This is a genomic window from Parabacteroides sp. KHUB-02, assembly GCF_056640955.1.
Genome location: NZ_JBWQEV010000002.1, coordinates 346,028 through 403,698, shown reverse-complemented (window position 1 = coordinate 403,698; position 57,671 = coordinate 346,028). Strand labels below are relative to the sequence as shown.

At 43.7% G+C, this 57,671-nt stretch carries 49 protein-coding genes and 1 tRNA gene (2 of these 50 running past the window's edge); 30 read left to right on the top strand and 20 right to left on the bottom strand.

From position 1 onward, the window contains the following. The 7 genes from ACYIA1_RS22235 to ACYIA1_RS22205 form a co-directional block, all read right to left on the bottom strand. Positions 1–365: the beginning of a B12-binding domain-containing radical SAM protein gene (locus ACYIA1_RS22235; RefSeq protein ID WP_250788170.1), read on the bottom strand. Its footprint begins 1,516 nt before the window's first position; the window shows 365 of its 1,881 coding nt (coding positions 1–365); the start codon lies at positions 363–365; its stop codon lies beyond the left edge, outside the window. A gap of 17 nt (positions 366–382) precedes the next feature. After that, positions 383–985: a ribosome biogenesis GTP-binding protein YihA/YsxC gene (yihA, locus tag ACYIA1_RS22230; RefSeq protein ID WP_005856199.1), complete on the bottom strand. Its 603-nt coding sequence runs from the start codon at positions 983–985 to the stop codon at positions 383–385. Positions 986–1,030: 45 nt separating this feature from the next. Continuing rightward, positions 1,031–2,494, bottom strand: coding sequence for a sodium:solute symporter (locus tag ACYIA1_RS22225; protein WP_250788171.1), 1,464 nt, complete (start codon positions 2,492–2,494; stop codon positions 1,031–1,033). A 41-nt stretch (positions 2,495–2,535) separates the two neighbouring features. After that, on the bottom strand, positions 2,536–4,119 hold the full coding sequence (locus ACYIA1_RS22220; protein ID WP_259013060.1) for a bifunctional metallophosphatase/5'-nucleotidase: 1,584 nt from the start codon (positions 4,117–4,119) through the stop codon (positions 2,536–2,538). A 225-nt stretch (positions 4,120–4,344) separates the two neighbouring features. Further along, entirely contained in the window at positions 4,345–6,723 is a 2,379-nt protein-coding gene (locus ACYIA1_RS22215; RefSeq protein WP_443899473.1) for an ABC transporter permease, read from the bottom strand. Between the two features lie 148 nt (positions 6,724–6,871). Then, the gene (locus ACYIA1_RS22210) at positions 6,872–8,185 is read right to left on the bottom strand and encodes a SpoIID/LytB domain-containing protein (protein WP_443899474.1); all 1,314 of its coding nucleotides are present in this window, start codon (positions 8,183–8,185) and stop codon (positions 6,872–6,874) included. A 17-nt stretch (positions 8,186–8,202) separates the two neighbouring features. Further along, positions 8,203–10,200: an OPT family oligopeptide transporter gene (locus ACYIA1_RS22205; protein WP_480336409.1), complete on the bottom strand. Its 1,998-nt coding sequence runs from the start codon at positions 10,198–10,200 to the stop codon at positions 8,203–8,205. Positions 10,201–10,684: 484 nt separating this feature from the next. Here ACYIA1_RS22205 and recR point away from each other — a divergent pair, with 484 nt between their 5' ends. Genes recR through ACYIA1_RS22190 form a run of 3 tightly spaced genes read left to right on the top strand, consistent with a single transcriptional unit; the run spans position 10,685 to position 13,037 of the window. Then, positions 10,685–11,311, top strand: coding sequence for a recombination mediator RecR (gene recR / locus ACYIA1_RS22200; protein ID WP_480336407.1), 627 nt, complete (start codon positions 10,685–10,687; stop codon positions 11,309–11,311). A 26-nt stretch (positions 11,312–11,337) separates the two neighbouring features. After that, positions 11,338–12,504, top strand: a complete 1,167-nt coding sequence (locus ACYIA1_RS22195; protein ID WP_005868176.1) for a glycosyltransferase family 2 protein — start codon at positions 11,338–11,340, stop codon at positions 12,502–12,504. A 17-nt stretch (positions 12,505–12,521) separates the two neighbouring features. After that, positions 12,522–13,037, top strand: a complete 516-nt coding sequence (locus ACYIA1_RS22190) for a GNAT family N-acetyltransferase (protein ID WP_005868177.1) — start codon at positions 12,522–12,524, stop codon at positions 13,035–13,037. Here ACYIA1_RS22190 and ACYIA1_RS22185 read toward each other — a convergent pair. Both ACYIA1_RS22185 and ACYIA1_RS22180 read right to left on the bottom strand, forming a co-directional pair. Continuing rightward, positions 13,029–13,625, bottom strand: a complete 597-nt coding sequence (locus tag ACYIA1_RS22185) for a YqgE/AlgH family protein (protein ID WP_005856219.1) — start codon at positions 13,623–13,625, stop codon at positions 13,029–13,031. The two genes, ACYIA1_RS22190 and ACYIA1_RS22185, sit on opposite strands and share 9 nt — an antisense overlap. A gap of 120 nt (positions 13,626–13,745) precedes the next feature. After that, on the bottom strand, positions 13,746–15,059 hold the full coding sequence (locus ACYIA1_RS22180; RefSeq protein ID WP_008771858.1) for an aminotransferase class I/II-fold pyridoxal phosphate-dependent enzyme: 1,314 nt from the start codon (positions 15,057–15,059) through the stop codon (positions 13,746–13,748). 144 nt (positions 15,060–15,203) lie between these two features. Between ACYIA1_RS22180 and ACYIA1_RS22175 the strand changes: the two genes are divergently transcribed. Then, a tRNA-Asp gene (locus tag ACYIA1_RS22175) sits at positions 15,204–15,277 on the top strand. A 145-nt stretch (positions 15,278–15,422) separates the two neighbouring features. Next, positions 15,423–16,325 (top strand): helix-turn-helix domain-containing protein, encoded by a 903-nt coding sequence (locus ACYIA1_RS22170; RefSeq protein WP_005868179.1) that lies wholly within the window; start codon positions 15,423–15,425, stop codon positions 16,323–16,325. Between the two features lie 13 nt (positions 16,326–16,338). Here the strand turns inward: ACYIA1_RS22170 and ACYIA1_RS22165 are convergent, their stop codons facing one another. Both ACYIA1_RS22165 and ACYIA1_RS22160 read right to left on the bottom strand, forming a co-directional pair. Further along, the gene (locus ACYIA1_RS22165) at positions 16,339–16,902 is read right to left on the bottom strand and encodes a sugar O-acetyltransferase (RefSeq protein ID WP_121956618.1); all 564 of its coding nucleotides are present in this window, start codon (positions 16,900–16,902) and stop codon (positions 16,339–16,341) included. 125 nt (positions 16,903–17,027) lie between these two features. Beyond that, positions 17,028–18,272 carry a family 20 glycosylhydrolase gene (locus ACYIA1_RS22160; RefSeq protein WP_259013048.1) on the bottom strand — a complete coding sequence of 415 codons (1,245 nt, stop codon included), beginning with the start codon at positions 18,270–18,272 and terminating at the stop codon, positions 17,028–17,030. Positions 18,273–18,372: 100 nt separating this feature from the next. Between ACYIA1_RS22160 and ACYIA1_RS22155 the strand changes: the two genes are divergently transcribed. Beyond that, the gene (locus tag ACYIA1_RS22155; RefSeq protein ID WP_008780436.1) at positions 18,373–18,870 is read left to right on the top strand and encodes a hypothetical protein; all 498 of its coding nucleotides are present in this window, start codon (positions 18,373–18,375) and stop codon (positions 18,868–18,870) included. Further along, complete coding sequence (locus tag ACYIA1_RS22150; protein WP_005856231.1) at positions 18,867–19,778, top strand: ThuA domain-containing protein; 912 nt, start codon at positions 18,867–18,869, stop codon at positions 19,776–19,778. Before ACYIA1_RS22155 ends, ACYIA1_RS22150 begins: the two co-directional genes overlap by 4 nt. Before the next feature lie 516 nt (positions 19,779–20,294). Here the strand turns inward: ACYIA1_RS22150 and ACYIA1_RS22145 are convergent. After that, entirely contained in the window at positions 20,295–23,117 is a 2,823-nt protein-coding gene (locus ACYIA1_RS22145; protein ID WP_224202478.1) for a sugar-binding domain-containing protein, read from the bottom strand. Between the two features lie 85 nt (positions 23,118–23,202). Here ACYIA1_RS22145 and ACYIA1_RS22140 point away from each other — a divergent pair, with 85 nt between their 5' ends. The 16 genes from ACYIA1_RS22140 (at position 23,203) to ACYIA1_RS22065 (ending at position 40,127) form a co-directional block, all read left to right on the top strand. Beyond that, positions 23,203–24,138 (top strand): tyrosine-type recombinase/integrase, encoded by a 936-nt coding sequence (locus ACYIA1_RS22140; protein WP_480336402.1) that lies wholly within the window; start codon positions 23,203–23,205, stop codon positions 24,136–24,138. 524 nt (positions 24,139–24,662) lie between these two features. Continuing rightward, positions 24,663–25,766 (top strand): transcription termination/antitermination protein NusG, encoded by a 1,104-nt coding sequence (gene nusG / locus ACYIA1_RS22135; RefSeq protein ID WP_480336400.1) that lies wholly within the window; start codon positions 24,663–24,665, stop codon positions 25,764–25,766. A 46-nt stretch (positions 25,767–25,812) separates the two neighbouring features. Beyond that, on the top strand, positions 25,813–26,202 hold the full coding sequence (locus ACYIA1_RS22130; protein ID WP_005868192.1) for a hypothetical protein: 390 nt from the start codon (positions 25,813–25,815) through the stop codon (positions 26,200–26,202). Further along, positions 26,199–27,341 carry an MraY family glycosyltransferase gene (locus tag ACYIA1_RS22125; RefSeq protein WP_048927434.1) on the top strand — a complete coding sequence of 381 codons (1,143 nt, stop codon included), beginning with the start codon at positions 26,199–26,201 and terminating at the stop codon, positions 27,339–27,341. The genes ACYIA1_RS22130 and ACYIA1_RS22125 overlap by 4 nt, the downstream gene beginning before the upstream one ends. Before the next feature lie 51 nt (positions 27,342–27,392). After that, positions 27,393–28,151 carry a DNA-binding domain-containing protein gene (locus ACYIA1_RS22120; RefSeq protein ID WP_057327109.1) on the top strand — a complete coding sequence of 253 codons (759 nt, stop codon included), beginning with the start codon at positions 27,393–27,395 and terminating at the stop codon, positions 28,149–28,151. 137 nt (positions 28,152–28,288) lie between these two features. Then, positions 28,289–28,630, top strand: a complete 342-nt coding sequence (locus ACYIA1_RS22115; protein WP_011966449.1) for a hypothetical protein — start codon at positions 28,289–28,291, stop codon at positions 28,628–28,630. Positions 28,631–28,855: 225 nt separating this feature from the next. Then, on the top strand, positions 28,856–30,667 hold the full coding sequence (locus ACYIA1_RS22110; protein WP_011966448.1) for an aminotransferase class I/II-fold pyridoxal phosphate-dependent enzyme: 1,812 nt from the start codon (positions 28,856–28,858) through the stop codon (positions 30,665–30,667). A gap of 84 nt (positions 30,668–30,751) precedes the next feature. Further along, positions 30,752–32,002 (top strand): oligosaccharide flippase family protein, encoded by a 1,251-nt coding sequence (locus ACYIA1_RS22105; RefSeq protein ID WP_011966447.1) that lies wholly within the window; start codon positions 30,752–30,754, stop codon positions 32,000–32,002. Positions 32,003–32,008: 6 nt separating this feature from the next. Next, the gene (locus ACYIA1_RS22100; RefSeq protein WP_011966446.1) at positions 32,009–32,968 is read left to right on the top strand and encodes a LicD family protein; all 960 of its coding nucleotides are present in this window, start codon (positions 32,009–32,011) and stop codon (positions 32,966–32,968) included. Continuing rightward, a complete protein-coding gene (locus tag ACYIA1_RS22095) occupies positions 32,961–33,926 on the top strand; it encodes a polysaccharide pyruvyl transferase family protein (RefSeq protein WP_011966445.1) in 966 nt (321 codons plus the stop codon). Before ACYIA1_RS22100 ends, ACYIA1_RS22095 begins: the two co-directional genes overlap by 8 nt. A gap of 54 nt (positions 33,927–33,980) precedes the next feature. After that, complete coding sequence (locus tag ACYIA1_RS22090; RefSeq protein ID WP_048927431.1) at positions 33,981–34,958, top strand: glycosyltransferase family 2 protein; 978 nt, start codon at positions 33,981–33,983, stop codon at positions 34,956–34,958. Between the two features lie 388 nt (positions 34,959–35,346). Further along, positions 35,347–36,249: a hypothetical protein gene (locus ACYIA1_RS22085; RefSeq protein WP_127908268.1), complete on the top strand. Its 903-nt coding sequence runs from the start codon at positions 35,347–35,349 to the stop codon at positions 36,247–36,249. Continuing rightward, a complete protein-coding gene (locus ACYIA1_RS22080) occupies positions 36,227–37,384 on the top strand; it encodes a glycosyltransferase (protein WP_480336396.1) in 1,158 nt (385 codons plus the stop codon). Before ACYIA1_RS22085 ends, ACYIA1_RS22080 begins: the two co-directional genes overlap by 23 nt. Positions 37,385–37,559: 175 nt before the next feature. Next, the gene (locus ACYIA1_RS22075) at positions 37,560–38,051 is read left to right on the top strand and encodes an acyltransferase (RefSeq protein ID WP_227742544.1); all 492 of its coding nucleotides are present in this window, start codon (positions 37,560–37,562) and stop codon (positions 38,049–38,051) included. Between the two features lie 14 nt (positions 38,052–38,065). Further along, positions 38,066–38,998 (top strand): glycosyltransferase family 2 protein, encoded by a 933-nt coding sequence (locus ACYIA1_RS22070; protein WP_229040585.1) that lies wholly within the window; start codon positions 38,066–38,068, stop codon positions 38,996–38,998. Between the two features lie 37 nt (positions 38,999–39,035). After that, positions 39,036–40,127, top strand: coding sequence for a DUF1972 domain-containing protein (locus ACYIA1_RS22065; RefSeq protein WP_011966439.1), 1,092 nt, complete (start codon positions 39,036–39,038; stop codon positions 40,125–40,127). 560 nt (positions 40,128–40,687) lie between these two features. Here ACYIA1_RS22065 and ACYIA1_RS22060 read toward each other — a convergent pair. Further along, positions 40,688–40,981: a nucleotidyltransferase family protein gene (locus tag ACYIA1_RS22060; protein WP_480336394.1), complete on the bottom strand. Its 294-nt coding sequence runs from the start codon at positions 40,979–40,981 to the stop codon at positions 40,688–40,690. Between the two features lie 667 nt (positions 40,982–41,648). On the opposite strand from ACYIA1_RS22060, the gene ACYIA1_RS22055 reads away from it, so the two are divergent. The 6 genes from ACYIA1_RS22055 to rho all read left to right on the top strand — a co-directional run bounded on the left by ACYIA1_RS22055 (position 41,649) and on the right by rho (position 49,243). Continuing rightward, positions 41,649–41,822 carry a hypothetical protein gene (locus tag ACYIA1_RS22055; protein WP_005856296.1) on the top strand — a complete coding sequence of 58 codons (174 nt, stop codon included), beginning with the start codon at positions 41,649–41,651 and terminating at the stop codon, positions 41,820–41,822. A 120-nt stretch (positions 41,823–41,942) separates the two neighbouring features. Beyond that, complete coding sequence (gene aspS / locus ACYIA1_RS22050; protein WP_009276077.1) at positions 41,943–43,700, top strand: aspartate--tRNA ligase; 1,758 nt, start codon at positions 41,943–41,945, stop codon at positions 43,698–43,700. Positions 43,701–43,811: 111 nt separating this feature from the next. After that, positions 43,812–44,909: a Nif3-like dinuclear metal center hexameric protein gene (locus ACYIA1_RS22045; protein ID WP_480336392.1), complete on the top strand. Its 1,098-nt coding sequence runs from the start codon at positions 43,812–43,814 to the stop codon at positions 44,907–44,909. 1 nt (position 44,910) lies between these two features. After that, positions 44,911–45,675 carry a zinc ribbon domain-containing protein gene (locus ACYIA1_RS22040; RefSeq protein ID WP_005868214.1) on the top strand — a complete coding sequence of 255 codons (765 nt, stop codon included), beginning with the start codon at positions 44,911–44,913 and terminating at the stop codon, positions 45,673–45,675. A 73-nt stretch (positions 45,676–45,748) separates the two neighbouring features. Beyond that, positions 45,749–47,065, top strand: coding sequence for a tRNA lysidine(34) synthetase TilS (gene tilS, locus ACYIA1_RS22035; protein ID WP_196009075.1), 1,317 nt, complete (start codon positions 45,749–45,751; stop codon positions 47,063–47,065). 201 nt (positions 47,066–47,266) lie between these two features. Beyond that, on the top strand, positions 47,267–49,243 hold the full coding sequence (gene rho / locus ACYIA1_RS22030; protein ID WP_480336390.1) for a transcription termination factor Rho: 1,977 nt from the start codon (positions 47,267–47,269) through the stop codon (positions 49,241–49,243). Positions 49,244–49,340: 97 nt separating this feature from the next. On the opposite strand, the gene ACYIA1_RS22025 is transcribed toward rho, so the two are convergent. After that, entirely contained in the window at positions 49,341–50,621 is a 1,281-nt protein-coding gene (locus tag ACYIA1_RS22025) for a DEAD/DEAH box helicase (RefSeq protein ID WP_057318809.1), read from the bottom strand. Positions 50,622–50,757: 136 nt separating this feature from the next. On the opposite strand from ACYIA1_RS22025, the gene ACYIA1_RS22020 reads away from it, so the two are divergent. Further along, a complete protein-coding gene (locus ACYIA1_RS22020) occupies positions 50,758–52,626 on the top strand; it encodes a PAS domain-containing sensor histidine kinase (RefSeq protein WP_195471266.1) in 1,869 nt (622 codons plus the stop codon). Between the two features lie 2 nt (positions 52,627–52,628). On the opposite strand, the gene ACYIA1_RS22015 is transcribed toward ACYIA1_RS22020, so the two are convergent. The 6 genes from ACYIA1_RS22015 to ACYIA1_RS21990 all read right to left on the bottom strand — a co-directional run. Next, positions 52,629–53,453 carry a transporter substrate-binding domain-containing protein gene (locus ACYIA1_RS22015; protein WP_008771887.1) on the bottom strand — a complete coding sequence of 275 codons (825 nt, stop codon included), beginning with the start codon at positions 53,451–53,453 and terminating at the stop codon, positions 52,629–52,631. A 9-nt stretch (positions 53,454–53,462) separates the two neighbouring features. Beyond that, complete coding sequence (locus ACYIA1_RS22010; RefSeq protein ID WP_250788186.1) at positions 53,463–55,544, bottom strand: putative porin; 2,082 nt, start codon at positions 55,542–55,544, stop codon at positions 53,463–53,465. A 104-nt stretch (positions 55,545–55,648) separates the two neighbouring features. Then, complete coding sequence (locus tag ACYIA1_RS22005) at positions 55,649–56,191, bottom strand: 2-oxoacid:acceptor oxidoreductase family protein (protein WP_048927421.1); 543 nt, start codon at positions 56,189–56,191, stop codon at positions 55,649–55,651. 18 nt (positions 56,192–56,209) lie between these two features. Then, positions 56,210–56,974 (bottom strand): thiamine pyrophosphate-dependent enzyme, encoded by a 765-nt coding sequence (locus ACYIA1_RS22000; protein WP_005856318.1) that lies wholly within the window; start codon positions 56,972–56,974, stop codon positions 56,210–56,212. Positions 56,975–56,986: 12 nt separating this feature from the next. Further along, positions 56,987–57,157, bottom strand: a complete 171-nt coding sequence (locus ACYIA1_RS21995) for a hypothetical protein (RefSeq protein ID WP_005856320.1) — start codon at positions 57,155–57,157, stop codon at positions 56,987–56,989. 5 nt (positions 57,158–57,162) lie between these two features. Then, positions 57,163–57,671, bottom strand: the 3' portion of a protein-coding gene (locus ACYIA1_RS21990; protein ID WP_048927420.1) for a 3-methyl-2-oxobutanoate dehydrogenase subunit VorB. It continues 571 nt past the right edge of the window; 509 of the gene's 1,080 nt are visible here — the last part of the coding sequence; its start codon lies beyond the right edge, outside the window — the gene reads right to left on this strand; the stop codon is at positions 57,163–57,165.

The following is a 57,671-nucleotide window of genomic DNA, read 5'->3' as shown; positions in this document are numbered from 1 at the left end:
TCGTTTTGGCTCCCGCGATCGCTTTCTGGAAGGTAATTTTGATTACAGATGCGATAAGCGAGAGGATCGTTCTTTCCTTGAAGGAAAGCGACAACGGCGGTTATCGTGTCGATATACCGTTGCTTATTAGCCAGCATCCCCCGGACTTTAGCCGGATATTTACCTTTCCGTCGCTCGATCTCGGCGAATAACTCCCCGAGACCCTGCGTGGAAAACAAAGTCAAGATTGTCTCGATACCCAGATCGGTCTGCCCGGCACGTACACCCTTTGCCTCCAAATAACCTTTTAGGTAAGCCGTGGAAGGATAAGGCGTATTGATCTGCGTAAACGGAGATAAAACCAGAAGAACCGAAGCTAATCCCATATCAACTCAACTAATTTTCAATTATTCAAGCTATTGTTGATAGACTCGATATAGTCCAGAATCTCATCCCGTCCCTCTTTCTTCTCTGAGGAAGAGAGGAAGATCGGAGGAAGCTCTTCCCAAGTCTCCAGTAATTTATCCGTATAGACTTTTAGGTTCTCTTTCAAGCGTCCCTTGCTGATCTTGTCGATCTTCGTGAAGATGATGGAGAAAGGAACCCCGCTCTCACCCAGCCATTCCATAAACTCCAGATCGATCTTTTGCGCCTCGTGGCGGCAGTCCAAAAGGACAAATAGGTTGGTCAGTTGCTCGCGATCGAGGATATAGTTCTCGATGATACGTTTCAATTGCTCCCGGTTCTCCTTGCCTCGTTGGGCGAAGCCATACCCCGGAAGATCTACCAGATACCACTCGTTATTGATAAGAAAATGATTGATAAGTAAAGTCTTACCCGGTGTTTGCGAAGTCATCGCCAAGCCCTTCTTGTTGGTAAGCATATTGATCAAGGAGGATTTGCCTACATTACTTCGTCCGATGAAGGCATACTCCGGCTTATTACCCTCGGGGCATTTCCTTACGTCTGTGTTACTGATAACAAATTCTGCGCTTTTAATTTCCATAAAATATAAATTAATGAATAATGAGTAAATGAATAATGGCGAGACCTAATTCTCAATTTTCAATTTTCCATTTTCAATTGCCGAAAGCCACAGCCCGGCGAACGTGATGCCTCCGTTTACCATAAGCATCTCGTAGCCGAACGTATAGCCTGCGTATTGTTTCACCAAGAAATCCGTGGCGAGGCAAATCAACGGGGAGGCTATACAGATATAGGGCACGTATTTGTCACGGGGGTTCCGCTTCGTGAAAAGCCCGAAAACAAACAGCCCCAATAGAGGACCATACGTGTACGACGCTATCATGTAGATCGCGTCGATAACACTCCGGTTATTTACGGCCTTGAACGCCAAGATGATCAAGACGAACAAGACGGATATCATCACGTGTACCTTTAGGCGGGTACGTTTCGCCCTTTTCGCTTCCTCTCTCTGCACGCCGAGGATATCCACGCAAAAAGAGGTGGTGAGCGCTGTCAACGCCGAGTCGGCGCTACTGAAAGCCGCCGCTATGATACCGATCGTAAAGAAGATCAAGATACTCCCGCCCAAGATCCCCGAGGTACAAAACATCGGGAGGATATCGTCGTTGAGGGTTGGCAACTGGATGTTCCGCTGTGCCGCCAATGTCAGTAGCAGTACCCCCAACGCGAGAAACAAGAAGTTGACCGGCGTGAAGGCGAAGCCATATGTGTACATGTTTTTCTGGGCATCCTTCAAGCTCTTGCAGGAGAGGTTCTTTTGCATCATGTCCTGATCCAGCCCGGTCATGACGATCGTGATAAAGATACCGCTGAAGAACTGCTTGAAGAAGTTCTGCGTACTATGCCAATCGCCAAACTCGAAGATACGGAAATGAGGACTTTCCACCAAGGTCTGCGCCATACCCCCGAAATCCAGTCCCATCTTGTCCTTCACCTGCCAGATGATCACGATCAACATTGCCACGAGACAAAGGGCCTGCAACGTATCTGTCCAGATGATCGTCTTGATGCCGCTTCGGAACGTATATAGCCATACCAGCAGGATACTGAGGATAGCGGTCACGGCGAATGGGATGTTCCAAGCGTTGAACACGTAGGTTTGCAAGATCAAGACCACCAGATATAAGCGTGCGGCCGCCCCTACGATCTTCGAGAGCAGGAAGAATGAGGCCCCTGTCTTGTACCCCCTTCTCCCGATCCGGTCATCCAGATACGAGTAGATGGAGGTAAGTTGCAACTTATAGTATAGCGGTAGCAATACCTTGGCTATAATGATATATCCCACGAAGAAGCCTAATACAGTCTGCATATACGTCATATCGATCGCCCGCACCATGCCGGGTACCGATACGAACGTCACCCCCGATAAGGATGTCCCTATCATACCGATAGAAACGATATACCAAGGTGATTTCCTGTTCCCGAGGAAGAATGCCTCGTTGCTGTTATTACGTCCCGTGATCCATGCTATCAGCAGCAAGACGGCGAAATAGGCAGCGATAATAAAAAGGATCATATAGCTGTTCATGTATTGCTAACTTCTGTCTTCTTCTGCGCAAAGATACGGCTTTACTTTGAAATAACCGGCATATGCGTGGATTCTACCGTGATGGGTTTCTTGAAGCCCTTTAGGTAGTCCATGAAAGCGTCGGTCGATATGATACCTAAATTATCGAATTCCGGGATCTCGTAGCCCTTGAATAAAGAGGCGTCGTACCCGTCTCCGCCATCGGTGATGAAAGCGTCTAGGGTCACCACGCAAGGGGTATTGTCCTCGATCTCGGTCTTTTGCTCGTCTCTCGTATAGACTATTTTCTCGATCTTATTTCCGCTTAGGGTAAGCGTGAGGTCGGAGGATTGAAGGAAACCGTTCGGATTCTTCCGTCCATCCTCCAATAGCTTCTTCAACCGCTTGCCGTCGAAACGATAGGCAACGATAGCGGAGCCGAAAGGCAGGATGTTGCCGGCACGCAGTCGGGTGATATCCCCTTTCGGGAGGGCCGCACGGATACCTCCGTAATGGTTTACGCCGATCACCGGCTGATCCTTGTAAGCGGGCATCTCTTTTTGGAAACGCTTGGCGTAAGCGGCCGTGACCAACGCCCCGATAGGCGTATAGTCGAACTTATTGATGGTACGGTCGTGGATCAAGGCCTCTTTTGCCGTGGCAAGTTTCTCGTTCAGCCGATATTTATCCATGATCTTCTCCACGGCCTCTCGCATCTCCGGGTTCTCCTCGCAGGCTACACGCACGGTATCCCCTTGGATGAAAGAGATATCCCGGTGTCCGTTGAAATCTTGTATTTGGAACAGCAGTTTCCCGATATGGGTACCGTTTACGCCGGCTTGGATGATGGGGATGTTATTGATTTTATCGAGCACCAGCTCATGCGAGTGGGCGGATATGATGGCGTCTACCTTATCGATGAACGGCAGTCCTTGGGCGTTCTCCTCGGTGATGCGGTAAGGCATTTTCATATCCGTGCCGATGTGCATCAAGAGGATAATCATATCGATCTGGCCCTCTTTCTTTAACTGGTAGACGGTTTGTATGCAGGCCGCTCCCAGCGGATGCGTGAACTGAAGCCCTTTCAGGTTCTCCGGCTTGGTCTTGACGTAGGTGTCCGTCGTGGTCAGTCCGATGAAGGCTATGCGCAGGGAGGAGCCATCTTTCAACTTACGCTCTACGATACGGTAGGGACTCAACCAGTCGGGGTGAGTATATCTCTTCTCTTCGGTGATATTGGCGGCCACATGGGGGATATTCAAAGCGGCGGTGTCCACTAGATAAGGAAGCCCCCAGTCGAACTCGTGGTTACCGATGGCGGACATCTCCACGTCCATCGCCTCGTACATCTCTTTGATAGGCTCGCCTTTCGTGATCTTGGAGAAATAGCTTCCGCTGAAATTATCTCCGCCTGAGACAACGATGGAATGCGGATAGCGTTGCTTCTCGTTTTGTGTCATTTGTACCAACCGGGCGGCTCCCGGCGTGATCCCGTCGGAGGCGAAAGCCCCATGGAAATCGTTGAATGAGAAAATGGCTAAAGTGTCTATCGAGCTAGACGGGGTGGCGATATCTTGCGCGAATAGGGGAGCGGTTAGCGTGCTGCCTAGCAAAATCGCCGATACGAATTGTTTTTTCAGTCCCATGGTTGTATGTATTAATAGGGACAAAAGTAGGAAAAATAACGAGATTCACCGAGGAAAACGCCCGATTCGTCGAATTCTTTTTGGTCGTTTTAAACCTTCGGCCTACCTTTGCGTCATAGTAATAGCTCGTGAGAGTGAAAGCGAACCGGTTGTTCATCATAACCGGGAAATAGGTAAACATTAAGTCAAAGGGCCGTCATCCGGATAAGATGCGGCCCTTTTGATTTATTCGGACTTGAGGTTGTTTACGGGATTGTCGTGGGTGGTACGGAATACGTTATATCCGGAAACCGCCAGTATGACGGTGAGTACCAATACGCCTCCTCCCACGAATAGATACCAGGATAGCTGGATCTTTTCCGAGAATTGCTCTTGCCATTTCTGGGAGATATAGAAAGCGATACCGCAACCAAGTAAGATGGCCGGCAATGCCATGGTGATGATATCTTTCAAGAAGATATGGAGTATGTCTTTTACCGTGGCTCCGTTAATCTTGCGGATCGCCATTTCTTTCCGGCGACGGTTCACCTCGTCGTTCGTGTATCCGATCAATCCGATGAAGACGATCAGCAAGGTGACGATACCACCGATCATGACGGAGTCACGGAATTTCCGGGAGGAGGTGTATCCTTCCAGCATCTCGCTCTTGAAGGAGATCACGTTGAGTTCTTTATCCGGGATGAGTTGCCCCATTAGATCCTGCGTCTTGCGTAGGGCCTCGGAAGAAAGGCTATGGTACCGAATGACCATATGTTGGGCCGCCCCTTTCGTATAGAACATGATCTTGGCTCGCGGATCTTCTCCCGCTATGGAGCCTAGGCGGAAATCCTCGAACACGCCCCGGATCGTGAAGAGAGGCATCGACTCGGACTTGGTATCGTGTCCGGTTATTTGTACCGTCTTGCCCACGGCTCCATCCTTCCAGTCTGCGAAAGGTTTCATGTATTCAATGAAATTGCGGCTCACCAGTATCTCTTGCGAGGAGGTGGTATTCTCTGTGAAGTATTGTCCTTCTACGATCGGGATTTCCAATACGTTCAGGTAATCGTTTCCTACGTCGTAGAGGTCGGCGATGTTGAATAGTTCCCGGTCGTCTCCCGGAAGATAGACGTTATTGCCCGAGGCTCCCCAGAAAGGAAGGTTATAGCAAGTCGTGATGGCGTCTACCTCGGGCAATCTCTGGGTTTCCTCGATCAGTTTGGCACGCCCCGTGGAGTCTACGGCGCCGATATACACATAGGCGAGGTTCTCAGGATTGTATCCCGGATGATCATTCACCATATGGTCGTATTGCTTGCCTACCACTAGCAATAAGGAGGCGAGGAAGCTGATTGCCGTGAACTGGAAGAACAAGAGTCCCAGTTTCCAAAGGCGGCGTGCTTCACGAATACTCCGGAAAACAGCCGCTACAGGAATGCGTCCTAAGAACCAGCCGGTAGCTATGCCCGTAGAGATAAGTACGACTATGACCGTGAGGCATATCGCCCACATACCCGTGGATAGGAATAACGATCGGACTCCCGTGCCGATCAGCTCCTTTATAATTCCTTGAAATCCTAGGATCAAAAGTACGACCAGCACTAGTGCGACGGTGACGTGGGTCCCTACCTCGGACAACGCCATACCTTGGATATCCTTACCGCTCGCCCCGTAACATTTGCGTACGGCCATCTCTTTCGTGCGGTTCACGATGGAGGAGATCACGATCAATATATAGTTCATTACGGCGGTGAAGATCAATACGAAGGCGATGAACGAGAGGATCAAGGCCATACGTTTGGCCATATCGTCCTCCATATGTACGTTGAGTAGTTTGTGGAAGGTGAAGGTCAGTTCCACGCCGGCTTTCTTAAGGTCGTTTACGGGGAAATGCTTGTCGATCATCTGTCTCATTCCCGCTTCCAACTGGGCCTCTGTCGTACCCGGCGATACCTTGACATAACTTTGGTAGCGGTCGTTTCCGGTTAACATATGGGTTCCGTCCCACATGAACTTGCTGATGGAAGAAAGGGATACGATAATGTCATAACTCTGTTCGGTGTTGTCCGGTAGTTTCTTGAATACGCCGCCTATCGTGAGGGCTTGTCCCGGCGCGTCGTCAATCTCGAAGCGTTTTCCCATCACGTTACCGCCGATACGTTCGGCGATCTCGTCGGATACGAGCACGTACATGGGTTGGGAGAGAACTTGCTTAGGGTCTCCGATGAGCATGGGGCGGGGCAATACGTCGAAAAGACAACTGTCCGCTAGGATGAAGGTCGCTTTGAGCCGATGCTTGTTGTCGGACATCGTAAAAGGGGAGTTTCCCCGGAAGTACGTATAGCGTGTGGCGGCCTCGATCTCCGGTGTCTCTTGTTTCAAGAGGGGGATTACTCCGGCGGGCGTTTGCCCGTGGTCGCCCACTTCCCCGTTCATGAAAAATTTCTCATATACTCGATAGATCCGGTCTCCCTCCGGATAGAAGTTATCGTAGGTGTTCTCGAAGTGGACTTTAGCGATCAGCACCAAGCCGATGGTCAGTCCTATACCCAAGGAGATAATCTTCATTACATTGTGTTGCCCTCTCTTAAAAAGGGAGCGAATTGCGATCCCGATGTTTTTCATATTGTTATTGTATTATTTTCCGGTAAGATAAAATCAAATACCGTGCCATTGTGTTTATGTGGTTGAAAAACAGAGGGGTGAGTAGCGTACGATTGTTTATGAGTGTCCAATAATTGGACAAGGGTGTCCAAAATCTGGACACCCTTGTTTAATACCTTTTCTCAATAGAGGCTCCGGGGAAATAATGCGTGAGGATTTTCCGGTACGAATATCCTTTGGTTCCCATCACGGCGGCTCCGATCTGGCAAAGCCCCACGCCATGTCCCCATCCGGCTCCCGTCAAGATGAAGCGGGAGGGGATATCGAGGCGGATATCCTTCTTATCGACAACAAAGGCCGAGCTGTATAGATGCGTCTCGGATAATGTCCGGCGTATCTCAAGCTCTTTGCCGATGGTGAACGAACGGCGTACCCCTACGATCTTGAGTTTCGTGATACGTCCGGACGAACCTCTTTCCAACGGTACAAGATCGATGATCGGCCCGAAATCCATACCCGTTTTCCGGTGGATCAACCCCGATAGTTCCTCTTGCGTGTATTCTACTTTCCAACGGTAGAAATCCGTGGTCTCTTGATCGTAGTTGTTTAGCACTTGGCTAAGGATCTCCTTGTCCGTCGTATTACAGAAGGCTTCGGGTGAGGTACGTATCCATTGTTCCGCTTCCCGCTCGTCCGTCAAGTCGGGATAGGCGGGAGTCTCGCCGTCCCTCAATGCGGTAAGATAGGAGTGGGGAACCGGTTCCCAGCAATTCTCGAATTTCTCGGTCACGCCTCCGCAGCATTTCGAGAAGCGGGCGTCGCAGATCGTATCGTTATCCATCAATACCTCTCCACGTGTCTCTTTGATCACCTCCCTGACTATCGGGTTCGATGCCCGGGTAATACCTTGGTAACGCTGGCAATGATCGTCGGCGCAGACATCGAACAAATCATGGTCCTCCCGGTCGTACCAGCGGATCAAGGTCTCGTTGTCGCGGTAACAACTTTTATAGGGCGTAACCGATCCGTTCAAGTTGAAATTCTTCTCGACCTGTGCCAAGAGCCAGCTTCGCGAGATCACGGCATGGGCTTTCAGCAACTCTTTGGAGGCGTTGGCGCTCATCTCCGAGGAGATTACGCTGGTAAGGTATTCCTCCACGTCCACTTGGTTGATCGTGACGATTCCTTTATCGGTCGCCACGAGGTTCAACGCTCCCTTGAAGCGTTGATCCTCCTGTCGTTGCCAATGAAAATCCACGCCAATCGTGACCGCCTTCAAATCGAAAGAGGATTGCGGGCTGGTCGGCTCGAAGAATAGCTCCTGATAAAGCTTCCCATTGTACACGATCTTGCCGTTTACCCAGAGGGCACGTTGCTCGCCTATGGTGAACGTGCCGGTTTCCGTATGTACATACTCTTCGTTAAAAACAAATGAGACCGCTTTGTGGGTCATGATTCCCACATTGATTACAGGTGCTTCCATATCCTTATTCCTTTATTCTATTCTTTTTTCGCGTTCAGGGAATTAAATGTGAGGTAAGCGATCATGACAAGGTACATGACAACCGCCAGTATCTCGGCGGCATTGCTAGATGCCCATTCCTCGTTCATCAAGTTGATTCCGCCGAAACGTAAGGCTGCGCTGACCACGCCCATCAAGGCGCCGCCGGCGATAAAGCCGGAAGCCAGTAACGTACCTTTCTCCAAGCGGGCTGAGTTCAAGCTTTGGTCTTTGCTACGGCTTCCTACGTACCAACTGATCGCTCCACCGATCAAAAGCGGCGTATTCAAGTCCAAAGGGATAAACATACCCAAGGCGAATGCCAACGCCGGTATCTTGCAGAAGTTCAATACGACGGCGAGGGCGGCTCCGATCGCGTATAAAGCCCAAGGTGCTCCCGAACCACTCATCAACGGCTCGATAACGGCGGCCATAGCGTTCGCTTGCGGAGCGGCCAATTGTCCGGTCGTGAAACCGTACGTCTGGTTCAATATCAAGATCACGCCTCCTACCGTAGCGGCAGAAACTAGCGTGCCTAGGAATTTCCAAGTCTCTTGCTTGGCGGGCGTACTACCCAGCCAGTAGCCAATTTTCAAGTCGGTAATGAAACCTCCCGCCATGGAAAGCGCCGTACAAACCACGCCTCCGATAATCAGGGCGGATACCATGCCGGCCGGCCCTTTCAACCCTACGGCGACCAAGATGATGGAGGCGAGGATCAACGTCATGAGCGTCATGCCCGATACCGGGTTCGTCCCTACGATAGCGATAGCGTTTGCCGCTACGGTCGTAAAAAGGAAGGCGATCACCCCGACCAACAATAAGCCGATGGCGGCATGGAACCAATTATGAAGTACGCCGAACTGGAAGAACAGGAAGGTGACGATCAGCGATACGATGATACCGATCGTTATCACCTTCATCGACAAATCCTTTTGCGTACGTATAGTATTACTCTCCACAGCGTCTCCTTTTCCTTTCAACTCGTTCGCCGCCAAGCCTACGGCTCCCTTGATGATTCCCCAAGAGTTGATGATGCCGATCACCCCAGCGGTAGCGATACCTCCGATACCGATGTGGCGGGCGTAGGTGGTGAAGATTTGCTCGGCGCTCATGCTTCCGACGGTCGCCGTGATAGCGTCATTGCCGAACGTAAGTACGTCGGCGCTGAAAATGGCGGACATGGCGGGGATGATCACCAACCATACCAAGAATGAACCGGCGCAGATGATCAAGGAGTATTTTAATCCGATGATGTAACCCAGACCTAGTACGGCAGCGCCCGTATTGACTTTCAATACGATCTTGGCCTTCTCTGCCAGCATCTCACCGGCTCCGACGATACGGGTACTGATCGTCTCGCCCCACCAACCGAAGGTAGCGATGATGAAGTCGTACAAACCACCGATTAATCCGGCGAAGATCAAGGGTTTCGCTTGGCTTCCGCCTTTCTCGCCGGAGACGAGTACTTGCGTGGTAGCCGTAGCTTCCGGGAAGGGATACTTACCGTGCATGTCGGATACGAAATATTTACGGAACGGGATTAATAGCAAGATCCCGATGATACCTCCTAACAAGGAACTCATGAAAACCTCGAAGAAATTGACCGTGATCTCCGGATATTTGTCTTGCAGGATATAAAGGGCGGGCAAGGTGAAAATGGCCCCCGCCACGATCACGCCGCTACTGGCCCCGATAGACTGGATGATGACGTTCTCTCCCAAGGCGTTCTTCCGCTTGAATCCGCTGGACAACCCTACGGCGATGATAGCGATCGGGATGGCGGCCTCGAATACCTGACCGACCTTCAGGCCCAGATAAGCGGCCGCCGCACTGAATATCACTGCCATGACCAATCCCCAAAGGACGGACCAAGGCGTAACCTCCGGATAGTGTTTGTTGGGAGACATAAGAGGCTTGTAGCTTTCCCCTTCTTTTAATTCTCGGTAGGCGTTTTCTGGCAGCCCGGTTACCTTTTCTTCATTTTCTGGTTTCACGATATTAAAATGTTAGATTATAAGTTCGTAATAGCTCCACCAAACGGGTGTTGGGTGACAAATTTATGTTTTCTGGCTGAGACATGCAAGGATTCTTTAGAATAGTTAGGGCAACCGTACCCAAATTATCTATATGAATTCTTGCCCAGTAGCGTATGAATTCTTGTTCGCATGCTGTATAATTCTACAAACCACGGCGTGATCTGTACAGACCAAGTCGTGGAATATACAAATCACGTCGTGGTCTGTACATCCCACGGCGATCATTTGGAAATAGATCAAGTAGTAAGTATGTTTGTATATGGCAAAAAGAATGTTTATTACTTGAGGACATGAACAATTATACCTAGAGCAGTTATAGTTGTACATATCAAGCAAGAGATGTGCGACTTGAATGGGATGGGGGAGAAGCCGAGTAAATAATTTGAGGTTTATCGTTAATTCGTAAATTCTTTCTATTTTTGTAGTCAAATACAGAAAGTAGATGAATCAAAGATATCCTTCAGCCTTGTTGGAAAATGCCGTGAATGAATTGGCTTCCTTGCCGGGGGTGGGGAGGAAGACAGCGCTCCGGCTAGCGCTTTATATGTTGCGCCGGGACGTCGGCTATACGGAAAACTTCGCTGCGGCCTTGGTCGCCCTCCGTCGAGACGTGAAGTACTGCAAGGTCTGCCATAATATATGTGATGATGAGGTTTGCTCTATTTGCGCCAACCCCGGTCGTGACCATTCCTTGGTTTGCGTGGTAGAGAATATCAAGGAGGTGATGGCGATAGAGAATACCGGGCAATTCCGTGGCGTATACCATGTGTTGGGCGGGATCATCTCGCCGATGGATGGTATCGGACCGGGCGACTTGCGTATCGACAGTCTGGTGCGACGTGTGGCCGAAGGTGAGGTGAAAGAGATCATCTTGGCGTTGAGCACTACCATGGAAGGCGATACGACTAACTTTTTTATTTACCGGAAGCTATCCGGTTACGATGTGAGGATCAGTGTCATCGCACGTGGCGTATCTATCGGTGACGAGATCGAGTATGCCGACGAGATCACCTTAGGACGATCCATTATCAATCGTACCGAGTTCAATCTCACCTCTTCTAATTCATAAATCATAACTCATAATTAATATCCGGAATGACCTACGAAGAAACCAAGTTGTCCGTTATCATCGTTAACTATAACGTGAAGTATTTTCTGGAGCAATGCCTCTATTCTGTCCGTGCCGCCGTAACGGGGATGGACGCCGAGGTGTTCGTGGTGGATAATAACTCGACGGATGGATCTGTCGAATATCTCCGGCCTAAGTTCCCGGAGGTGGTTTTCATTGAGAATAAAGATAATCCCGGTTTCGCCAAGGCCAATAATCAGGCGATCCGTCAGTGCACCGGTGAATACGTGTTATTGCTGAATCCCGATACCGTGGTGGGAGAGGAGAGCCTCCGCAGCCTGTGCTTCCAGATGGATGAGGACCCGGAGATCGGAGCTATCGGTGTGAAGATGTTGAATGGGCATGGGGTATTCTTGCCGGAGAGCAAACGGGCTTTCCCTTCGCCTTGGGTGTCGTTCTGCAAGATATTCGGCCTTTCAAAGCTGTTTCCTAACTCTCCGGCATTCGCACGTTATAGCCTTCCGTATCTGGATAAAGAGCAGACGCATAAGGTGGAGGTGCTGGCGGGTGCGTTCATGTTGCTTCGTCATGAGGCGTTGGATAAGGTTGGCTTGTTGGATGAGTCGTTCTTCATGTATGGGGAGGATATCGATTTGTCTTATCGGATCGTGTTGGGAGGCTATAAGAACTTGTACGTGCCGGAACGGATCCTGCATTATAAGGGGGAGAGTACGAAGCATGGTGACTTGAGGTACATAAGGGCTTTTTACGGCGCCATGTTGATTTTCTATAAGAAATATTATCCGGGGTCCGGTTGGTTGATGCGGATACTGATCCGGTTGGCTGTCCTGCTGAAAGCTTGCTGGGCGACGATTTCAGCCCCTCTACGCAAGAAGGCTAAAGCGGTTAAGCATCGCCGCCTTTTGATCTTGTGTAGGGAGGATCATTTTGAGGAGGTAAAGGCCGTTTGCCTGAAAGCTATGCCGGATCTGGAATTCGTGAATCTCTGGGATTTGGACGTGGAGCGTGTGATGGATGCTATCTGTCGCAAGAACCAGATGAAAGGCTTTACGGACTACGCTTTCTGCTTCCCCGATGCCCGTTACGAGCAGATGCTCTTGTTTATGGACAAGCTCGTGAACAAGAAAGCGGTTTACCATATATATACGAAGAAGAGTGGTCGGCTTGTTTAAGTAATCCTTGGGTAAATATGTTATTGTCGAATGATAGAGTCCGTTTGAGGGCATTGGAACCAGAGGATCTGGAGTTGTTGTATCGTTGGGAGAATGATCCGGAGTTATGGGAAGTAGGGAATACCTTGGCTCCCTATTCCCGTTATATATTGAAGGAATATATAGCGGGTAGCGACCGGAGTATCTATGAGTCTCGCCAACTTCGCTTCATGATCGAGGATTGCGATACGGGGACTTCCGTGGGGATCGTGGACTTATTCGATTTTGAGCCGCATCCGAACCGGGCGGCTTGCGGTATTATGCTGGATCGTAAGTATCAAGGACGTGGCTTCGCTACGGAAGCGTTAAGACTATTGATGGAATACGCTTATACGTTTTTGAAGCTTCATCAACTTTATGTGCATATTCCCGTGGCGAACGAGCCTAGCAAGAAATTATTTACCCGTCTGGGATTTGTCGAGGCGGGGACGCTTAAGGACTGGATCAGGACACCGGATGGTTATTCCGATGTCTGCATAATGCAGTTAATTTAAATACGGGTCCTTCGGATATTTTGTCCAAGTTTTATAATCATTGCCTAATAATTCTACGGAATCTTTCCAATAGCCCTCCCCATCGGCAGACAGGATATTATCGGTGGTGATATGGCTTACGGCCCACGAGTTCCGTTTGATTTCATGGTTTAATTGCCCTTCGGTCCATCCGGAGTATCCCAAGAAAAACTTCACTTTCCCATCGATTGGGTGCCCGTTGAGGATGTATCGTTTCAATGCGTTGAAATCCCCGTCGAAATATAAATAATCATTGATCTTTAATGCGTCCGGAATGATATTATCCCCTAAGGAATGAATAAAGAACAAACGGTTGGGGCTGACCGGCCCCCCCAGATAAATCGGTATCTCCGGAAATTCGGCAAACTCCTTGAAAAAAGAGTTTACGATAAGATCCGTTTTTTTATTCAAGACAAATCCCATCGATCCGTGTTCCGTATGCTCTATTAATAATACGACGGAACGTTGGAAATAGGCATCTTGTAAAAAAGGCTCGGCAATCAGAATACTTCCTTGAATAGGAAGGACATCGTTATGTGTTATTTTAAATATATTTTTATAAGATGCCATGATCGTGAATGTTAGGTTGTTACTAATTCACCGACAATATAAGGCGTTTTTTAATAAGAAGCAAATGAAAAGCCCGGGATTCAAGTTAATAAACGTGAACCGACCGGGCTTATTGTTAATTTATGCTTGATGATTTTCCTCGAATAATCTCAGTCTTTCGTCCAGCAAATCATATTGGTGATCTTTTATGAAAGAGGTACAAGCCCGTAGTCCTTGTTGGTTACTGCCTGTGGTGCTTAATGATATGGCGCTTACTCCGTAATAAACCAGCTCTTCCATCAATTGTCCGCCGGTCATTCCCGGGTAACCGATCGTGAAATAGAAACCGTCGGCTATCGGTTGGTCCAGATCGTGATCATAAACGATTGTGAAACCATGATCCGTAAAAATCTTCTTTAGTTTCTCCGCTCGACGTCCGTATTCTTTCACTTGCGAGACAAAGTCGAACGTACCGTCTGCGGCGGCCTTGAACATGGCGGCTAAGGCGAATTGGGCCGAGTGGCTGGTTCCGGAAGATAGGGCGTATAAGACACGGTGGATATATACCGTACCGAACGTACCGCCTCCATAACGCTGAGTCAATCCCGGATAGGAGCGATGGTAAAGTTTATTGGAGATCGCTGTCACGCCGATACGCTGTCCGGCATAGCTGAACGCTTTGGAACCGGATATCTGCATGATATAATTATCGGTATAACGGGCTACGCTCGCTTGGTAAGGAGGCTCGAAAGGACATCCGAGGTCCTTGCGGAAATCCATGGCGAAATAGGCGAGGTCCTCTATGACAATCACGTCGTATTTATTGGCCATCTCGCCGATGATCTTCAACTCCTCGTCGGTGAGGCAGAACCAAGCCGGATTGTTCGGGTTGGAATAGATCATCGCGGCAATATTGCCTTTGGAAAGATGCGTTTCCAAGGCCTCACGCAATCGCTCGCCACGGTATTCGTATACGTCGAACGACTCATATTTATAGCCCATAACGGCTATTTGCTGTTTCTGCACGGGGAATCCGGGGTCGATAAACAAGATGGTGTCTTTTCCCGGCGTACATTGTCCGGCCGTAAGGAAAGAGGCGTATGTGCCCTGCATGGAACCGGTTACGGGTACGCAACACTCCGGGTCTATATCTATATTTATAAACGCCTTGATAAAGCGGGAAGCTTGCTTTTTCACTTCGGGAGTTCCGTTGATGTTCGGGTAGATAGACGCTATACCGTTACGAAGGGCTTCGATCTCAGCGTCTACGCCTACTTGAGCGGCTTTCAAGCCCGGTACGCCCATTTCCATATGGATGAACTCGGTTCCCGTTTCTTGTTCCAATTGCGTGGATATGGCAACTACCTCCCGGATAGTCGCTTTCCCAAAATCGGGAAGTCCAAAGCCATCGATAATCCGTCTGGCTGTCTGATAGTCTACAGGAGTATTTTTCATGCTAGTGTTAATTATATATGGGGGACAAAAGTATGAAATTTATCGATTTGTTCTAATTTTTTCATCCTAAACTATTGCGAATTCAAAAAAAGCACCTATCTTTGCACCGCAATTCAACGGAATAGCGATAAAGAATAACATTTTGGTCTGGTAGTTCAGCTGGTTAGAATACATGCCTGTCACGCATGGGGTCGCGGGTTCGAGTCCCGTCCAGACCGCTTTTTATTTCTCCTTCCTCTTTTTAAATTTTCCTTTAATACATATTTTAGTACGATATCATCCGGTTCGATGGATTTTGCCTGATGGCATGAGGTTGTTATATTGGGAATGTTTATCTTTGAGACCAATAAAACAGATAGCCTTATGGAGAATCTAATAAAGATCGATACCGTTGATCAATACAACAAGATGTTTGGCTTGGAGACGTTGCACCCATTGGTGAGCGTGGTAGATTTATCCAAGTCCGAGACATGGCCTACTAATTTCCGGGTTAATTATGGTATATACGGACTTTTCCTGAAAGATACGAAATGCGGGGATATTCGGTATGGGAGGCAATATTATGATTATCAAGAAGGAACCGTAATAGGATTCGCTCCCGGGCAGGTGACGGGTATTGAGCTTAAGGATGGGACCCGGCCTTTGGCGCATGGGTTGCTTTTCCATCCGGACTTGATCCGTGGTACGGCTTTGGGACGGGACATCAAGCGTTATTCTTTCTTCTCCTATGAATCAAACGAGGCGTTACATCTCTCTGAGGAAGAGAAGGGGATCTTCGTGGATTGCCTGAGGAAAATCCAGATCGAGTTGGAGCACTCCATCGACAAGCATAGCAAACGGCTGATTGCGATGAATATCGAGTTGCTGCTCGATTATTGCCTGCGTTTTTATGACCGTCAGTTTACGACCCGTGCGGAGACGAATAAGGATGTGTTGGTGAGGTTCGAACGATTACTGGATGAATACCTGCAAAGCGATCTGTTAAGACAGGAGGGGCTACCTACTGTACGGTATTTCGCCGAGAAGATTTGTTTGTCCCCGAACTATTTCGGTGATCTGATCAAGAAAGAGACAGGGAAAACTGCCCAAGAAAATATACAAGACCGGATTATTTCCTTAGCGAAAGAATGGATATTAGGGACAAACAAGACCGTCAGCCAAATCGCTTACGACCTAGGATTCCAATACTCCCAGCACTTCAGCCGCATATTCAAGAAGACCGTGGGGTGTACCCCGAATGAATATCGGAAATCCCAGATGTCGTAATCGGTGTTACGGGTTATTGGATGTATTTTATGACCTTGGCGGGAACACCTCCCACGATGGCATTGTCCGGTACATCTTTAGTAACTACCGAGCCGGCTCCGACTATAGCGTTCTCGCCAATGGTTACGCCGGAGAGGATCGTTGCGTTCGAGCCTACCCAGACATTCTTTTTCAGAACGATCGGGGCAGGGTAGGTAGTGCTCCGGTCTTCGGGGGCGAAGCCGTGGTTGAGGGTGGCAAAGACCACGTTATGCCCGATCTGGCAACCGTCGTCCAGTGTCACCCCGCCATGATCTTGAAAATGACAGCAAGCATTGATGAAAACGTTCTTGCCTACCGTGATATTCTTCCCAAAATCCGTATAGAACGGGGGGAATACACGAAAAGACGGATCGACCGGCTTATTAAACAAGCGGGATAACAGCTCACGGATTTCCTCGGGATCGTGATATGAGCCGTTTAACTCGAATGTCATGCGTCTGGCCTCATCGCTCATCTCGTTCATAAACTGATGGACCTCGTCTCCTTTAAGAGGCTTTCCTGTTTCTACGTACTTTAAGAATTCGTTTAGTGTCATAATTGCTATTTTAATAAGTTCTACTTCTTGGTTTGTTTATCCCTTTTCGATTGCAACGGCAAAGATCGATGAAATCCAGAGAAACTTTTGTAGATGGATTACAGGAATTATGACCTAAATTACATTCACCGATTCTCCAAGGCCTTATATTTCTCAATCAGTTTCTTGACCGTGACAGCGTCCGAGACCTCTTGCTTATAGGTAGTCGGGTTATAATAGGCCTCGAGGAAACTGTCTGCACCGGACCAGACTGTCTCGATAATTCCTTGGAAATGGCGAGACATTTCCGGATTTGAATGCTGGCGGAAATGGATCATATCATCTACCTGTTGAAGCGCTATCTGAGGTTTACGCCAAGGGCATGTAGCAACGTCGAAGCCTTTCATGGCAAAGTAAACAGCGGTTTGCTCGGCACGCTCATAATGCCAGTCGCAGATAAAAACATCTTTCGGGATCAAGTCGATCGCACGGTAGGTATTGTTCATGCTGGCTTCCCAAGCGCCGATCCCTGTAGTCTTGCCATCGATCAGGCGGTCTCCCCATATCATCAATCGTTTGCCTTGTGAGGCTAAGTGGTTTTGTATTTTAGTGACCTCACCGGCATATAACTCAGCTTTGTCATGTCCGCCGCAACGGACGCAACTATCATGTCCGATATAAAAGATCTCGTCCATCCCAGCATGGAATAATTGAGTCTCGAAAACATCCGTCAACTCGTCTACTAAAGCGAATACGATTTTATGTACTTCCGGATGAAGCGGGCAGTAACTTTTACAATAAAGCCCGTCTGAGTTGGGCCAACCCGTATAGTTCTTGGTATCCACGTGTGGCGTCTCGTCGAACTCCGGATACTCACGTAATAAAGCGTAGGTAGTCTCAGCCCATGATTGATGCCCCAAGAGATTGATCTGGGGAGCGATACGTATTCCGTTATCCCGGCAAACCTTTACGATCTTTTTCACATCCTCTCGTGTGAGTGGGGTCGGATCCCTCAGTTCTGGATGGGACTCATAGGCATAATTCCAGTCTACCCGTAGAATCAACAAGTTGAAATGACTGGGAGCCAGTTCCTCTTGGACAAACTTCAAGAATAGATCCAACTTCTGCGCGGATGGAGCGGCGATGGCCAAGCCTCGTACGGGCATGATACTATCTAAACGGTTTGTCTCTGATTGGGCGGAAACTTGGGCCGAACCTATAGCCCATATAAGCAAGAATAGTCCGATAATCTTTTTCATATAGTGATATGTTTTAATGTTTAAATTTTTAATTTGATGTACGCTTTCGAAGATCATCACGCATATCGTGACGGCCCGGAGGATGTCGATGGCTATGTTACGTTGCGTAAAATCTATTGGTTGATCGCTCATAATATATTTAGACTAAAGGTGAATTTAATACAAGACAAATATAATCAATAAGAGACATATCATTACATTTGTGCCTTATAAATATGAATAATAATTAAAAATGATAGACATGATAAGACGATTGATTTATTGGGTTCTCCTACTTTTCGTTTGTATGGGCGCCCATGCCCAATTCCGGGTGACAGCCCATCAAGAGGGTTGGGACCGGATTCCTCCGCAAGCGCAAAAAGACGGCTTTTGGTTTCAACAATCCGTTTTAGCGAATATGGATGATGATGCCGCTATGGAAGAGGTCATGCTTTTCGGGCGGGATAATGGGCATTACCCTACTTTCGACCTGTTTAAGTTTTATTACGTGATCGTGGATAATTATACGAAAGAGATCCAATATATATCGGATGAGATCTATGTGACGGATAAATATGCGCTTACGGTGGAGGATCGCAATAATGACGGGATCTCCGAGTTATATATCGATTATTTCAAGGATGGGAAGTTTACGGTTGATGAGCGAGGATATAATTTGCGAACCACCCGTTGCTACGACCGTATCGAATGGAGCCCCGAGAGTGAAAAATTTAACCCCCAACAACCATGAGAAAGTATATCTATTTTATAGCGCTTATCTGTTGCGCCTTATCAGCCTCAACCTCTTACGCCCAGAAAAAGGTGATAAAAACGATGATGATCGCCGGGCAAGATGGCAGTCATTATTGGCGAGGTGCTTGCGAGGCCATGAAGCAGATCTTAGAGAACAGTGGAATGTTTAAGGTGGATTTCGTCTTTACCCCGGATTTCGGAGGAGATATAAATACCTTTAAGCCCGATTTCGCTAAATATAACTTGGTTGTTGTTAATTACGGAGGTGAAGTCTGGCCCGAGCCTGTCCAAAAAGCTTTCGAGAACTATGTAGCGGATGGTGGTGGGGTCGTGATTATCCATTCCTCCGTGGTACCTATGGCCGGTTGGAAAGCGTACAACGAGATAATCGGCATGGGAGCTTGGGAGGGGCGAAACGAGAAAGACGGTCCTTACCTGTATTGGAAAGAGGGCAAATATGTATACGATTATACACCCGGTTATGCGGGTTATCATGGCTTGCAGCATGAGACGATCCTAGAGCATCGTGCGCCGGAGCACCCTATTTTGAAAGGTCTGCCTATAAGATGGAAACATTTCAAGGACGAGATTTATACCCGCTTGCGTGGTCCGGTACGGAATGTGGAGATATTGGCTACCGCTTATGAGCGTGGACGCCATGAACCGTTGATGTGGACGGTGAAGTGGGGGAAGGGGCGTGTCTTTGTCGATCTGTTGGGGCATTGCGGCAATGACCCGAATATGATTTACTCGATGGAGTGTACGGGTTTTCAGGTAACCTTACTAAGAGGGGCTGAATGGGCAGCCACCGGGGAAGTGACGCAAGAGGCCCCTCGGGATTTCCCATTGGAAGATACCTGTACGCTCCGTCCGGAATTCAAGGCTCCTTTCCATGCGACGAATTAAATGCCTTAATAAGATGGTGTCTTTCGACAGAATAATCAAATTGACAAATTGTAAAGTTAAGTCCCGGAGAATCGATTTTTCCGGGACAAAGTACGGCTCGCTCCTAAATACGCAAGAAAAAATCAGTAATCGTTTGTTAAATAGATAGATGTCAAAAAACAGCCTTTCATTCTAGCGAAATTAGTTCATCGTAATTCATATCTTATGGGTTGTTTGGGCTATCTCATAGGGTTACGATGGGGAAATGATAGGGTTATGATGCCTATTCATGACAGTTCATAACCCTATTCATGACTGCTTTCGATGCCCAACGTGACTATTGGCGTTGCCTAACACGACTAGTTGCGTAGGCTTTCATGACCTATCGTGTATAAAAAGCGGCCTTTTTGAGTAAAAAGCGCCATATATAGCTATCCTCTTTCCTCTACTTGGCAATCTCTCTCAAAAGGTTGTGTTACAAGATACGCCTTATATCTATTAAAAAGACAGGATTAGATCGTATATTTGTCATCTCGCTTACTCGTCATACGAGATATTCCCTAATTCCTTAATCTTCGAATCTCCGACTTGATGCGTGAATAACTCGATCAATTGAGCGGGCGTTAATGTCATCTGAGGCGAGAACTCGGAGGAATCCATATAACTTAATAAGCTATGGTATAATTGACGGGCCTCCGGGTATTCTTGTTGGGTTTCCAAGTCTGTCATACAGATTAATAACTTGCCCGGGCCGACATTGAATTCTTGGATCATCCCTAATTTATGGTTACGCTCCACGTTATCGATCACTTGTACGATCGGCCTGTAATTATTCGGAAGCTGGTCTAGTATCAACGGATGGCTATTCTTTATCATCGTGAACCATTGCCAGTTTGTATGGAAATCCGTCGGGAAATGAGCGAAAACCGGATGAGAGGGATTCATTAATAATCCGAGGGTACCCGGAGAGACCGGTTTCTTTACCCATTCGCAGATGGACTTAAACATCCGGTAATTCCAGTAATCTGTCTGGAATAATCCTTCTACCGTCACGTTCTTGTAAGTCTTGGCATCCGGGAACCACAATACTTTCGCCCCGTTCGCCAATAAGTTCTCGGCCTGTTTATCCCATTTCTTAATAACATTGATATCCGTAGGGATTTGCACGTTATTATGTTCCGGATAAATCCATAACGGATAATGATTGTGATAATCCGTGCCCTCGATCGCCAGCCGTAAAGTATAGGTCTCAGCCTCTTGAATGGCAGGTAAAGCGATATTTAATGGGCCTACCTCGGCCAACGTACCTTGATTGATTTGCAGCGGTATGTTGTTTTGGGCGATTACTTGATCTTGACTATTCGTCAAGGTCCAAGTTAGATGTTTCCCTTTTAAAGTGGTAGGTGTATAGTTCGCTACCTTGATGGAGCCTTTGAGCGCCTCATTCCCAGAGTAACAGAATTTAGGTAGGAGAGCCAGTAATACGACATCATCGCAAGACTCTTTCCATTCCTTGGCGGTTATCAAGCCCTTATTATCCATAAAAGCGTCCAAGATACCGACTAACGCCGTGCCCTGTCCCGGATAATCCTGTAAATCCAATAATTGGAAGCCGGCCATTCCCGGAGTACGGAACGCCATTTCCATCTCGGCCCGGTAAAGTTGCGCCATCCATTTACCGGAAGCCTTGAAGAAATCATCCGCTTGTCCGGCCATACCGGACTCGCCCAGTCGTTTGCGGAATATCTCCAGATTCCAAGGTTTTAGTGCCCCGGTATATTTCTTGATTTCCTCATAATTCGGATAACATTGGAATTGCCCGGTCTCATGTCCGATGATAGGCAATGAACATTGTTCGATAGCGGATTCGAAATTCATGACCGAGTTTGGATAGGTATGGTTGATATAACCGCCATCCTCCGCATCTGCGAAAGAGAAGGAACCCCGGGTATGGTTGCTGAATACGTTAGCGCCGGGGACTCGACAGGTCGTGAAGTAATCGTCACCCGCCGCAGGGCCGTTGAAGCCTAGATAGTCATTCGATCCAGATGCGTATAAATGCCGTCCGTCCTCACTACGGAAACGGGCGATCATGTCTACCATCGCTTCTTGATCCCCGGAAAGCTCGTTGCCGATCGCCATCATGACGAAAGAGGCGTGATTCCCGTAAGCCTCCTGTATTTGTAATCCTTCTTTGGTGAGGAAATGGATCAAAGTGGTATCGCCCTTTTCCATCTTTCCCCAGAAAGGTAGTTCCGGTTGGAGGTAAAAACCTTCGATATCGGCCGCCTCGAAACAAGCTTTAGGAGGACACCATGAATGGAAACGGCAATGATTGATACCGTATTCCTTGGCGATGCGGAAATAGCGTCTCCATGCTGCGGTATCCATCGGTACATGGCCTGTAAGCGGAAATACGCAAGCATCGTGTTTTCCACGAAGGAAGGTGGTCAATCCGTTGATGTTGAATTGTGTTCCTTCTGCTTTGAAATCTCTTAATCCGAAAGTAGTACTTTGGCTATCTTGGATATTCTCTCCTTGGATGTTCGCGGTCAAGCGATACAGGGTAGGGGAGAACTCGCTCCATTCCAAGGCGTCATCACCCATCGGTATTTGGAATATGATCTCGTCTTGTTGAACTACGATATTCTTATTGAATTTGATATGGTGCTCTAAGCCTGTGTTGAAAGCCTCCATCTCTATTTGAACGGCGGCTACGATCATTTGCTCGAATGGATTTGAAAGCTTTATTTTTACGTCCACCGTTTTTTGATCCGCATGTGGATATACTTGTATCCGGCGGATATGGAATTGTGGACGGGCTTCCAATTTCAGGTCTCCGATAATACCGTTCCAGTTTGTCTGCGTGGATTCCGTATAAGCGTGTGAATTGTCCAATAATTGGGGTGGAACGCTCAAACCGTTATCGACTAGAATAGTCAAGTGATGCTTCCCAGCCCGGAGATATGTGGACAGATCGTATTCTTGAGGGGTGGAAATATGGTCGGATGAACCGACATATATGCTATCTACCCATATTTGGGTCGGTTTTGTTCGCTCCAAGATTAACCAAATGCTCTTGCCTTCCCAATTCTCTGGAATCGTGATCTCTTTCTGATACCAAGCCTTACCTTGATAGCGGAAGGGCCTAGATAAATGAGTTGTCTCCTCCTTGTCATTGTTAGGGTATCCTTTTTGGTTGGTGTCCGTGGTACCCGGTAATTGAACTTGCTCGGTGACATCTGTTGAATCCAATCGTAATTCCCAGCAACCGGCAAGCGATAATTCCTCTCTACTCTCTTTGGGAGTTTGGCATGCGAATAGCATGAGCATAAGTGGAATACTCCAAAATCTCTTCATGGTAATGTTTTTTACTCTAAATAGGGTTTACTCAATTAGCAGTGGACAAAGGTAGTATTTTTGGCCTTTTTATTAAGGAGAAGATATGAAAAAAGAAGAAGATTTTGTTACGGGCCTGTTAGTCTACATAGCTCGTCTGCGTGAAAAAAAGCATTATTCCACGGCGAAGAGCTATCAAGATGCCTTGAACTCGTTCAAGTGTTTCTGCGGTATGGAGAAGATACCTTATTCCTATATTAATAGGGATACGCTCTTGTGCTATCAGTCATGGTTGTTGGGTGGGGGCCGTTCGTTGAATACGGTGTCTACCTATATGCGTCGGATTCGTCACATTTATAACTTAGCCGTGGAGGCGAACGAGGCTCCCTTTGTACCCAACCTGTTCAAGGATGTCTTCACGGGCGTTGAAAGCAAGCGGAAGAAGGCGTTGCCGCAAGAGATGCTGGAGCGTATGTTTAACGCTGAATTGGAGGATCAATCCTTGCGGCGTGTACAGTTGACCGTTCGGTTGATGTTTGCGTTCAGCGGGATAGCGTTTGTGGATCTTGCGCATTTGAAATGGGAGAATATCCGGGATGGGATATTGCAGTATCACCGACAAAAGAGCGGATCTCTCATACAGTTGGAGATTCCCTCCGGGGCGTTGCGGCTGTTGGATGAGCTGTCCGCTTGTACGGCAGAGGAATCCCTTTATTTATTTCCTTTTTTGAGTGGAACGAGAACCGGTGAGGCGGCCTACAAAGAATATAACAGGACCTTGTCCCGCTTTAACCATGACTTGAAGTTGTTGGCGAGATCGACAGGCGTTACGCTTCCGGTCACCTCATATACGATCCGTCATTCATTCGCCTCGTTCTTGAAGGAACAAGATGTATCGATCGAGGTTATCAGTGAGTTGTTGGGGCATAAGTCTATTAAGACAACACAGATCTATTTGAAGAGCTTCTCGTTGGAACGTTTATCGAAGGTGAACCGGAATTGTTTTGAGAGCGTGTGTAAACCGATACCCAAAGTGGGGTAAGAGGCTTGCTACTTGGGAAGTAGCGTATTCTTTCACGGCGCAAAAGTAATAAAAAATAACAAATAACAAGCAATCATAAGGCTTAGTTTGTTCATTAGTTTGTGCTCCGACCTTGATTCTCCTTAAATCTTCGTTCTTATTCCTAGTGCATAGACATGGCAATAGAGACGAAATGATCTCGTATTTCCTACATCATCACGTCCCTCCTAAAAATCGAACATACATTCTTGTAGAGACGGGGCGTGCCCCGTCTCATCCCCTCAAAATGGTATTCTAAATTACTGTCAGACGGTGGGAGACGGAGCGTGCTCCGTCTCTACAACTGGGTAATAACCATTTTCCAACCTTTTAAGCTACTTCCCAAGTAGCTTAATATTTCAAGCGATGGTGATTTTCAGAAAAGCCATTTTTAAAGACATAAAGTGTTGTTTATCAGGAGTAAATACGGTGCTCTTGGTAGGGCTTTGAATTGTCGTGAGGCTTGAGTGGAGATCTTGATATAATCTTAGGAAAAGATAATCATAATGATGAATGTTTTGAGAGACGGTCGCTCGGAGAGGGGTACGGCGTGGGTTGGCAAGCGTCATGACCTGAAGACTGTACGCTGGTACGTGCTCACGCTTCCTACTACGGGTGTGGCACGACGCGACAGGATCAGCCCCGCTAAAAGCTTGGATGCCGAGCTTTCCCGGCGCGAGCGTCGTGGGGAGACGTTGTTCGAGTATTTCGCCCCCTCCTATGTGGAGGTGAGGAAGGTGGACGGAAAGATGGTAAACACGAAGCGGCCCCTGCTGTTCAACTACGTGTTTATCCGGTCCTCCGTGGAGGAGATCTTCCAGATGAAGCGTACGCTTCCCCTATACAATTTCCTTCCCCGGGTCTCTTCCGGAGGCATGACTCATTTCCCTTATCTGTCGGATGACGAGATGGGTAATTTACGTTGGGTGGCTGAATCTTATTCCAACGAGCTTCCGGTGTACGTTCCTGACAGCGATCGCCTGCTAAAAGGTGATCGCGTGCGTATCACGTCCGGTTATTTTACCGGTATGGAGGCGGAGGTGGTGATCCAGCCGGGTGGCGGGCATAAAGATGTCATGGCGCGTATCCTCGATTGCATGTGGGTCCCCTTGTTGGAGGTGAAGCCGGGCGAGTATGAGCTGATCGAGCTGAACACCAAGGGCAAGCACGCCTATACCCATCTGGACAACGATCGCCTGCGGGAGGGCTTGCACGATGCCTTGGGACGTTACCATGCCTCCGGCAGCGTATCTGAGGAGGATACTCGTTTGGCCCGTGAGGTATTGAGATCCTACGGTTCTCTCCGTGCGGAGACGGACGTGATGCGCTGCAAGGTCTACTCGTCGCTCCTACCTACCTACAAGCTGTTAGGCGAGGAGGATGAGTTCGTACGCTTGTTCGCCACGATGCGAAGCATGCTCCCGTTGGTAAAGGCTCCGCAATCCCGTGCCTTGTTGCTGGTGACGCTCTACGGTTGCACGGACAGCAGTCTCTACCGGCAGATGGCGCACGAGGTTGTGGACCCGTGGCGGTGTGAGTCCTCGCCCAAGAAAAGCAAGTTATCCTTGATCCGCCGGCTGGACGATTACGATCGATGGCTGAGACACTAATAGAGTTGACAGTTTAAATCATAATTCAACAATCATAATTCAAAACATGTCTTCCCTTCCTTCCGGCGTTCGTTTGGTGAGGTTGCTGAACGAGCATTTAAATGATATCATGAACCGCGAGCGTGCGAACCAAAACTCGATTCACCTGTATTGCACGGGTCCTTACTGGGTGGCATTTGAGCGCTCGGCCTATCAGTTGCGCCATGTGTTCCCGGACAGCGAGATTACGCCAATGCGTTTGCTCGGCTACCCGTTCCCGGTGGTGATGGTGTCCGTTACGGATCGTTCGCTCCGCTCGTATGCCCGCAGGCACATCTTGCGAAGAGACGACATAGATTACAAATTATTAACAGCATCCCAACTCTCCCATGAGGACTACCAAGCGTGGCATGCCGGCGAGGTGAAGGGGTTGCCTTCATTAAGTGAGATCGTATGAGTGAGGTGCAAATTCTATTATTGTTATTACTGTCCGGATATCTGATCTCCGTGTCTTTGGGCATGGTGATCATCCCGAGGATCTTGGTGATCTCCCACAAGAAAAGACTGTATGATGTCCCGGATTCTCGAAAGGTACACACGACCCCGGTTCCCCGCTTGGGTGGCCTGTCGTTTTTTCCCGTGGTCTTGATGTCGTTTGCCTTGGTGATAGGCTTTCGCCTTTATCTGTGGCCCTCGGATCTGTCTAGCTTCTCGATCGAGATGCTCCATGAGTATCTTTTCTTGTTCGTGGGCATGACACTTCTTTATCTGGTGGGTGTCTGCGATGACTTGGTCGGGGTGGGTTACCGCTACAAGTTCATCGTACAAGTCGTGTCGGCCCTCCTGCTGGTGTTGTCCGGCAATTGGCTCGATACGCTGGGAGGCCTATTCGGGATCTATTCGGTCCCGGCCTTGCTGGGTGTGCCAGTCACGGTTTTCGCCGTGGTTTATGTGACAAACGCTATCAACTTGATTGACGGGATCGATGGTCTGGCCTCCGGTTTGTGCTGTATCGCCTTATCGGTCTTGAGCGTGTTCTTTTTCATTCAAGATCAATGTGTTTATGCCTTGCTCGCTATCTGTACGCTGGGAATCCTCATGCCTTTCTGGTGCTACAATGTCTTTGGCAATGCCAACTGCGGGCATAAGCTCTTCATGGGCGATGCTGGGAGTTTGACGTTGGGCTACGTGATCAGTTTCCTGATCATTCATTTATGCGTATCGAATAGTACCTCTACGGAGCGTTCGGATCCTTATTTGGTGATTGCCTTTTCCACGGTCTTGGTACCGTTGCTGGACGTGGTACGTGTGGTGCTGCGCCGCCTTCGTGAGCACAAGAACCCGTTCTTGCCGGACAAGAACCATTTCCATCATAAGTTGTTGCGCACGGGTATGCGGGTGCGGATGGTGATGGTGACGATCATTTGCGTGTCCGTTTTCTTTATCGCATTGAATATTGTATTGGCTAATCATTTGAATGTCAATTGTATATTATTTTTAAACCTGTCTCTATGGACGGTTCTTCACTTGCTGATCGATTGGCTGATCGCCCGGAATCGGCAGAAGAGGGAATCGGCATTCGACAAGAGGTTCTAGACAAGGAAAGCCGGGAAGGGCAATTCCGTCCTTCCTATAAATCAAAATACCATGAAGAAAGTATTGAAAGGCTGGCTCATCGATAATGCGGTGACCACCGACAACAAGACGGACAAGATCTTGTTACTGGCCTCGGCCGGAAGTTTAACTTTGGATGACGTGTTGGAGGAGATGTACAAGCAAGACACCGGTCTACGCCCGGAGACGATGCGTCACTCTGTGACCCTCTACCATCGGATAGTAATGGACTTGATCTTAAACGGCTATAGCGTGAACACGGGTCTGTTCCGTGCCGTCCCCCAGTTGAAAGGCGTGGTTGAGGGCGGCGTTTGGAACAAGGAGAATAATTCCATCTACGTCTCTTTCACGCAAGACAAGGCTCTGCGCGAGGCGATCGCCAAGACCGTGGTGGAGATCCTCGGCGAGAAGTCTAACATCATGTACATCCTGGAGACCGAGGATCGTAAGACGGGCTTGAAAGACGGCAGCGCCACTGCGGGTCACAACTTCTTCGTCCGTGGGGCGATGTTGAAAGTGGTTGGCGACCACGAGTCGGTAGGTGTTACGCTGACCGACTCCAAAGGTGCCACCACGAAACTGACGGATGACCAGATCACCATCAACAACCCTTCTTCGCTCACGTTGCTCCTGCCGGCTGATTTGGCGGAAGGTGAGTACACGCTGACTGTGACGACGCAGTATTCGAACTCCTACACGCTGAAAGTACCCCGCAGTATCAGTACCCCGATCTGGATTGGCGGCAAACCTGCTGATGGAGGCGGTGACAGTGAGAGTCCGGATGAGGTTTGATGATCTTATGAGCTAGTGGTTCTTTGTCCCAAGTGTTGAGACAGGTAATTCCCAAGGCATGGGAGTTATCAGTCCCAATGCTTGGGACAAATGAGGAATACAGAACCTTGTGTTAAATGAATTAAAGGAAGGAAAGAATGGAATCAATTTATCATCATACATCATTCAATGTTTTAAAGAGTATTGTAACCGATACCGGATTAAACTTTAGAGCCAGTAAATATAGTAACTATATAAATGGCGAGTATGAATGGATCAAGGATAAGGCGAATGTTGCGATTCAGGAGATGTGCGAGGAGCAGGGCGAACCTTTTGATAGTGATCCCAAAGAACATAATCCTGATGTTTTTTCAATGTGTTTACATGACAAAAGAGGAAAGGGAAGAAAAACAGCAATGAAACGTGTTTATGATAAATGCATGGTTGGGCCTGATAACTATCAAGAGGATTTGTCGGTCTGTACTTCTTGCCTCAAATAGGAAGAATTTGAATAAGAGAAGGAGTATAGGTATATGATGCCTAAATATAACCGGATCCTTTTTAGTATGATAAACAAATAACATATGAGTTAAGTGCGGAGAGTCGTGTGATGGGAGACTGCTTAGTATGGTTCTGTGAGAAAGGAAGGTTAAAGTTTCCCTCTCTTTACTTGACCTTGAAACATCTTTTTGATAATTGAAATATAGACGTACAAACTAATTAATATGCAAGCGATTATTTTAGCGGCGGGTATGGGAAAACGCCTCGGGGAATTGACTCGTAATAATACAAAGTGTATGGTGAAAGTTAATGGTACTTCCTTGATAGATCGTATATTAACTCAGCTTTCCCTGTTGGATTTGTCGAAAGTAATAATAGTTATCGGATATAAAGGGGATCTTCTACGTAACTATATTGGTCACAAATATAAAGGATTGAAGATAGAATATATAGAAAATCCAGTTTATGATAAGACGAACAATATTTATTCGCTTTCCTTGGCAAAGAAAGAGCTGCAAAAAGATGATACATTATTGATAGAATCAGATTTGATATTCGATGATACTCTTTTCCCGATGATTGTCTATAATCCATACCCTAATTTAGCGCTGGTAGCAAAGTACGAGACTTGGATGGACGGAACAATGGTTCGCTTGGATGAGGAGAATAATATTGTCAATTTTATTCCTAAGAAAGCCTTTAAATACGGAGATGTAGATTATTATTACAAAACGGTTAATATCTACAAGTTCAGCAAAGAGTTCTCCACTACGAATTATGTTCCCTTTTTGGAAGCGTATACTAAGGCTCTGGGCAATAATGAGTATTACGAGCAAGTGCTTCGGGTGATTACACTGTTGGATAAATGTGAATTGAAAGCCTTGCCTTTGCAGGGGGAAAAGTGGTATGAGATAGACGATGTGCAGGACTTGGACATTGCGGAAACGATTTTTGCCACAGAAGAAGATCGCTTGTCGCTTTATCAAAAGCGCTATGGTGGTTATTGGCGTTTTCCGAACTTACTAGACTTCTGTTATTTGGTCAATCCGTTTTTTCCACCTCAGAAGTTGAAGGATGAGTTGAAGGCTAATTTTGACGTGTTATTGGCTGAATATCCTTCTGGAATGCGTGTTAATTCGTTACTGATAGCTAGGTATTTTCATATTAAAAAAGAGTATGCCGTAATTGGGAATGGTGCGGCTGAGCTGATCAAGTCTCTTATGGAACAGATAGAGGGAAAGATTGGTGTCATATATCCGACGTTTGAAGAGTACCCAAATCGTTGCGATAAGGAACAGCTAATTTGCTTTACGCCGGATAATAGGGATTTCTCTTATTCTGCTTCCGATTTGAGAGCTTTCTTTTCTGATAAGCCTATTTCTACTTTGCTGTTGGTAAATCCTGACAATCCTTCTGGGAATTTCATTCCATACGCTGATTTGTTGGATTTGATAGCATGGGCACAACAAAGAAGAATCCGTATGGTGGTTGACGAATCATTTGTCGATTTCAGCGTAGGTTATGAAAATAATACTTTGTTGTGTGATGATGTATTGGAACAATATGAGAATCTGGTAGTGATGAAGAGTATTTCCAAGTCATACGGTGTTCCCGGTCTTCGTTTAGGCGTGTTGGCTTCGGGTAACATCGAGTTAATCAAGAAGATCAAAAGTGATATCTCTATTTGGAATATCAATTCGTTTGCCGAGTTCTATATGCAGATTTACGGGAAGTATGAGAGCGACTATAAGAAAGGTTGTGAAAAGTTTATCGCAGAACGCCAACGCTTTTATGAAGATTTGCGATCAATACCTTTCTTGCGTGTGATACCCTCACAGGCTAATTATTTCTTATGCGAGGTGACAGATAAATATAAAGCTACAGAACTTACACAACTCCTTTTGAAACATTGCAACATTCTTGTTAAAGACTGTAGCACAAAATCAGCCTTTGCTTGCAAACAGTATATTCGCTTGGCTATACGCAACAGAATTGATAATGCTTATTTCATAAAAGCACTTAACGAACTTTTGTAATAGAAATTGTTGTTCCACTGATTATTGATATACGGGGAAAATGCAATATCTCCGATTTGGGTAAATATACTTAATATCTATAAAATGATTTCTTTCTTAAAACTGGAAAATAATAAAACAGCAAAAACGTTATTTGCCAATTTTACTTATTTGTCAATTCTAGAAATCATAGGATTATTACTTCCCTTGATCTCATATCCATACGTTATAAGGACTGTTGGAGCCGATAACTATGGGGTAGTTGTTTTTTGTCAAGCTATTATTGCGTATGTAGTTATTATAATAAATTTTGGTTATAACGTTTCTGCAACAAGGAAAATAAGTGAAAATAGAACTAATGTGTTTAAAATTAGAGAAATATATTCAAGTATTGTATATCAAAAGCTATTGATATTTGCGATATGCTTGGTGAGTGGGTTGTTCGTATTAATATTCTTGAAATATGATTACTCTGTTATTCTCCTTGGATTTATAGGACTTTGCATTCAAGAAGTGTTTTTTCCTACATGGTTGTTTCAAGGACTAGAAAGGATGAAGTTTATAACAATTATCACTTTTGTGGCAAAGTGTTCATGTCTAATTTTAATTTTTTTGTTCGTACATGATAAAAAAGACTATGCTTGTATTCCAGTATTATATTCAATAGGAGGTTTTTTTACATCAGTATTATCGGTTATTATCCTTAAAAAAAAGTTCGATATATATTTTGTGAAGGTGTCTAAGTATAGGATGAAAGAGGATTTTTTAGAAAGTCTTCCTTTTTTTACATCTCGTTTATCTGCTATTGTCATGGAAAGAGGTAATGTCTTAGTGATAGGAACTTTTTTTTCTTATGATATGGTTGCTATATACGATTTGTGTGCTAAGATAGTTTCAATTTTAAAAACTCCATTTTCATTAGTAGCACAAGTTATATATCCAAATGTAGCTAAGAGTAAAAATATGCTGCTAGTGAAAAAATCTATTAAGATAGTGCTGCTTTTTGGTGCTTTTGTTTGTTTGTTTGTTTACTTATTTGCTCCTAATATTATTTTATTATTAAGTGATACTTCAATGTTAGGGGCCGTTTCGATATTAAAGATTATGGTTTTATATGTTCCAATAGTGGGGATCAGCTATCTATTTGGTGCTTCTGTTTTAGTTGTTAAAGGGTATTCAAGGGAATATAATTTAAGTGTTGTATATTCTGTCTTGTTATATATATTGATGTTATTATCATTTATCAGTTTTTCTAAAGTAAATCTTTATACAATGGCATTGGCTTTTGTTGCACCCGAATTATTTGTTGCGTTGTATAGGATTTGTATCGTTAAATATAAAAATATATTAAATTGATGGCGTATGTTATCTGATAAGCAAAAAAAACATATTTTGGTGAATCGTGATGGTTTGAAGTATTATACTGTTGAAGGGTTGGAAAAAGTACACGAAGAAATGCTACGTCTATTATTGATAATAGATACTATTGCAAAAGAAAATAATATTCCCTATTGGATAGATGGGGGTAGTTTGATTGGTATAGTACGTCATAAAGGATTTATTCCATGGGATGATGATCTGGATATTTCTCTGCTAAAAAAGGATTACCTTAGGTTAATTAAAGAAATATCAATGTATTGTGAAATGCACAATGATGTTGCACTGTTTTATAACGAGCCATTAGTAGAACATACTTGTAACTTTTTTGCCAGTAAAAAAGTATTTTCTCGTACTCAGGGTTCTTGTGTTCTTGTTCCTGTTAAAATAGATATTAGACCTGTTAATTGTATAGTTAAAAATAAAGATAATGTAATAGAAAATAATATTTATAGAGATACTGCAAATTATATCATATTTGGTAAATCTTATGGTTATATGAAAAAAACTTTAAGCCATAAAAATGAACAAATGGATTTTTTAGAATACTATAATTATAAATATGGGTTAGTAGATTCTGGATTAGAAAATGTTATAATGGTTCATCCTTATTTTGAATTTTCTAATACATTTGAGCTTACCTATAATGATTTGTTTCCATTAAAAATGCTGCAATTTGAGAATATGTTGTTGCCGGTTCCGAATAATTATGATTATTTGCTAAAAGAGTTGTATGGAGATTATATGAGTTACCCAAATATTTGCCATAGAGCACCTGTAGCATGTCAAATTTATCAAAGGCAATTGAAAGATAATCGTTTTAACTTGTGCTTGTCGATGTTTAAACATACTAACAGAGGATTGTTGTACAGGATGCGTATTATATTAGTGCAGATAAGATTGTTGGGAGTGTTTGAATATATGAAAATAAAAATTTATGAGTAATCGTGATAAAATTTTGAGTTATAGGGATTTGATAAAGAAAAAGCTGATTCCTTTAATAAATGCTGATTATGTATTGTTGGATGTACCCAACCATCCTAATATTGGTGATAATCTTATTTGGGAAGGAGAACTTCGATTTCTTGAAAATATTCATTATAAGTGTATTTACTCGGCAAATGTTCATAATTGGGATGAAAATAAGATAAAGGATGCCAAAATTATTTTATTTCATGGAGGAGGAAATTGGGGAGATCTGTATCGAGAGTGTCAAGAGCATCGTTTATATATTGCAGAGAAATTTAAAGATAAGCGCATAATAATATTTCCACAAACGGTGTGGTATAATAATAAAAGTATTCTTCCAATAGATTGTAAAATATTTAACAATCATGCGGATATTCATATTTGTTTGAGAGACCAAATGTCTATGGATATATTGTCTAATTATGTAGATGCAAAAAAACTGTATTTACTGCCTGATATGGCTTTCTTTGTTGATGTTGAAGCCATGCCGATGAGAAAGGTAAGGAATGATTGTATATTATTCATGCTTCGCACTGATTCAGAAATAGATGATATAACTTTTAAGTTGGAATCAGATTTTGACGTAAAAGATTGGCCTACATTTTCTAATAATAAATATATTTTATTATTGTACTCATATTTTGAGTATTTTAAAGTGGTGGTTTCTAAGAGATTGCAAAAATGTAAATTTCTAAATGTTTTTGTGAGTCCTATATATGGTTTAAATAGAAAAAATAATAGAGAGCGGTATATTTATAAGGGAATAAATTTTTTTTCGAACTATGAAATTATTTATACAACGCGTCTTCATGGACTAATTTTAGGTATTCTTATGGATAAGAAAGTGATAATTGTTGATAATAAATATAATAAGTGTAAAAATTATTATGATACATGGCTCCGTGAGTTTGATAATATAGAATTGATGAGCTAATTTTTTTCTGTTATAGACATCATTGCGAAATCTTATCTGCAAACATAACAATAAATGAAAGTTACAATTTTACTACCTGCATATAATGCGGCACTTTATCTTAGAGACTCTTTAGATAGCATTATGCGACAAGCATTTAAAGATTTTGATGTGCTGTTGATTGATGATGGATCTATGGATGATACCTCAAAAATCGCAATTGAGTATAGTAATATTGATAGGCGTATAAAGTATTATAAGAATGAGAAAAATATTGGTCTAATCAAGACGCTTAATAAAGGATTATCGCTTGCTAAAGGTGAATATATCGTTAGAATGGATGCTGATGATATAATGTTTGATGATAGGCTTTACAAACAAGTAAAATATATGGATTCAAATCCTGAATGCTTTGTATGCGGAGGGCAAATGGAGTATATAGGAGGCTTGACTGGAATGGCTCCTATTTTGCCTCAAAAATATGAAGATTTACTTTATTTATCTTTGATAAACTGTCCTTTGTATCATCCTACAACTATTATTAGGAACAGTGCGATTAAGCAGTTTGGATTGAAATACAATGACTCATATAAACATGCGGAAGATTATAAGTTTTGGAGTGATATAATTTTTTCACATCCTAACTCTATTGCCAATATCAAAGATGTTGTATTGTTTTATCGTATTTCGAACAACCAAATAACCGCAAAATATAGTGATGAACAAGATTTAATATCAAAAATAGTGAGAAGAGAAAATGTTCAGCATGTTTTAGTGCCATATGGTATAAAGTTGCCGGAAGTAGTGAACTGTGAAATAATTGAAAAGGTATCTTCGCTTATAAGAAAGGAGCATATTGATGCAGCTGAAATTCTGACATTGGTACTATGTATGCTGTATATGTCTATGGAAAATTCTTATGTTAGAATAAAGCATTTTATACTGTCGAAGGATTATTCTTTATTTGTTAAAAATTCTTCGAGAATCAAATTGGGATTGTCTGTTTTGTTAAGTGGAATTTTCTCTAATAGAGGGAAAAGATTTGTGATTTAAATCTTATAGTACTCGATTCATTATGCCTAAAGTTAGGTGGTATCAAAATATACTGATTATATTTTGCTTCTTTGTTTATTTCTTTCCATTTAAAGCTTACGGGTTTGATCCAAGGCTTTTAGTCTTTTTGTTTTTCTTTATTTATATGATTAAAGATGGATTGTTACTTAATAGAAAAGTAAAGTGTAGATATATAAAGACTTTGTTTTATCCTGTCTTGATGTCTTTGTTTACAGTGCTTTCAAGTGTTGTAAATACGATAACCGAAAATACGTTTATTATATTTCCTTTTCAAGTTATTTATTTATTACTTCTTTCTTACTGTACATACTATATTACAAAAAGGTTTTGCAAGGTAATAAGCTTTTATGTAATAACACGCTATTTTTTGATGACATTAGTTGTACAGTCTGTTATAGCTATAGTAATGTTTGTCAATCAACCAATATGTTTATTCCTGTTTGATTTACAAGGTATAGATCTTACTAGTAGGGTTATTAAAATGTATTTCGGAGTCCGGTTGATCGGACTCGGTTGTTTCTACTTTGGAGCTGGAGCTATATATGGATTAGGCTTAATTGCTATAATGCCATTCATGTTAAAAGCGAAAAACAAGCAGCAATTAATTAAGTTGATATTGCTATATGTTTATATATTCATTGTAGGTATCTTCTTTGCAAGGACGGCTATGATTGGTTGTGTGTTTAGTATAGTGTATTTGATTTTTTGTATATTAATACCTAAAATGTGTAATAAGGTATTTTTAGTTTTCAGACAATTTATAATCTATCTTACTGTTTTTGGTATAGCATTAGTTTTCATTTATACATCATCTCCCAAATTGCAGGAAGATTATGGTGATATCATTGATTTTGGTTTTGAAGCTTTTATTAATTTAGTTGAAAATGGAGAACTATCGACTGCATCAAGTGATGGATTAACGGAATATCATTTGAGTATATGGCCGCAAAATCAAAAAACATATTATATTGGTGATATGCGTTGGACTAAAGGCGATAGTTATTATGGTGATTCTGATGTTGGGTATGTTAGGTTATTGTTCTATTTTGGTGTTCCTGGAGTAATACTATTTCTATTATATCAATATAGTATAGTTAGAATTTCTGGTTTGATATTTAAAGAACGGATTCTTTCGTTTTTCTTTTTTACGGTGTTTTTTTATGCTTTGATATTATTAATTAAAGGGTATATTGATGTTGCATCATTGATATTCATTTATTTACATTATAAATCATTAGATTCAAAATATGAAAATCGTATACTTTGTTGATGGATTAAACAGAGGAGGCGTAGAGTCGGTTGTTTGTCATCTATCGTCAAGTTTCGCCAAATTGAGGAATAAGATCTATATTATATGTTTGCACAAAGATATGAATGATCTGCACCTTGAAATACCTGAATATATCTCTGTTTTTTACCTTCCTTTTGAAAGTAACAGGAATCATCATGTTAATTATATTCGTTATTTGCCGAATTTAGTGGATTTGTTGAAAAAGATAAAACCGGATATTGTTCATGCGCACAATTCCTCATTTTCATATTTCTTTTTATCTATAGGTATATTGCTATCGAGAACTGTTCCGGTTAATATTAGAAGCATACATTTTAGTGGTTTTTTTCTGGAAAAAAGAACAATCGAAGATAAAATACGTTTTATCTTCGATTGGTGTGCATGTCGATTGTTAAAAACGATAATTATATCTGTTGGTCCTACGGTAAGTCGTGTTGTTAAAAGATTATATACTTCTAATCAACATTTGACGATAGTAAATGGAATTGATACAAAAGAAAAATTTTGTAAACGTAATCTTACGAAATCGTGTATGGGGATTAGTGAAGATAAATATGTTGCTGTTTATGTTGCACGAATTTGTGAAGGAAAGAATCACGATACCCTAATCAAGGCGTGGGAAATAGTGACACAGTATCACCCTTCTGCCTTATTACTATTTATTGGAGATGGCCCACTTAAAGAACAATATCAATCTGTTGTTCATGAAAAATCATTAGATGATAAAATCACATTTACTGGTTCTATTCCCAATATTGTTGAATATCTGTCAATTGCAGATGTTGGAGTGTTTCCCTCAGAATCTGAAGGGCTACCATTGGTTCTTATGGAAATGATGGCTGTGGAACTACCTGTGGTTGCTTCTAAAATACCATCTTGCTGTGATCTAATAGAGGAGAATGTTAACGGTATTTTATATGAAACCTATGATTATAAAGATTTGGCTAACAAAATTCTGAGTGTTTTATGTGATAGTGAGCTAAAGAAAAAACTTGGAGAACAAGCTAAGTTGCTTGTTTGTAATCATTACTCCATTGAAAATATGATAAATCGGCATAATATTCTTTATCAGAAGTTGCTATTAAAACAGAATTTTACAGATGCGTATAATTAACAGATTTATTAGTACTGTGAAAGGAGAAGATTTTAAATTAGATTCAAGGGTTCCATTATCTTATGTTATCTTACTTTTCCTGTCACGAGGACTATCCTTGCTTTGGGGTATTATTCGTTTTCGATCAATAAAAAAACTTTTTATACATCCTTCAAGTGTAATGAGGTGTACCTCTATGATTAAAGTAGGAAAAAATTTCAGTGTAGGAAGAAATTGTTATATAAATGCTCTTTCCCAAGAGGGGCTGATATGCGGCGATAACGTATCTATCGGTTATAATACGCACATAGAATTAACAGGTTCTTTACGGTATTTTGGAAAGGGAATGCGAGTAGGAAATTATGTCGGATTAGGTACACATGGGCATTATGGAAGTGGAATGGGCTTTTTAGAGATTGGAGATGATACTATATTCGGAAATTATGTGAGTATACATCCAGAGAATCATAATTATCATAATACAAATATTCCTATTAGGCTACAAGGTGTTAATGGTGTTGGCGTTAAAATTGGCAAGAATTGTTGGATTGGAGCAAAAGTTACGATTTTAGATGGTACTATCATCGGCGATAACAGTGTTGTAGCAGCAGGTGCTGTTGTGCGTGGACAGTTTCCTGATAATTGTGTTATAGGGGGGATTCCGGCAAAAATTATCAAATATATTTAACAATCATTCTATTTATGTTATTATCTATATGTATTCCGTGCTGTAAAAGGATTGAGCAACTAGAACTAACACTTACAAGTATTTTTCAAGATAATTCAGATGTTCCAATAACTGATTATGAGGTTATTCTTTCTGATAATGATCCTCTACATGAAATAGAACTGTTGGTTAATAAATTTGATTTTGAAAACTTAAAATATTTCCATACAGATTGTGAGGGATTTTTAAACTCCTATTGTGTTCTTACATATGCGAAGGGCACATTCTTAAAACTTCATAATAGTCAAGCAAAATTCAAAAAAGGGAGTTTGACGAAAATAATTGATGATATTAGAGGGTCGCAAAATGATAAAGCTTTACTATTCTATTCAAATGGAATGCTTAATAAAAACAGAGTGTTGGCATATGATGATTTTAATTCTTTTATGTATAACTTGTCATATTGGTCTTCGTCAAGCAATGGCTTCTGCATATGGAAAGATGAATTTGATAAGATAGGAGAAATAAAGTTAAATCCTTTATTTCCTCATACCTCCTTGTTCTTGACGCAACATTGTTTAGGAAAATATATTATTAATGATGAATATTTGTTTGATGTTCAAAGGATTCCTAAACGAGGTGGGCATAATAAATTCAAAGCTTTTACTATTGAATATCCGTCTTTGATTGATGCTGTATATAAATCTGGATATATTTCCATGAAATGTAAAAAGCATATATTGAATGATATATTATTCTATTTTCTTCCTACGCTTCTTTTTAATAAATATGTGGCAAGGATAGAATGCTTTGATATATACGGATATAAGCAAAATATTAAGAAGTATTTCCCGTGGTTTTCTTATTATTTGACATATATGTTAATACTTATTGTTCCTTTTAATAAACTATATAATCGTATTAAGAAGCGGTTGAAAAAATTATCTTTTTTAGTGTATAGTGGTTGATTTTGCTATGATAATGTGTGTATAATAAGTTGTTTACATGAAATATATAACAATCATTGGTACGGTTGGAGTACCTGCTAATTATGGAGGTTTTGAAACCTTAGTCGAAAATGTGATAGGTGAAAATGCTTCTAAGGATGGGAATTATACGGTATATTGTAGTAGTAAAAGTTATCCTAAGAGGCTTAGTTTGTATAAAGGTGCTTCGTTAAAGTATATTCCTTTAGATGCTAATGGCATTCAAAGTATCTTTTATGATATTCTGTCTTTGATTCAAGCTACACGGAGAAGTGATGTTGTTCTGATATTAGGTGTCTCTGGATGTTGCTTTTTACCCATTTATCGTTTGTTCTCAAAAAAGAAATTGATAATTAATATTGATGGATTGGAACACCGAAGAAATAAATGGGGAAAGTGGACACGGCGATTCTTGAGGTTCTCAGAAAAAATGGCTGTGAAATATGCAGATGTAGTGGTGGCCGATAATAAGGGAATTCAAGATTATGTATTAGAAGAGTATGGTAAACAGGCTGAGTTGATTGCTTATGGTGGTGATCATGTTTTGTGTGACGTTTCTGATATAGAAGATGAAGTATTAGAGCAATATGGTCTAAAAGATGTAGATTATTCTTTTTCGTTATGCAGAATAGAGCCGGAAAATAACGTACATATAACATTGGAAGCTTTTAAACGGACTGGGAAAGAATTGTTTTTTATAGGAAATTGGGAAAGAAGTTCGTATGGAAAGATGCTAAAAGATAAATATGGTGATTGTGAAAATATCCATTTACTTTCCCCAATTTATGATGTGAAGGTGTTGAATGTTCTTAGAAGCCATTGTTGCTATTATATTCACGGACATAGTGCAGGTGGTACCAATCCGTCTTTGGTGGAAGCAATGTTTTTTAATAAACCGATATTGGCTTATGATGTGATTTATAATAGAGAGACAACGGAAAATAAGGCGGATTATTTTTCTTCTGTAGAAGATCTTGTGAATTTATTGAAAATGCCTGATTCTTATTATGTTTTAAATGCAGAAAATATGATGGAAATAGCTCAAAGATGTTATCGATGGATAATGATAACAAAACAATATGAGCGTTTATATGGCGTATCTGCAAAATAAATTATTATGCCGTTAATTGAAGATTTTGGCATGTTGATTTATACTGTCCTTCCAAATAGATATTCTCTCCTTTGCAATTCATAAATGTATGATGGACTCTGAATGTATAGACTATTCTTCTTGTCTAACTTACAGACTTTTTGGGTGATACCGAATTGAAGAGTATCATGTCTGTAAGCACTCAATTTAGGGCTGAGATTTAGAATCCGTACCTTCGTTGCGAACAAAAACTTATAGATTTGTGTATAGCAACGAGGATTTAGAGCGATTTTATTTTCAGTACCAAACAGAGTCACTGCCAAGAGGCGAGTCTGTTCAGTCTTTTTGTAAAAGGAATAAGGTTTCTTGTAATATCTTTCAATCAAACAGAAGAGGGAGTAGTTGAGCAGGGAAACCTTCTTTCGAGCTCCTGTAAAATACAGTGAGGGTATGGCAGACGATCAAAAAGACCGATTCATTCAGTACTTGGCGGAACAACATTGGGAAGATGGGCTGACCAAGCGAGCGATCTATCTAAAGCCGTTTGTATCTTTGTCAAAGAGGAACGGACTAATTCTGTATCACACATAAATGCCTTCCTTTTCAATTCGGTTTCTCAAAAGTGAATCCATTTGATCCCGCAATCGGACAATATCGACATTACAGCCGAATAGGGATTGTAAATCTTCCTTTATATGTACCAATGCGAACATATTTGGCTTTGAGGTCTCTAAACAAACATCAACATCACTGTTTTCTGTTTGTTCCCCTCTGGCTACAGAACCAAATATTCCCATACGGGTAATGCTATATTTGGATGCATTCTTCGCCATATAGTCACGCAAGATGTTTATATATTCAGTTGTTGACTTCATGTCTTCTTAATTCATTTTACGCAAAGATATGATAATTAGGTAATATCTACTGTAACATAAGCCGGAAATCCGTACCTTTGGCACACGGCTTTTTCATTTAAGAAATATTGTTCATCGCTTGTTTTTGCCATAAAAATCCTTATATCCGTGCGCAGCGATACGGAAGCACCGCCTTAGGTGTTTCATCTTATCGTTCATTCTTATTTTTTTATAGGCGGAATTCAATAGCGATATGATGTTTATATTGTCTTCCGCTTTTGTTTTTGCGATAGCAAAAACAGGATTTATTTTCTTGATATACAACTTTTCACACATAATATTACTAAAGAAGAAACACCTTGACTGTCTTCGTGGCGGCATCATGACTCATTTGAGAAAATTTGTATCTTCAGTCCCTAAATACTGCAGAACAAGCAGGGAGAACTTCAAACACAAACTTGAAGACATACTCATGTTTGTCATATTGAGGAGGCTCAGCAAGTGTATTACCAGAGCTGAAATGGTATTTCTGCCTATGCCGCACTGGCGTGGCTAGGGGTATTGTTCCCTTAAATCAAAGCTTAAATGAAGATACTCCCCATGTTCACGGACAATGTCGCTATTGCTATAAACCATTGGCAGTACTTGCTTGTTTAATAGCCATTATTACGTTAATAAAATAGAGAATATGAGAACAAATGATTCAAAAACATCCGTAGACTCTAAATTGGAGGAGATGGAGGAAAAGTATCCTGTAGAGCAAATCGCTGTTAAAAATGAGAAGAAAATAACGGCCAAGGATGTAAAGGAGGCTGTGAAAGAGATTAATCCCGATACGGACAGCTTGGGTAGCAGAGGGTAAAACGTATTTTAATTTGCTTAAAAGAATAATTATTAAGATTTATAGTATTATCTTTGTGGTTGCGGTTTGTAATAAACTGAGGTATAAAGATTGGTAAATCTAGCAAATTAAATAATAAAGATGTATAGAACAAGAACTTGTGGCGACTTGCGCCTTGCGGATGAAGGTCTGGTGGTTACACTGGCCGGTTGGGTGCAGAAAACCCGCAAAATGGGAGGAATGACATTTGTCGATATCCGCGACCGTTATGGTATTACTCAGTTGGTATTTAATCAGGAGGTTGATGCAGCTCTTTGCGAAAAGGCAAATAAGTTGGGCCGTGAATTCGTGATTCAGGTTACGGGTACGGTTCGTGAGCGTTCCAGCAAGAATGCGCATATCCCGACAGGTGATATTGAGTTGATCGTTTCTGAATTAAATGTCCTGAACACTGCGCTTACCCCTCCGTTCACGATCGAGGAGGAGACAGATGGCGGTGATGACTTGCGTATGAAATATCGTTATCTGGACTTGCGTCGTGCTTGCGTTCGTAAGAATCTGGAACTTCGTCATAGAATGGCGTTCGAGGTTCGCCGCTATTTGGATGAGCAAGGTTTCTTGGAGGTAGAGACTCCGGTTCTTGTAAATTCTACCCCGGAGGGTGCCCGTGACTTCGTGGTTCCTTCCCGTATGAACCCGGGACAGTTCTACGCTTTGCCTCAGTCTCCACAGACCTTGAAGCAATTGTTGATGGTTTCCGGTTTCGACCGTTATTTCCAGATCGTAAAATGTTTCCGTGACGAGGATTTGCGTGCGGATCGCCAGCCGGAGTTCACGCAGATCGACTGTGAGATGAGCTTCGTGGAGCAAGAGGATGTCTTGAATATGTTCGAGGGCATGGCGAAACATTTGTTTAAGGTAATCCGTGGTGTCGAGTTCAAGGAGTCGTTTATGCGTATGACTTGGCAAGATGCTATGAAACAATATGGTAGCGATAAACCGGATTTGCGTTTCGGCATGAAGTTCGTCGAGTTGATGGACATCATGAAAGGCCATGGTTTCTCCGTATTCGATAACGCTGCTTACATAGGGGGTATCTGTGCGGAAGGTGCAGCGAGCTATACCCGTAAACAACTGGATGCGTTGACTGAGTTCGTGAAACGTCCGCAGGTAGGTGCTAAAGGTTTGGTTTACGCCCGTGTGGAAGCGGATGGTAACGTGAAATCAAGCGTAGATAAATTCTATAGCCAAGAGGTTCTTCAAGAAATGAAGAATGCGTTCGGCGCTAAGCCGGGTGATTTGATTTTGATCCTTTCCGGCGACGATGTGATGAAGACTCGTAAGCAACTTTGCGAGTTGCGTTTAGAGATGGGTAATCAATTAGGTCTTCGTGACAAGGATAAGTTCGTTTGCTTGTGGGTAATCGACTTCCCGCTGTTCGAATGGAACGAGGACGATCAACGTTTCTACGCTATGCACCATCCGTTTACCTCTCCGAATCCGGATGATATACCGTTGTTGGACACGGATCCGGGTGCTGTTCGTGCGAATGCGTATGATATGGTTATCAATGGCGTTGAAGTGGGTGGTGGTTCTATCCGTATCCACGACAGCCAATTACAGGATAAGATGTTCAAGCTGTTAGGATTCACCGAAGAAAGAGCGCAAGAGCAATTCGGTTTCTTGATGAATGCGTTCAAGTACGGAGCGCCTCCTCATGGAGGTTTGGCTTATGGCTTGGATCGTTTCGTGTCTTTGTTCGCCGGTTTGGATTCTATCCGCGACTGTATCGCTTTCCCGAAGAACAATTCCGGGCGAGATGTTATGCTCGATGCTCCGGGTGTCTTGGATCCAGCCCAGTTGGATGAACTGAATTTGATCGTTGATATCAAGAAATAATCCAATCTGAAATTCCATTCGAATGGGAATCTTATTCCATCCGAATGGAATTTTCTTTTCTTCCGAAAGGAATTACTTTTTCTCCCGAACATAAATCAAAGGATATTTAGCATGGTGAAGGTTAAAGATATATTGAGAGAAATAGAGCATTACGCCCCGCTGCCGCTTCAAGAAGGTTTTGACAATGCGGGTGTGCAAGTTGGCGACGTGAACCAGCATGCGACGGGTGTGTTGCTATGCCTAGATGTTATCGAGGAGGTGCTTGATGAAGCGATCGAGATGGGATGTAACCTGATCATCTCTCATCATCCTTTGGCCTTTAAGTCGTTTAAGTCGTTGACTGGCTCCAATTATATCGAGCGTTGCATGATGAAGGCGTGTAAGTATGATTTGGTGGTTTATGCCGCCCATACCAATCTTGATAATGCCGTAGGAGGCGTGAATTACCGTTTGGCAGAGTTGATCGGCTTGCAAAATGTACGGATCTTGAGCCCCCAAAAAGGCGCTTTGTTGAAGTTGGTGACGTTTGTCCCCGAGGCTTATGCCGAGATCATGCGGAATACCTTGTTCAATGCCGGTGCGGGAAGTATCGGGAACTATGATGCTTGCAGTTATAATTTACATGGCGAGGGAACATTCCGGGCCAATGCGGGATGCAATCCGTTTTGTGGTGAGATCGGCGAGGTGCATGTAGAGAAAGAGGTGCGTATGGAGATGATCCTTCCGGCATTCAAGAAGACAGCGGTGACCCGTGCTCTGTTATCCGTTCACCCGTATGAGGAGCCGGCTTTTGATTTTTATTCGTTATCAAACACATGGGAACAGGCAGGTTCCGGTGTAGTGGGAGAGTTGCCTGCCGAGGAAGATGAGTTGAGTTTCTTGTTACGGGTCAAGGCCCTGTTTAACGTCGGTTGCGTGAAGCATTCCCCATTTACGGGTAAGTCTATCCGAGAGGTCGCTATCTGCGGAGGCAGCGGCGCTTTCTTGATCAAGGACGCTATCGCGTATGGTGCCGATGTCTTTATAACGGGGGAGGCGAAGTACAACGATTTTTACGATGTGGAGGACCAGATTCTACTGGCGGTTATCGGTCATTATGAATCGGAAATCTGTACAAAAGACATATTTTATAACATAATATCGAAAAAATTCCCTACCTTTGCGGTACATTTTTCGAATGTTAATTCAAACCCAGTAAAATATTTATAGAATGGCTACAGATAAACAATCAGCTGAAAAGGAATATACGGTTGAAGAAAAGCTTTCTACGCTGTATCAACTTCAGACGATGATGACTGAAATTGATAAGATCAAGACCCTTCGTGGTGAGCTTCCTCTGGAGGTTCAAGACTTGGAGGACGAGATCGCAGGACTGGAAACACGTCTCCAGAACTATCAAGCGGAGATCAAGGAGTTTGAGACTTCTGTTGTTGAGCAAAAGCATAAGATCACGGAATCTACCACATTGATAGATCGCTATAAGGCACAATTAGATAATGTGCGTAATAACCGGGAGTTTGATAACCTGTCTAAGGAGATCGAGTTCCAAGGTTTGGAAATTGAGTTCTCAGAGAAAAAAATTCGTGAATTCGGAGAGGCGGTAGACGCTAAGAAAAAAGATATCGCTGAACTGACTGAGAAGCTGGAAGGCCGTAAGGCTGACTTGGTTCAGAAAAAGAGTGAGTTGGAGCAGATCATTTCCGAGACAAAGCAGGATGAGGAGAAACTTCGTGAGAAAGCGAAGAAGCTGGAAGCCGCTATCGAACCTCGTTTGTTGACCGCTTTCAAGCGTATCCGTAAAGGTGCTCGTAACGGTTTGGCTGTTGTTTATGTGCAACGTGGCGCTTGCGGTGGTTGCTTTAACAAGATCCCGCCTCAGAAGCAATTGGATATCAAGTTGCGTAAGAAAATTATTGTTTGCGAATACTGTGGTCGTATTATGATCGACCCGGAATTAGCAGGTGTAGAAGATTAATTCAAAAGATCTATAAGTAATGGCTCTAGCTAAAACCGGCTAGGGCCATTATTGTTTTTAATACAAAGATGTTATGATACATACGATACGTTTATATATAGAGAAGTACCGGCTGTTATCCGAGGATCGTCCGGTTTTGGTCGGATTGAGCGGTGGTGCCGATTCTGTGGCTTTGTTGGGCGTATTGGTGCGTTTGGGCTATCCGTGTATAGCGCTTCATTGTAACTTTCATTTGCGTGGGGAGGAGTCGGATCGGGATGAGGCATTTGCCTGTGAGTTCGCGGAATCTTTGGAAGTACCCTTTCATAAGATAGATTTCGATACGATCTCTTATGCTGGAGAGAAGCATCTCTCGATAGAGATGGCTGCCCGTGAATTGCGCTATGCTTGGTTTGAGGAGATGCGGGAGCGGCTGGGAGGGCAGGCGACCGCCGTCGCCCATCATCGGGACGATAGTGTGGAGACAGTCTTGATGAATTTGATACGGGGCACGGGAATCCGGGGGATGAGCGGGATCCGTCCGAGGAATGGTTTCATCATCCGTCCTTTGCTGTGCGTAAGCCGTGAGGATATCTTGGCTTGGTTGGCGGATCAAGGCTACGCCTATATGGTGGATAGCACGAATTTATCGGATGCTTATACCCGTAATTTCATCCGTTTGAATGTGTTGCCGCTTTTGGAGGAGATAAATCCATCGGCCCGGAATACCATCGCACGTTCCGCTGAGCATCTTTCTGCCGCAGAGACTATATATATATATGTATTGGAACAAGCCCGGAAAGAGGTTGTCGTATCGGATGATCGTCTTTCTATCGGGGCGTTGATGCGGTTTCCGGCTCCAGAGACGATTTTGTATGAGTTATTAAAAGAATATGGTTTTACCCGTCTGGTCTCGGACGATATTTTCGCTGCCTTGACCAAGGAGCCTGGTAAGCTGTTTTACTCTTCCACCCATCGTTTGCTGAAGGATCGGGATTATTTATGGATCACTTCTTTAGAGAAGAAGGAAGAGCGAACATTCGTTTTAGATCCGGAAAAGGGTATTAATCATGAACCTATTGAACTATCTTTCCAAAAACTTGTTATAACTATAGGTTTCCCTATCGAGAAGAATAAGCGGATCGCTTATTTGGATTATGATAAACTCGATTTCCCTTTAACATTGCGGACTTGGAAAGAAGGCGATTGGTTTATTCCCTTCGGAATGAAAGGACGTAAGAAGTTGAGTGACTATTTCTCCGATCATAAATTTAGCCGGATTGAGAAGGAGCGCACATGGCTTCTTTGTAGTGGCGACGCTATCGTTTGGGTGGTAGGAGAAAGGACTGATAATCGTTTTCGTATAGACGAATCAACAAAGCGTGTGCTAATTGTGAATTTTTTGGGCTAAATCCTCGTTTATTGTAAAAATATTCTTACATTTGCGAAGATTTACTCCGCAGATATGTTACTAATGGTTCAAATTAGCTGAACAATCCGGTTATTACATGAAAATTATAATTAAATAAAGATACAATGATACCATTGGGCGTACATCGTGTTTGTATATGTGATCCGTGTGTATGTACCATTTATATTATTACTTCGCAATATGCAGAAATATAACATTCTAGAACTAAATGAAAAACTTCTTCCCGAACTTCAAAGTATCGCGGAAGAGTTGGGAATAAAAAAAGTTAGCAGCTTAAAGAAAGAAGAGTTGGTTTATCGGATTCTTGATGAGCAAGCGATCTCCTATGCCGGCATTCAGGCTGAAAAGATGAAAGAGAAAGAGGCTAAGAAGCCTGCAGAGGGCCGTAAGAGAGGCCGTCCGGCCAAATCTCCTAAAGTGGCGAAGGCTGAGACTGCCGAAGCTGCAGAGAGTACCCAACAGGCTCCGGAAAAGCTAGTGACTGCTCCGGCTGACAAGAAAGAGCAAAAAGAGCAGCCTGAACGTAAGAAAAGAGTCCGTATCGAGAAAAAGGAAAAGGTAGCGGGCGCTATCGCTCCTTCCGAGGATAACAAGGAAGTGGTGGTTTCGAAAGAGCCGCAAACGATCTCTACGGTAACGGAAATCTCGGCCGTGGAAACTCCGGCGATAGTAGAGAGCCCGGTGGAGAAACCGTTGTTGCCTCCTGTTGTGGCGGAACTTGAAACGGAAGAAGAAGCCGCTTTGCCGGAAAATACGACTCCGGTAGAGGTAGCGGAAGAAACCACTTCACCACAAGCGACGGAAGAAGAGCCTAAGCGCATCGTATTCCGCCATCCGGACGCTAAATCCGTATTGGATCAGATTTTCCCGTTCTCCGCTCCGAAACCCGAGGCTAACAAACCTCAACCCGAGGCCGCTCCCCAGCAGAATAATCCTCGACAGAACAATCGACAGAATAATCATAATAACAACCGTAATAACAATAACGCTAATAACAACCAGCAGGCTCAAGAGAAAATGTATGAGTTTGACGGCATCCTTACAGGAACCGGCGTGTTAGAGATGATGCAAGATGGTTACGGTTTCCTTCGTTCTTCAGATTATAATTATTTGACTTCACCGGACGATATTTATGTCTCTCAATCCCAGATCAAGTTATTTGGCTTGAAAACGGGTGACGTGGTAGAAGGTTCGATCCGTCCACCGAAGGAAGGTGAGAAGTATTTCCCGTTGGTGAAAGTGGACAAGATCAATGGACGTACGCCAGAAGAGGTTCGCGACCGGGTTCCTTTCGATCATTTGACCCCGTTATTCCCGGATGAGAAATTCATGCTTACGGCACGTAAATCACCGAAAGTATACGATAATATCGCCGTACGTGTGGTTGATTTATTCTCCCCGATCGGAAAAGGGCAACGTGGTTTGATCGTCGCTCAACCGAAAACCGGTAAGACGATGTTGTTGAAAGATATCGCGAACGCTATCGCTTACAACCATCCCGAGGTTTATATGATTATATTATTGATCGACGAACGTCCGGAGGAGGTTACGGATATGGCTCGTAGCGTGGATGCGGAAGTGATCGCCTCTACATTCGACGAACCGGCTGAACGTCACGTGAAAATCGCTGAGATCGTATTGAACAAGGCGAAACGAATGGTAGAATGTGGTCATGATGTCGTGATTCTTCTGGACTCGATCACTCGTTTGGCTCGTGCTTATAATACGGTACAACCGGCTTCCGGTAAGGTGCTTTCCGGTGGTGTGGATGCAAATGCGTTGCAGAAGCCGAAGCGTTTCTTCGGTGCCGCCCGTAATATTGAGAATGGTGGTAGCCTTACGATTCTAGCCACCGCCCTTACGGAGACTGGCTCTAAGATGGACGACGTGATCTTCGAGGAATTCAAGGGTACGGGTAATATGGAGTTACAATTGGATCGTAAATTATCCAATAAGCGTATCTATCCGGCTGTGGATATCACGGCTTCCAGCACTCGCCGTGATGATTTATTGCAGGATGAGAGCACGTTGAACCGTATGTGGGTCTTACGCAAATATCTATCAGACATGAACTCAATGGAGGCTATGGAATTTGTTAAGCAACGGATGGAACAAACCGTTGATAATATGGAATTCTTGGCATCCATGAACGGTTGATAATATCCCATAAAAAAACACTATACTTTTGAGTTCAAAACAATATTGTTTTAGCTCCAAAAGTATAGTGTTTTACCTTAACAAAAGTATAGTGCTTTTATTGCGCCTTTTTAGGTCTTCCACGATGTCCCATATTTCGTTTTTGTGGGCTCGAGGATGATCCTTTATCCTCACTTTTACGAGGCCGTCCTCTGCCTCTTTTATTCATACCGTATTTTTCCGGCTCATACAAGGGCACTTCACCGAATTCCGGGCTGACCGGTATCTTATAAACCTCTTTTTCCAAGAAATCCTCTATGCGCTTGAATTGTGCTTGTTCGTCGATCGATACGAAAGTAATCGCCAATCCTTCGCCGTTCGTACCCCGTGCCGTACGTCCGATTCGGTGTACGTAATCCTCCGGATCATGCGGGATATCGAAGTTCACGACCAACTTGATGTCATTGATATCAATTCCACGTGCTACGACATCCGTAGCCACAAGGATATCGATATGTCCGCTCTTGAATTCTTTCATGACCTCCTCCCTTTGGGATTGCTCTAGATCCGAGTGCATGGCGGCTACATTGAACTTTAATCTTTTTAAGGTAGACGCTAATTCTTTCACCTTCATTTTAGAAGAGGAGAAGATAATTACTCGTTGAGGGCGGCTTTGAGTGAAGAGATCTTGTAGAATCTTGAGCTTTTGTGGATCGTAGCAGATATATGCGGTTTGCATGATAGATTCGGGTGGGCGTGAGATAGCGATCTTGACTTCTTCCGGATCTTTTAGGATGGTTTTAGCCAACGTCCGGATCTTAGGCGGCATGGTAGCCGAGAACATGATCGTCTGGCAGTAGGGGGGCAGCTGTTTATGAACCTGCATGATGTCATCATAAAAACCCATATCCAGCATGCGGTCCGCCTCGTCTAAGACGAAGAACGACACTTTAGACAAATCTACAGTACCTAACTTAATATGGGACAATAAACGTCCCGGGGTAGCGATCACGATATCCGCACCCATCTCTAAACCTCTCTTTTGTTGTTCCCAAGCGATTCCGTCGGTACCTCCATACACGGCTACTGCGGATATGGAAGGTATAAAATAAGTGAATCCTTGAATTTGTTGGTCTATTTGTTGAGCCAATTCCCGGGTCGGTGCCATAATGACCGCATTCACCGCGTCTGTCGGATGACAACCTTTGCTTAGTTCATTAATAACTGGCAAAACATACGCCGCCGTTTTACCGGTTCCGGTCTGTGCGCAAGCGATGATGTCTTTACCTTCTAAAATGACAGGAATCGTTAACTCTTGGACTGGAGTCGTTTCGTCAAAATTCATGTCATAAAGCCCGTCTAATACGGCATCTTCCAAATCTAATTCATCAAATCTCATCTTTTTACATTCAAATTCCCGGTAAAGATAAAGATTATTTAGAAATATTATGCAATAGGTAGGTTTCTCTTTGGTGATAAATAGAAAAATAAATACCTTTATCCCCGAGTTATACCCCAAAAACGAAAGAATTAATATGAATAGTCTAGAAAGCGGAAGTAACGTTCAGTCTGGATTAGAGATGATCATGGAGAAGAGTCCCGATACGATTGTATTAGTAGATCGAAATCTTACTCTTGTCAAGGTTATTTCTGCAAAAGACGATTATTATCATTATTTAGCGAATAACTGTATCGGAAAGCAACCTCAAGCGTTGTTCCCGGACGGGAAGAACTACGATCAATATGAGATCTATAGAGCTGCGGTTAAACGTGTTTTCGAGGAGCAAGTGAAAGTGGATTTCTCTTTTGAGGTCTCTTTTGAAGGAAAGAACTATTATTATCTATCGCAAGCAAGCCTTTTTAATGAGGAGCTTGTAATCGTTTATACACGCGATGTATCTTCTCTGAAAACAGAAAAAAATCTACAAGAACTGATCAATACGATATTAGATCGGTTACCGTTGGGGGTTTTCGTGAAAGATGGGGATAACCATTTTAATTACCTGTATTGGAATCATTTTATGGAGGAAATAACGGGTATTGAAACCCGGGAGATCGAGGGACATGATGATTTCGAGGTGAATTATAATGCCTTGATGACCGCCGAGGAGCGTCTGGAAACCGATATGAACGTGATCAAGACAGGACTGACCGCTAGATTCAAGGGCAAGGTAAAATCGGCCTCCGGCGATTACCGGGATATAGAGGTCGCTAAATATCCTATTTCCCTAAATAATGGCAAGCCGCTTGTCTTGGCTTTATGGAGAGATATAACTTCCGAGTTGGCTACGGAGAATACTTTGAGAAGAACCCGGATCTTGACGAAAATGGCATTGCGGATAAGTGATATACGTACATGCTCGATTTTCATCGATCCGGACAGTACCCATAATTTCAAGGATTCCGTTGTGACCTTGAACGATTGGAATACCATGTCGGAAGATATGATAGAGGTGTCATGGGGGCAGTTTATCAGCCGGGCGCATCCGGATGATCAAGAACATTATCATAATATGTTTACCCGTCTTTGCCGAGGGGAAATCTCTGAGGCAAGGATCGAGGCACGTATGCTATTTCCCGGCAAGAAGGAATATGTTTGGAGAGAGGTATTTGCTACCGTGTATGAACGGGACGAGAAAGGAAGACCTTCGGTTATCCTTGGATGTTCAACGAATATTCAGGAACGGAAGAATCAAGAATTAAGCCTTGAGGAGGCGAAGGTGAAGGCCGAGGCCGCTGATAAGATGAAATCGAAATATCTGGCGGATATGAGCCATGAGATCCGGACTCCTTTGAATGCGATTACCGGCTTCTCTGAATTGATGGCTTTTGCTGATACGGATGAGGAACGTATGTCGTACTACGATGTGATCAAGATGAATAACCAATTGTTGATGCAATTGATCAATGACATCTTGGATATCTCGAAGATCGAGGCGGATGCGATAAAGATCACATATGAGCAATTAGATGTCAGTGAATTGATGGATACGATTTATGCTTCCGCCAAGTTACGGGTTCCGGGAGGAGTCAAGTTAGTTTTGGAGAAAGGGGCTGACCACCATATGTTCGGTACGGATAGCATGCGTCTGTTGCAGTTGATTAATAATTTGGTGAACAACGCTATCAAGAACACGAAAGAAGGTAGCATCACGATGGGATATACCATTCAACCGGATAATCAATTACGTTTTTACGTAAGGGATACGGGAATCGGTATCGATAAGGACAAATTGAAAGATGTCTTCGGTCGTTTCGTGAAAATAAACGACTATATGGAAGGTATCGGATTAGGACTGGCTATCTGCAAAGGATTAGTTGTTAAGATGGGAGGTTCGATACATGTTACTTCTGAATTAGGGGTAGGTTCAGAGTTCTCCTTTATTTTGCCGTCTCACGAATAGCGCTATTTGTAATAGCGCTTATAAATTTGGTCGTATAATCCACTGTTCTTGATTTGCTGGAGCCAACTATTTAGGCTATCCAGTAGGACAGGGGAGTCTTTACGGACCGCCCACGATTGCAATTGGGTAAAACTGACATCCGTTAGGATATCGACTTCCGGCAGGTTTTTCTGGGTCATGCGGGCGATTTGTTGGTCGCATACGGCATAATCGATATCGCCTTTGGCTACCATGATCATAAGCTGCTCGGTAGAATATAACTCATCTTCCACCACGTAGATCGTATCGCCTATCTCGTGTCCCAGATTTTGCAGACGCAATAAGGCCGGGGAATCTTTCGGTATGTATAAAGTCTTTTGGGCTAAATCCAATTGGTTACGGATAGGGGCTTGTCCGTTGTTCGCCTCTGCCGTACGTTGTACCAAGACTTGCTTGTTGAGAACGATCGGTTCGGTGAACAGGTAGTTTTCCCGCATCTCGGAGGTGATGGGTATGTTTCTTGCGATTACGTCGCATTTGTTGTCCGATAATTCCTCGAAACTTTTCGCTAAACTCATTTCCAAATGCGTCTGAACCTCCAATCCGGATAATTTAGCGATCGCTTGGCTAAGCTCGTATTGAAAACCTTGCACCGTATCGCCGGATACGAAATATCCGGATTGATTGTACTCGGTTATCATCCGAAGAATTCCTTCTTCCTTGATTTCCGGATAATCACGAGGTCCGATCTCTTGGGGACGTTGGTTAAGTCTCCAAAGCTGTACCATTGTCACTACAGCGACAATCAGTAGAAAAGCGTATAGGATAAGCAACTTCTTAGATCTCATGGCAATCGATTAATTATTGAAAGTCACGGAGATACCCATTTTCAAGACCATCGGGTCCAACGGATAATGCGCAAGAGAGAAGTAATTCGGGTCAACGAACTTAGAGCCTAGATTGTATGCCATGATGAAGAAGCGAGCTTGCTTCAAATGGAAATTCGCATAAGCGTTGATCAACGGATAATTACCGACCTTCACTTTCTTGTCTTCTTCCTGTACTTGGAACTGCTGGGTAGCCGGCTCGTAATAAGGAGCGTAATAAGCGGTGTTGTAGTATATGTTCGCGCCAATCTGTACGGTTAATACTTTCGCCAACTTAAACGCTAGATATATATTCGAGTATGCGCTGATATCCGGCAACGGAAGTTGAGACTTCTCGCTAGAAAGCTGATAGGCCACCTCATTCTCCCATCCGAACGCACGATACATGATATCTTGCTTGATACGGGCTGAGACAACTTGGATGTTCTTATTGCTTTGCTCCGGCAAACCTTTACCGTTGAAAAATACATAATTCTGGATACTTTCCACTCCTCCGGATAACTGGGTACGGGTGGATTCCAAGTTGATTTTCGCTCCGGCGTAAATCCTTTGCACATTTTTCAATGATAGATCCCACCAATAGTAACGCCCATGATGGTGACGTTGGTAAAACGCCGGGGTGATATTCTTGATATATCCTTCCGCCTTGATAGTAGCGTCTTTCTTGAAAAGCTTGAATTTTGTTTGTAGATCTCCGCTCACTCGAACCTCTCCGGCGTCACTTCCCGCAAGTCCTAATTCTCCACGGACATTGTAGGTAAGAAGGCTACCACGGCGTTTGGATAATTCGCCTCCGATGTAGGTCGTAAACTCATCATATACCTCGGAAGTAGGGAAATTTAATGTACTCGGCTCAGAGCTTCCACGACCATCCGGACCGTAATCCAGTCCGGGAACTTGGGATGCCAATCTAAACCGGCGTTTCTCGAAAGTAACGAAGGCGGTCAGCCCGAACTTAGCCCAATCTTGGAAACCTTCCCGCAAGGCCAACGCAAAAGTATTCTTTAAATTCCATGAGGAAGTCTGGTCATTCAAAGATGCGTCCATACCATAAAGATGAGTGTAGCAGGTATCGATCCCGGCATCATTAGAGATAAAGCGTCTGCGGTTATCTTCGTAATCGATGGTATGGATGATACTGGAAACCGGAATGAATACCTCTTTTATGTTCCCTTCCTCATCGGTTTCTTCCAATTCTTTGGTAAAACCGAGATTGTATCTCTGTGTCAGGAAATATTGTTTTCCACGGACACGGTTCCATGTGTCCGTGTAACGGACAGGGTATGATTTACTATCGATATTTCTTTGATTCTCGGCCAAGTCATCGGGATTCGTGATATACTGGTCATTTGTAAGTCCACCGTTCTCGTAGTTTACGAAATTGAAATTACTTAAATAAGCGTTTAACTCGTAACGGTCGGTGATATAACTTCCGAAAAAACGATAACTTAATAATTTATTACCGTTGGAGTTATAATATCCGCGGCTATAGATATAATCCATCTCGCCACCGACATTGATCTTCTTGCCAAAGTTCATGGTCAGTACCCCTTTCAGTCGGTCCATCTTATTCTGGCTAGCTCCTCCTGTCGTATAAGTCACTTGGGTATAGGGTACTTTGGTATCATAGAAATAAGCGTTTGTCGGGGTCGTGATATAATAATCATAGGCATCGGCGAAGATGAAATCACGTTCCTCCTTACGTTCGTTAAAAATACGGGTTTGCGCCGGCGATCCCACATTCGCCAGATAACCTACGGCCAATGAGTTCGCTTCCACCAACGTACTATTCCCGAAATTTAATCGATTGGTATCCATAGGAGCGATATAACGTTCTCCCAAAAGAGGCGTGAGCCGATAACCGATGATTCGTTTTGATTTCAGCGCCGCGCTATCTGTTTGCAGCAAGCTATCCGGTATTTCCTTGTTTGAGGATGATAAATTAGATAACGAGAATCCACCTCGTCCTCCCCGGCTCCCGGAACGTCCTTGCGCATGCGCGGAAGCCGCCGTTCCTATCAGAAAAAGTAATATGTATAGATAATACTTCATGGGTTGCAAAGATATAACAAAAAATAATGTGCCAATTATAAAATATGCCAATATGCCAATCAGAAAACTTAATTGGCATATCGGCACATCAATGAATGAGCTTCTTATATTTTCTGTATAATCTCCATTCCTTTCTTAATGGCAGCCTCGTTCATCGGCAACAAATGATGGTGACGCTCGGGCAAGGATTTCTTCAATCCTAGCATGACGTTCTCCAATTGAACCATCGGGACGATATTAAGTAACCCGCCTAAGATCAACATATTGAATGCCTTCTCGTTCTTCATCTCGGTAGCGGCGTCCATGGCATCTACCCGATATACGTTAATATCCGTACGCTTTGCGGGCGTATGGATGCCATAACCATCGTAAATCAAAATACCGCCCGGTTTCACCTTGTTCTCGAACTTATCCATGGAAGGTTGGTTCAAGATAATAGCGATATCATATTCATTCAATACGGGTGAGCTGATACGCTCGTCGCTCAAGATAACGGTTACGTTGGCCGTACCGCCACGTTGCTCAGGTCCGTATGAAGGCATCCAGCTAACCTCCTTGCCTTCCATCAAACCGGAATAGGCCAAGATCTTACCCATAGACAATACACCTTGTCCACCGAAGCCTGCTATAATTATTTCTTGTTTCATTGTCGTTTACCGTATTACTTATTCAACATTCTTTAAGTCGCCCAGCGGGTAGAAGGGGAACATGTTCGCTTCCATCCATTTATTGGCTTTTTCCGGAGTCATCTTCCAGCCGGATGAGCAAGTGGAGACGAACTCTACCACAGAAGTACCCTTACCGGCCATAGCGTTCTCGAAAGCCTTACGAAGCATCTTCTTCGCTTTCCGTACGGCTGCGGCTGTCTGTACGCTTTGGCGTGTTACCAAGCAAGTTCCTTCCAATTGGGCTAATAAATCACCGATCTTCAGCGGGTAACCGTTCAAGGCGATGTTGCGTCCGTAAGGACAGGTAGCCGTGGGCATACCTTCCAGTGTAGTCGGAGCCATCTGTCCGCCGGTCATACCATAGATCGCGTTATTTACGAATACGATCACGATATTCTCGCCACGGTTGGCTGCATGAATCGTTTCGGCCGTACCGATAGCCGCCAAGTCACCATCTCCTTGATACGTGAATACCATCTTCTCCGGATTCAAGCGTTTAACGGCGGAAGCGATGGCTGGCGCACGTCCGTGGGCTGCCTCGATCCAATCGATATCCAAGTAGTTATATGCGAATACGGCACATCCCACGGGGGAGATACCGATTGTCTTATCTTCCAGACCCATATCGGCTATAACCTCGGCGATTAGCTTATGTATCACACCGTGGCTGCAACCGGGGCAGTAGTGCATGGGATTTTCATTCATCAATCTGGGCTTTTCATACACCAGATTTTCCGGTTTAATTATATCGTTGAGTTCCATAATCTTTAATTATTAATGTATATATCTTAAGACATATTGCACCAGCCGCAATACGATCGCCGCCCCGCCACAATACAAGAATACGGCCTTATCGCTAACAGCGAAGTAACATACCACGGCAGCTATGGCCAGTAGCATAAAAACCAGCGTCAATATCTCGTCAGCTTTACTTCCTCGTGTCATACGGATCAGAATAATTTTTCCTTCAGCGCGTTCAATACCTCATCCGGGGTGAATACGATTCCACCCAATCGGCCAAAGTGCTCTACCTTCACCTTACCATTTACGGCTAGGCGAACGTCCTCTACCATCTGTCCGGCGTTCAACTCAACCGATAACATACCTTTTACCTTATCCGCATAAGCGGCGATCACTTTTGTCGGGAACGGCCATAACGTGATCGGGCGTAACAAGCCAAGCTTGATACCTTCCGCACGGGCGATCTCAACTACCTTCTGGCAAATACGGGCGGAAGAACCGAATGCGATCAATAGATAATCAGCGTCCTCACATTGGAACTCCTCGTAACGAACCTCGTTTTCCTCGATCTTGCGATATTTCGCTTGGAAACGGATATTGTTCTCTTCCATCTTCGCCGGGTCTAGCTCCAAGGAAGTGATGACGTTACCTTTGCGTCCGCCCTTCTTTCCTTGTACGGCCCAAGGACATTGAGTGATAATCTCTTCCTCGGTACGAC

Coding starts and splice junctions, on each gene's coding strand:
- ACYIA1_RS22090 (WP_048927431.1), top strand. CDS start 33,981: ATGAAAGTTACAATTTTACTACCTGCATATAATGCGGCACTTTATCTT.
- ACYIA1_RS22145 (WP_224202478.1), bottom strand. CDS start 23,117: ATGAAGAGATTTTGGAGTATTCCACTTATGCTCATGCTATTCGCATGC.
- ACYIA1_RS22110 (WP_011966448.1), top strand. CDS start 28,856: ATGCAAGCGATTATTTTAGCGGCGGGTATGGGAAAACGCCTCGGGGAA.
- ACYIA1_RS22115 (WP_011966449.1), top strand. CDS start 28,289: ATGGAATCAATTTATCATCATACATCATTCAATGTTTTAAAGAGTATT.
- ACYIA1_RS22165 (WP_121956618.1), bottom strand. CDS start 16,902: ATGACACTAAACGAATTCTTAAAGTACGTAGAAACAGGAAAGCCTCTT.
- ACYIA1_RS22225 (WP_250788171.1), bottom strand. CDS start 2,494: ATGAACAGCTATATGATCCTTTTTATTATCGCTGCCTATTTCGCCGTC.
- ACYIA1_RS22210 (WP_443899474.1), bottom strand. CDS start 8,185: ATGGAAGCACCTGTAATCAATGTGGGAATCATGACCCACAAAGCGGTC.
- ACYIA1_RS22075 (WP_227742544.1), top strand. CDS start 37,560: ATGATTAAAGTAGGAAAAAATTTCAGTGTAGGAAGAAATTGTTATATA.
- ACYIA1_RS22160 (WP_259013048.1), bottom strand. CDS start 18,272: ATGAGCGATCAACCAATAGATTTTACGCAACGTAACATAGCCATCGAC.
- ACYIA1_RS22055 (WP_005856296.1), top strand. CDS start 41,649: ATGAGAACAAATGATTCAAAAACATCCGTAGACTCTAAATTGGAGGAG.
- ACYIA1_RS22100 (WP_011966446.1), top strand. CDS start 32,009: ATGTTATCTGATAAGCAAAAAAAACATATTTTGGTGAATCGTGATGGT.
- ACYIA1_RS22130 (WP_005868192.1), top strand. CDS start 25,813: ATGTCTTCCCTTCCTTCCGGCGTTCGTTTGGTGAGGTTGCTGAACGAG.
- ACYIA1_RS22185 (WP_005856219.1), bottom strand. CDS start 13,625: ATGGCATCTTATAAAAATATATTTAAAATAACACATAACGATGTCCTT.
- ACYIA1_RS22020 (WP_195471266.1), top strand. CDS start 50,758: ATGAATAGTCTAGAAAGCGGAAGTAACGTTCAGTCTGGATTAGAGATG.
- ACYIA1_RS22170 (WP_005868179.1), top strand. CDS start 15,423: ATGGAGAATCTAATAAAGATCGATACCGTTGATCAATACAACAAGATG.
- rho (WP_480336390.1), top strand. CDS start 47,267: ATGCAGAAATATAACATTCTAGAACTAAATGAAAAACTTCTTCCCGAA.
- ACYIA1_RS22105 (WP_011966447.1), top strand. CDS start 30,752: ATGATTTCTTTCTTAAAACTGGAAAATAATAAAACAGCAAAAACGTTA.
- ACYIA1_RS22040 (WP_005868214.1), top strand. CDS start 44,911: ATGGCTACAGATAAACAATCAGCTGAAAAGGAATATACGGTTGAAGAA.
- recR (WP_480336407.1), top strand. CDS start 10,685: ATGAATCAAAGATATCCTTCAGCCTTGTTGGAAAATGCCGTGAATGAA.
- ACYIA1_RS22005 (WP_048927421.1), bottom strand. CDS start 56,191: ATGAAACAAGAAATAATTATAGCAGGCTTCGGTGGACAAGGTGTATTG.
- ACYIA1_RS22155 (WP_008780436.1), top strand. CDS start 18,373: ATGATAGACATGATAAGACGATTGATTTATTGGGTTCTCCTACTTTTC.
- ACYIA1_RS22080 (WP_480336396.1), top strand. CDS start 36,227: ATGAAAATCGTATACTTTGTTGATGGATTAAACAGAGGAGGCGTAGAG.
- ACYIA1_RS22095 (WP_011966445.1), top strand. CDS start 32,961: ATGAGTAATCGTGATAAAATTTTGAGTTATAGGGATTTGATAAAGAAA.
- ACYIA1_RS22045 (WP_480336392.1), top strand. CDS start 43,812: ATGGTGAAGGTTAAAGATATATTGAGAGAAATAGAGCATTACGCCCCG.
- ACYIA1_RS22015 (WP_008771887.1), bottom strand. CDS start 53,453: ATGAGATCTAAGAAGTTGCTTATCCTATACGCTTTTCTACTGATTGTC.
- aspS (WP_009276077.1), top strand. CDS start 41,943: ATGTATAGAACAAGAACTTGTGGCGACTTGCGCCTTGCGGATGAAGGT.
- ACYIA1_RS22150 (WP_005856231.1), top strand. CDS start 18,867: ATGAGAAAGTATATCTATTTTATAGCGCTTATCTGTTGCGCCTTATCA.
- ACYIA1_RS22070 (WP_229040585.1), top strand. CDS start 38,066: ATGTTATTATCTATATGTATTCCGTGCTGTAAAAGGATTGAGCAACTA.
- ACYIA1_RS22180 (WP_008771858.1), bottom strand. CDS start 15,059: ATGAAAAATACTCCTGTAGACTATCAGACAGCCAGACGGATTATCGAT.
- ACYIA1_RS22195 (WP_005868176.1), top strand. CDS start 11,338: ATGACCTACGAAGAAACCAAGTTGTCCGTTATCATCGTTAACTATAAC.
- ACYIA1_RS22065 (WP_011966439.1), top strand. CDS start 39,036: ATGAAATATATAACAATCATTGGTACGGTTGGAGTACCTGCTAATTAT.
- ACYIA1_RS22215 (WP_443899473.1), bottom strand. CDS start 6,723: ATGAAAAACATCGGGATCGCAATTCGCTCCCTTTTTAAGAGAGGGCAA.
- ACYIA1_RS22120 (WP_057327109.1), top strand. CDS start 27,393: ATGAAGAAAGTATTGAAAGGCTGGCTCATCGATAATGCGGTGACCACC.
- yihA (WP_005856199.1), bottom strand. CDS start 985: ATGGAAATTAAAAGCGCAGAATTTGTTATCAGTAACACAGACGTAAGG.
- nusG (WP_480336400.1), top strand. CDS start 24,663: ATGATGAATGTTTTGAGAGACGGTCGCTCGGAGAGGGGTACGGCGTGG.
- ACYIA1_RS22060 (WP_480336394.1), bottom strand. CDS start 40,981: ATGAAGTCAACAACTGAATATATAAACATCTTGCGTGACTATATGGCG.
- ACYIA1_RS22220 (WP_259013060.1), bottom strand. CDS start 4,119: ATGGGACTGAAAAAACAATTCGTATCGGCGATTTTGCTAGGCAGCACG.
- ACYIA1_RS22190 (WP_005868177.1), top strand. CDS start 12,522: ATGTTATTGTCGAATGATAGAGTCCGTTTGAGGGCATTGGAACCAGAG.
- ACYIA1_RS22125 (WP_048927434.1), top strand. CDS start 26,199: ATGAGTGAGGTGCAAATTCTATTATTGTTATTACTGTCCGGATATCTG.
- ACYIA1_RS22025 (WP_057318809.1), bottom strand. CDS start 50,621: ATGAGATTTGATGAATTAGATTTGGAAGATGCCGTATTAGACGGGCTT.
- ACYIA1_RS21995 (WP_005856320.1), bottom strand. CDS start 57,157: ATGACACGAGGAAGTAAAGCTGACGAGATATTGACGCTGGTTTTTATG.
- tilS (WP_196009075.1), top strand. CDS start 45,749: ATGATACATACGATACGTTTATATATAGAGAAGTACCGGCTGTTATCC.
- ACYIA1_RS22000 (WP_005856318.1), bottom strand. CDS start 56,974: ATGGAACTCAACGATATAATTAAACCGGAAAATCTGGTGTATGAAAAG.
- ACYIA1_RS22010 (WP_250788186.1), bottom strand. CDS start 55,544: ATGAAGTATTATCTATACATATTACTTTTTCTGATAGGAACGGCGGCT.
- ACYIA1_RS22140 (WP_480336402.1), top strand. CDS start 23,203: ATGAAAAAAGAAGAAGATTTTGTTACGGGCCTGTTAGTCTACATAGCT.